The organism is Lutimonas halocynthiae (assembly GCF_030409835.1).
In the GTDB taxonomy this organism is placed as follows: Bacteria; Bacteroidota; Bacteroidia; order Flavobacteriales; family Flavobacteriaceae; genus Lutimonas; species Lutimonas halocynthiae.
The window spans coordinates 718263-775933 of sequence record NZ_JAUFQO010000016.1; the positions used below are offsets into that span (position 1 = coordinate 718263).

The window sequence follows — 57671 nt, forward strand, 5'->3', positions numbered from 1 at the left end:
GCTCCCCAAACAATAAATGTCCAGTTAGCTCCATGCCAAAAACCACTAACGATGAATATGATAAATGTATTTCGGATTTTCATCGACAATCCTCCTCTACTACCTCCTAATGGGATATACAAATAATCTCTGAACCAGGTGGATAATGAAATATGCCATCGGCGCCAGAATTCCGCAATGTCTCTTGAGAAATACGGAAAAGCAAAGTTCTTCATTAAATTAAAACCGAAGAGTCTTGACGTTCCAATAGCAATATCAGAATATCCTGAAAAATCACCATAAATTTGAAATGCAAAAAACAAGGCTCCTAAGAACAAGGTACTTCCTGAATAATCACCTGAATTATTAAATATCTCATTGGCAAACTGTGCTGCATTATCAGCAATAACCACCTTTTTAAACAATCCCCATAAGATTTGTTTCAAACCATCGATGGCCTTATTAGAATCAAAGGTTCTCTTTTTATAAAACTGTGGTAAAAGATTCGTCGCTCTCTCGATGGGACCAGCAACTAATTGTGGGAAAAAGCTTACGAAAGCAGCAAAGGCAATAAAATCTTTGGTTGGCTCTAATTTCTTTTTATAGACATCTATGGTATAACTAAGTGTTTGGAAAGTATAAAAACTAATACCTACAGGTAAGATTATTTGAAGACTTCCTGCCTTGAAGACATATCCGAAGAAACTAAAAGCCTCAATAAAATTATCTAGAAAGAAGTTATAGTACTTGAAAAATCCTAAAAATCCAAGGTTCACTATAATACTTGTCCATAGTAATAAAAGCCTTCTTGAACCATTATTCTCATCTCTTAGCTTCCTACCTACCGTATAATCTACAAGTGTACTGAATAAGATCAAAGATAAAAAACGCCAATCCCACCATCCATAGAAAACATAACTTGCCACAACAATCAACAAATTCTGAAGCTTCAGATTCTTGTTTGTCACAAACCAATACAGCACAAAGACTATAGGTAAAAAAATGGCAAAATCAAGTGAGTTGAATAGCATATGACCTTTTTTAATCAATAATAACCAATGTTGCAATTACTTACAGCATTTAAGCTATCATCCTTCTAAATTTATTTTGGATTCTAAAAAGTAATGGATTACTGGCTCTTGAATACATTCCATTTTCAACAAGTTCACCACCAAAGCGCGACTTGTATTTTCTAATGTTATTCTCCCATCCTTTTCTACCTGCTCCCATATAATCAAAAAACGATATACCCTTTTTTAAACCAAATTGCATGACTGACCAATCGAGTACACTGTCTGGATCCAGAAAACCAAAATCAGCATTCAAACTGCCTCTAAACCAGCCATATAGATACGTTTCATCAAACAGAAAAAAACCGCCACCAATCACCTTTCCTTCAAAACTTACCATATTCAATCCGGTAAACTCCAATTTCATTAACTGAATAAAGAAATTTAAATCTGGTATGGGCAAGGTTAATTTTTTATCATTCCTAATATAGATTTTTTCCAGAATACTATAAATAACCTCAATATTTTCCTCAGTCTTATCATAAGAAATTTCAACACCTTTTTTTAATGAAGACCTGATTTCTCTTCTTTTGTTCCTGCTAAATCTCGAAAAAACAAGCTCCTCAGTATCTAATTGAATCAGATAGTTCACTTTAGGAATGTACTCCCATTTGTGCTTTGTGAAATTATCCTTTAAATATGGATCTCTTCCCAAATTTCTGAATTCAGTAAATCTGGAAATACGCTTTAAAAAAGCGCCTAGTTTTAGAATAAAGGCATCATAAAGGCCATTGTCATTATGCAAAAACAACGGGCCTCCATATATAAGTGCAGTCTTATCGTGATATTTTGTTTTACTCTTGCCAACTGGAGCAACAACTCCTGTACAAAAAGCCAGACATTCTCCTTTTGAATTCTCAGCCATAAAAACAAAGGGTTTGTAATTAACTAAGCAATTCCAAAACCCATACATTTCAAAGGATTGAAATGCGTTATTTTTTGGATGATTTTTATAAAAATGCCTCCATTTATCCTGATTTATCAAGTCAATGGAATCATAATATATTAAGTCATTCATAAATAATGGTTTAATAATATTTAATAACGTGAAAATAACAATTTATTGCAGTAATCTATACTTGAAGTGGTTTAGCTCCTATTATTCTTAGAATTGAAATAGTCTTTTATCAATGGCAAAGGATCAGTAAAATGTTTCAATTGATAGTTATGTTTCGCAATAGAAAAACTTTTTTTCTTATTAGATAATTTAGACTTCATAATCCTAATCAGCCCCTTATTACCTGAACAAGTATCAAAACTATAGGCTGGCTGGTCATAGGCTATTCCCATAGATGTTAAAATATACAAGTATGGAAAATTTATACCGACACTTTTTGATGCTTCAATTGAACCCCATGCCCGTGGATTGATTTCTAATATTTTAAATGTACCATCCATCTTGTCATATCTTAGGTCTACATGAGCGAATCCAGTCCAATTCAAGTTCTTCATCATTTTTGAAACACTACTATAAATATCATCCTCATATAAAAATTCCACGCTAAGCGCAGCGCTATATTTGCAAGTACTAAAGACATAACCTTTTTGGATCGTATAGGCTAAAATAGTGCCCTTTAAACAAAGAACACTCATATCAATGTCATAACCATCTATCATTTCCTGGGCCATATAATCCTTATTGGTATTAAACCCTTCCTTCAACATATTCGCATCTAAAATCGTTTTTATTCCAAAACCTCCCATTCCAATTTTTGGTTTTAGCAGCAAAGGAAAATCTAAAGGAAATTGATTTTGCTTCACAGGTTCTAAACAATCTAAGGAAATTGGAGAAGGAAGCTTGTTTGAGATTAGAAACTTGTAAAATTTCCATTTGTCTAATGTTGAATCAAAAGAATTAAGTGGTGGAACCAAAAGAGTAGCCAGCTCATTTATGTCATCGGAATGTGCTGATAGCAACCTGATATCTTCAATTTCTACAGGCATGATGACATTAATCTTATTTAATGTTATTTGAGTCTTGATAAACTCAATCCAATTTTCATCGTAACCATACTGATTTTCAAAAGTATAAGAAGCGATAAATCTCGAATACTTAATAGATGCATTCTTATTCCTGGAAAGAACATGAACGTCTACATCCTTGCAATTCGATAAACAATTCACAACAAATTTGGCAAGAACTCTTTCTCCATCAGGAATTAGAACATTTATGGGACTGTCAAAATTCATTTTTCGTAATCGAATTAACCTTATTTTAAATTTCTAATAATTGTTTTTTTGAGTTTCATCATAATATTTAAAGAATAAAACTGTTTAATTATAGGAATATTTTATTTGAATAAATAATTTAAAAATGAATAAGTCAGATAAATGTATTAATCTTTTATGGACAGGAGGCTGGGATTCGACCTTTCAACTACTGCAAGCTGCATTGAAGTACCATTCAAAGGTACAGCCATATTATATCATTGACCCAAATAGGAAATCAATTGCTAACGAGTTAATGGCCATGAGAAAGATTAAATCTGCGCTATTCAATTCATTTCCTGAAGCTAAAGAATTGATCCTTCCAATTATTTTTTGCAAGGTAGACGATGTAGAAATAGATGAGGATATTGAAAAAGCATTCCTGAATTTTAAAAAAGAAAAGCATATTGGAATACAATACCTCTGGTTAGCCAGTTATTGTAAAAAGAATATGATTTCGGATATGCAACTCTCTATTGAAAAATCTCTTTTACCAGATCCTAACCTTTGGGATGCCAATCTGGAAGGGAAACTTGTAGAGAAGAAATTGAATAATCAAGTAGTTGAATATATGGACTCATCTTTCAAAGGTTCCAAGGAATATGAGATTTTTCAATATTTCGCCTTCCCTTTGATGCAAACAACAAAACAAGAAATGCTGGAAATAGCAAGAGAAAAAGATTGGTTCCAAATAATAGAACAAAGCTGGTTTTGTCTTTTTCCTACTCACAAAAATGAACCATGCGGTATATGCAAACCTTGTACACAAACAATATCTGATGGTTTTGCCTTTAGAATGCCAAAAAACAGGAGACTCTTTGCTGCCTATGTCAATAAATTTGAGATCCCTGTAAAAACAATGGCCAAAAAAATTCTTCAAGGCTTTGGTTTATTCAAAAAACAAGATGGTCACTTCATAGATTACCCAATCACGCCAGAACCCAACAATTCATCATCCAGATACCAGGCAACAAACTGACCTTCTGTAATTGCAGATTGAGCATTTTTAAAAGACACATAAAGACCATTTTCGGCTCTGTATATTGTCGCCTTTTCTAAGGGCTGTCTGTATCTAATTCTAGCCAAAACTTCCATTTCATCTCCTACCTCAAGTGCCAGATCTTCTCTGATCCAATGAATCTCAGATGCATCAACAAAAAGCACACTTCTATACAAACCTTTATGCTCTTTACCTTCACCAGTATAAATCACATTTTCTTCCACATCTGTATCAATAACAAATAAAGGCTCAACAGTACCACCTACGGCCAGGCCTTTACGTTGTCCTTTGGTGAAATAATGAGCTCCCTGATGCTTGCCTACTGCTTTTCCATCCTCTACAGCATAGTGAAATTTTTGGCTATTAAACTTAAGGGCCTCTTCTCGATTAGAAAATTCAGGTATTTCTCTATTGTAAATTGTTGAATCGTTCGGAATTTGAACGATAACACCTTCTTTTGGCTTTAATTGTTGTTGTAAAAATTCAGGTAATCTGACTTTACCGATAAAGCAAAGTCCTTGAGAATCCTTTTTTTCTGCTGTAACAAGTTCAAGTTCAGCTGCGATCTCGCGCACCTCAGATTTGTTTAATTCACCAATAGGAAACATGGCTTTTGCTAATTGATCCTGAGATAACTGACAAAGAAAATAAGATTGATCTTTGTTGTTATCCTTCCCAGCTAAAAGACTGTAAACCATTTTGCCATCAATCTCTTGTTCAGATTTCCTGCAATAATGACCGGTAGCCACATAATCAGCATTAAGATCCATGGCAATGTCCATAAAAACATCAAACTTGATCTCTCGGTTACACAAGACGTCCGGATTTGGCGTCCTTCCTCTTTCATACTCTCTGAACATGTAATCGACTATGCGTTCTTTGTATTGTTCACTAAGATCAACTACCTGAAATGGAATACCCAGTTTTTCAGCCACAAGCATGGCATCATTACTATCTTCGAGCCACGGGCATTCATTGGATATGGTAACAGTATCATCATGCCAGTTTTTCATAAAAAGCCCAATAACCTCGTATCCCTGCTGCTTCAATAAATAAGCGGCAACACTAGAATCAACTCCTCCTGATAAACCAACAATAACTCTTTTCATGATTAAAAAAATTGCGTCGGCAAAGATACGAAAAACTAAAAGTAATTTGATTATTTAGAGACTTCTTTAACTATAGTCTCTCAATCAAAGATTGCGTGCGGTTGATTAATCACGCTCCGGCTTCAGTGCAGGCTGTTCGGTACTGACCAGCTCGCCATCAACGTAATTCTCCCAGGTACCAACTCTTAAATCATCCTTAAATGGTCCTTTTTTGATCAAATCGCCAGTCTTTCGGCTATAATAAGTTGCCATTCCATTTAGTTTCCCTTTGGAATAATTAAAGTCCTGGTACATAAATCCTTTAATAGCATACTTTTTATAATTTCCATGAAGTAAACCATTTTTATAAGTAGCCTCTTCAGTAAGTTCTCCTGATGGGTAATAAGTTTTATAAGCTCCGTCTAATTTACCATTAACATAATTTTCTTCACTCATTATTGACTTACCATCGGCGTGATAGTAAAACCATTTCCCTTCTCTTTCTTTTCCTTTCATAAGGCCTTTACTTTCTAAGGCGCCTCCAGGTGTGAAAAAACTGACATCAGCCAGCTCACTATTGCTTTTATATTCTTTTATGATAATAGGGTTATCAGAATTAGAAGCAGAAAAATATTTAAAAACCCCAACTTCTTTTCCATGCTCAAATGTTCCAGCATATCTGATTCTATCATTGTTATAATACTTTCTCCACACGCCATGTCGATTGCCATCAGCATCTGTTTGATTGATATCTGCTTGCGCATATACCATTCCAAGATTCATAAAACAAATCAAAAACAAAATATATCTATACATCCGAATAAATTTTCTACTTAAATAACTCTTAAATCAACAAATTGTTGCCCAATTTAACTGACTAATTCATAGGGTAAAAATAGAAATATTTTTTAATTTTATACTTTCAGCCGGTATATATTAATATCTGAAAGAATAAGGCCTTTCTGACAGCCTGCTTTCGTGTATTAGAATAATAATATTATGGACAAAATGGAGCTCGATCTCATATTGGCTATTGTAAAAAATGCCAAAAGAAGCTATAGGGATGCTGCCGCTAAAGCTGTATTAGACAGACCTGAAATTCTTCCGGAGCTCATCGATAAAACATTTGATATTGATGATCCTTTACACATTAAAGCAGCCTGGATACTTGAATTGGTATGCCTTGATGATTGCAGCCTCTTAAATGAATACATCGTTACTTTTATTCAGGGAATGTCAACATTAAAACACGAAAGCGCTCTAAGGCCTGTCTCCAAAATCTGTTCTATCTGGAGCCGTTATTACTTTTCTAATATCTCAGATCTTGAAGAACTCAAAAAGAAAGAAATAGATGAAATAATTTCATGTAATTTTGACTGGTTAATTGAAGAGCATAAGGTAGCAACTCAAGTATATGCTATGGACACTTTAAAACTTTGGGGAAATCACGAAAAATGGATCAATGAAGAATTGAGATCAGTTTTACAAAAAAATGCGGATTCAGGAACAAGCGGATATAAGGTCCATGCTCGGAAATTGTTAAAAAATCTATAGATAAATGATGTGTAAAAAAGTCTAATAAGCTATTTTTGCAGCTTACAAAAAAACGAACTATTATGAATTTGACAGCATTGAATGCCATTTCTCCAATTGACGGTAGATACCGAAATAAAATCGAAGGTCTTTCTGCCTTTTTTTCAGAAGAAGCACTCATTAAATACAGGGTCAGAATTGAAATTGAATATTTCATTGCCCTTTGTCAGATTCCTTTACCTCAATTAAAAGATTTTGATTCAAATCTTTTCCCAGTTCTCCGAAAAATCTATGATGATTTCACAAGCGAAGATGCCTTAAGAATAAAAGAAATTGAAAGTATTACCAATCATGATGTAAAGGCGGTAGAATATTTTATCAAGGAAAAATTTGATGATTTACAACTGCAACAATACAAAGAGTTTATCCATTTTGGTCTTACCTCTCAGGATATTAACAATACGGCAGTACCCTTATCACTTAAGGATGCTTATGAAAGTGTTTACTTGCCGGAAATAAACGCATTAATTGAAAAACTTGAATCCCTTGCCAACGAATGGAGCGGTATTTCAATGCTAGCTAAGACCCATGGTCAACCTGCTTCGCCAACAAGACTCGGTAAAGAAATATATGTCTTTATAGAAAGAATTAAACAACAACTGAAACTGGTAAATGGAGTCCCATTTGCTGCCAAATTTGGCGGGGCTACCGGAAATTTCAATGCGCATAAGGTTGCCTATCCAAATCAAGACTGGAAAGCCTTTGGAAGTCATTTTGTTCAAGACATATTAGGCTTGAGCCACTCCTTCCCTACTACACAAATTGAGCATTATGACCATCTTGCCGCATTTTTTGATGGTTTAAAAAGGATCAACACCATTTTAATCGATTTCAATAGAGATGTATGGCAATATGTTTCAATGAATTATTTCAAACAGAAGATCAAAAAAGGTGAAGTAGGGTCTTCGGCCATGCCTCATAAAGTTAACCCTATTGATTTTGAAAACAGCGAAGGAAATTTAGGAATAGCCAATGCTATTTTTGAGCATTTATCCGCTAAATTACCTATTTCAAGATTGCAAAGAGATCTTACTGATTCAACTGTTCTGAGGAACATAGGGGTCCCTATAGGTCATACGATCATTTCTTTCAAATCAACATTGAAAGGCTTGAATAAATTACTTTTAAATAAAGAGGCCTTTGACAAGGATCTGGAAGATAATTGGGCTGTTGCTGCCGAGGCAATTCAAACCATATTAAGGAGAGAAGCGTATCCTGACCCTTATGAAGCATTAAAGGGGCTTACCAGAACAAATGCCAAGATTGACCGAAAATCAATTGCTGATTTTATAGACACCCTTGATGTCGATGAATCTATTAAAATGGAGCTCAAAGCTATAACTCCTCATAATTATACAGGAATTTAATTATTATGCGATATTTTGCCATCATCATCTTATTCTTAGCAACAGCATCTTGTTTAACAAACAGTAATATTCATGTTGATGAGCTTAAATATGGTTCCTTCGAAACGACTTTAGAAGATAAGGAGACCATTTCATACGCAATTCGAAATGATTCCATTCAGATAGAAGATTTTAACGGAATAAAAGATACCTTTAATATCAAATGGATTGATCAGTTTGAATATGTTTTGGTAAAGAAAAATCCGAAAACTATGCTTGACAGTACTCCTTTTCACGTGAAAATTACTGGTATCAAAAATAACACCTATACCTTTAATGCTTATTATAAAGGATCTAACTTTAAACAGAAAGGCACAGCAGTCAAATTAAATTGACATAATAATAAAATAACCATGGAAATATTTTATCATATAGACACTTGGGTAGCATTCGTGACGCTTACGTTTCTTGAAATCGTCCTCGGAATTGATAATATCATATTCATCTCGATTACAGCGGGAAAACTCCCTGAAAATCAAATTAAAAAAGCAACCAATATCGGATTGCTGCTGGCCATGGTTTTTAGAATAATATTACTCATTGGCGTTTCCTTTATTATTGCGATGAAGGATGCTCTTTTCACTATAGACCTTTCATGGTTTCAAGCAGCTGTTTCTGGCCAGAGCCTTATCCTACTTGGAGGTGGTATTTTTCTTTTGTACAAAAGCACCAGTGAAATTCATCACAAGGTAGAAGGTATAAGTGAAGAAGAAAAGGCGAAGACAGATGTTAAATCTTCTTTATCTAAAGTTATTATTCAAATCGTGCTCATAGATATTATTTTTTCTTTCGACTCTGTATTAACAGCGGTTGGTATGACTAATGGTTTGGATGGCGCCTTAATCGTTATGATCGCAGCTGTTATTGTTTCAATTATAATTATGATGATTTTCGCATTACCAGTTGGTAAATTTGTCAACAAACATCCTACAATACAAATGCTCGCCCTTTCTTTCCTAATACTTATTGGATTTATGCTAGTGACTGAAAGTGCCCACTTATCGAATGCTGTAATTTTTGGACAACATGTTGGAGCCATTCCAAAAGGCTATCTCTATTTTGCCATAGCATTTTCATTAGGTGTTGAGGCCTTAAATATGAAAATGCGCCGATTACGTATAAATCCATAAAAGTTAAATCTTTCGTACTTACGCCACAATTTTCAAAATGATTGAGCTAATCTGCTTTGTCAGTTGTGTTTAGCAGTATCAACAATTTTACACTACAACAAATTGACTCCCTCTTCTGTACCCTAAGTTACTTAGACAAGTTCTACTCCGCTCTAGTTTTGCAAGGAATTAATTGATATAATCCATGCATTCATTAAGAAAAATCCAATCGATACTCAAAGAGAATTTTGTACTTGTGCTATTTTTGGCAGCCTTACAAATTCAGGCTCAAACGAGTTCAGTAATTAGTCTTGACGAAGTTAAGTCTAAAGCAAAAGAAAAGAATACCAGTCTTAAAATTTCAGAACAGGAATATGCCTTCGCGAAAGCCCAATACGAAAGCTCCAGTGCTGTCCTGTTGCCACAGATAAGTTTAAGCAACACGAGTACTTTTACCAACAATCCATTATATGCTTTCGGTTTTAAATTACTCCAAAGAGATGTAACAACCAGTGATTTTGACCCGGAATTACTGAATGATCCGGGGAATGTGGAAAATTTCAATACGAGAATAGAACTGATTCAACCATTGATCAATCTAGATGGCTGGAAAGAAAGAAAAATGGCCAACATCAATGCTGAAGCATCAAACCTGCAAATGCAAAGGACTGAAGAGTACATTGAGCTGGAAGCTACAAAAACGTATATGCAACTACAATTAGCCTACAAGTCTTTATCTGTTATGGAGATGGCTAAAGAAACGGCTGTTCAAAACCAAATATGGGCAAAGAATAATTTTGACCAAGGCCTAATGCAAAGTGCTGCCTACCTTAATATGGAAGTCAGGGTAGCCGAAATCGAGCATAAATTAAATCTGGCCAAATCTAACCTTCAAAATGTATCGGATTATTTAAAATTCCTTATTGGTGAAGAATCACAATCCTTACTTAGCCCGAATGATGAACTCATACTCGACCCGATTACCACTGAAAACAATTCGATACTATCAATGAATAGAAAAGACATTCTTGCGATGCAATATTCTGTAGATGCCCAAGAAAAAATGCTCGAATCGTCAAAAATGAATTTTGTTCCAAGAGCAAATGCTGTAGCGAACTATGAATGGAATGACGCTACCTTTGGGGGCTTCGGTGCTAACAACTACATGATTGGCTTACAGCTATCATGGGATATATTTAGTGGCTATAAAAATATTGGGAAGATTCACCAAGACAAAGCACTGCTTGAAAAAGCCAGTCTTACGCAACAAAAATACATCCAGGAAAGTGAATTAGAACTCAACAAAGCAAAGCGAAAATTTGCGGATTCAAAAAATCAAGTTGAGCTAACAAGTCTTGCCCTTGAACAATCAAAAGAAGCCTTTAGAATTACTTCAAACAGGTTTAAACAAGGATTGGAAAAATCAACAGACTTACTTTATTCTGAAACCAAGTATCATGAGAAAGAGCTCGAGCACGCTAAAGCCATTTTCAATTATAACTTTTCAAAAGCCTATTTAAAATTTTTAACCATATAACTATGAAAACCATGAAGTCTAATATAAAAACTACAAACATTCTGGGGCTGTTTATTGTTGCAGCGATGTTACTTTCATCATGTTCTGATTCTAAACCTGAGAATAAGACAACAGTAACCGCAGTAAACGTTACAGTCGAAAAAGCCTCACAACCAGAGGGGAAAGGTTTTTTCAGTGCCAGTGGCCAAATAGAGGCTGAAAATTTTGCCAATATCAGTACACGAATGATGGGTTATGTATCAAAAGTATATGTAAAAGTTGGTGATAAGGTACGTAAAGGACAAGCTTTGATCGATATAAACAATTCAGATATGGAAGCACGTCGCGCACAAACTCAGGCAGGGATCAATCAGGCTAAAGCGAGTTACATAACAGCTGAGAAAAACTATCAGAGATTTCAAGTCTTATTAGAGCAAAAGAGTGCATCCCAAAAGGAATATGATGACGTGAAAACCCAATATGATATTGCAAAGGCGCAAGTTGAATCAGCTGAACAAATGCAGAAGGAAGTAGACGCCATGCTTTCGTATACCAACATAAAGGCCCCATTTAACGGAGTTATTACTTCTACTTCAGTGAAAATTGGAGATATGGCTAAACCCGGACAGTACCTGCTAAGTCTTGAAGCTCCTGGCGATTTTGTGGCTATGGCTATGATAAGTGAAAATGATATTCCCTTTATAAATAAAAATGACAGCGTCAAAGTATTTGTGAAATCCAACGGTATCAATATCACTGGTACTGTAAGTGAAATAAGTACCTCCTCTCAAAACACCGGCGGGCAGTATTTGGTGAAAATTCACTTAGCTATTCCAGAAGGGACCAGACTGTATTCAGGTATGTTTATCTCCGCAGCCTTCCCATCGAACAATCAATTAAGTTCCCAGGTCTTGATTCCAAGAGATGTCATCATAACAAAAGGCGACTTGCAAGGTATTTATACCGTAAGTGCCTCAAATACTGCAATTCTCAGATGGTTAAAGTTAGGGAAATCTCTTGGAGACAAAGTTGAAGTATTATCAGGCCTCTCCTCAGGAGAGACATACATTCTAAGCGCTGAAAGTAAATTATATAACGGAGCCAAACTCAACATAAAATAAATAGACATGGATAAAGGATTCGCAGGAAAAATAGCATCGGTCTTCTTACAATCGAAGCTGACCATTCTACTCATGATCATATTTTTGATCATTGGGGTATATAGCTCTTTTCTAATTCCAAGAGAAGAAGAACCTCAAATCGAAGTTCCAATTGCCGATATTTTTGTTGGATATCCCGGAGCAACCCCAGCAGAAATTGAATCTAAAGTGGCAAAGCCATTAGAAAAGATTGTCAGCAATTTACCTGGTGTTGAATATGTATACTCTACATCAATGCAAGGAAAAGCAATGCTTATCGTGCAGTTTTTTGTAGGTGAAGATTTAGAAAGGTCCTTCGTACAGCTTTATAATGAAATCATCAAGCATTTAGACGAAATACCTCAAGGTGTTACCATGCCACTGGTGAAAACAAGAGCCATTGATGATGTACCGGTTTTGGGATTGACATTTTGGAGTGAGAATTATGATGACTTTCAACTGAAACAAATAGTTGAAGAAGTAAATTCAGAAATTCAAAAAGTGAATGGTGTAGCCATAAGTAATATTATAGGTGGCAGAAGTCAGGAAGTGAGTGTTGTCTTAGATAAAGACAAACTTGCCGAAAACAAACTCGATATACTTACTGTGGCCCAATTGATTCAGGCTAGTAACATACAATCTAATTCTGGAGTTATTACCAATAATGATTCAGAAATAAGTATTCATACAGGTGATTTCCTGAAATCAGCAGAGGATATTGAAAACCTTATTGTCGGCGTAAATGAAAACAGACCTATTTATCTTAATCAAGTTGCCCAGGTTACCTATGGCGCTGAAACAGCTAAAAATTATGTAAATTTTGGTTATGGTAGCGCCTCAAATGAAATTTCGGCACATCCTGAGTTATACAATGCAGTAACACTTTCAATTGGAAAACAAAAGGGTGGTGATGCTATGAAAGTCTCCGAAGTAATTCTTGATCGTATTGAAGCCTTGAAGAAGGATTTAATTCCAGATGACGTCCATGTAACCGTTTCACGAAATTACGGCGCAACTGCTTCTCATAAAGTATCTGAATTGTTAAGCCATTTGTTTATCGCTATTCTTTCAGTTTCATTAGTGGTAATGCTTGCAATGGGTTGGCGGGGAGGTCTGGTAGTATTCTTATCAGTACCAGTAACATTTGCCTTGACTTTGTTCAGTTATTATTTTATGGATTATACCTTGAATCGTATCACACTTTTCGCCTTGGTATTTGTTACAGGAATTGTAGTTGATGATTCCATTATTATCGCCGAAAATATGCACAGGCACTTCAAAATGAAGCGATTACCATTTAAGCAAGCTGCCATATACGCTATTAATGAGGTTGGGAATCCGACGATTCTCGCTACATTCACCGTTATCGCCGCAGTATTACCAATGGCATTTGTTTCTGGTTTAATGGGGCCATATATGAGCCCTATGCCGATTGGAGCTTCTATTGCCATGCTGATATCCCTATTTGTAGCATTGACGATTACACCTTATTTAGGCTATATTTTCCTTCGTGAAAAAGAAGACAAGAAGAAAGGCAATAGCAAACCTGCAAAAACTTTAGAAGAATCAAGTATTTTTAAATTCTACAAAAAAACAATTGACCCGCTACTAGATAAAAAATCGTATCGCTATGCATTTTTCGGAATCAACATCTTCTTATTAATAGGAACATCTGCCATGTTTTTAACCAAACATGTGGCTGTTAAAATGCTTCCTTTTGATAATAAAAATGAGTTTCAAATCATTGTTGACATGCCTGAAGGCAGCACCCTTGAACGCACGGATATGGTGATCAAGGAGATTGCCCAATATGTGAAGGAAAGTGAATACGTTCAGAATTTTCAAACTTATACCGGAACAGCCTCCCCTATCACATTTAACGGTCTTGTAAGACATTATGACCTTAGGAGTGGTTCTAATATTGCTGATATTCAAGTAAATCTGACTGATAAAGGAGATAGAGAAGAACAAAGTCATTATATCTCAACAGTTTTCAGACCTGAAGTTCAAAAAATTGGTCAAAAGTTTGGTGCCAATATTAAGGTAGTTGAGGTACCACCGGGCCCACCAGTACTTTCTACTCTGGTTGCTGAAGTTTATGGCCCGGATCATGAAGAACAGATTAAAATTGCTGAGCAACTAAAAGGAAAGTTTACAGAAGTTGATGATGTAGTTGATGTAGACTGGATGGTTGAAAGCGATCAAACAGAATATAATTTTATTGTAGACAAGGAAAAAGCCATGTTAAATGGTGTTACGCCAATGCAGATTGTCAAAACAATGGAAATGTCATTATCTGATAAACCTATAGGGAAAATGTACAGGGATGAGGCAAACAATGATATTGGTATTGTACTAAAATTTGAAGACAAAGAAAAAGTCTCTGCTACTGACCTTATGCAGTTTAAAGTATTATCTAACAATGGAATAGCTATCCCAATAGGAGATTTAATTCAATTGAAAAAAGACACGATTCAAAAAAGTATCATGAGGAAGAATCAAAGAAGGGTGGTCTATGTAACTGCTGATATGGCTGGAGAACTGGAAAGCCCTGTTTATGCCTTGCTTTCTTTGTCGGATCTTCTGGATGACATCAACATGCCTGCGGGTTATACTTTGCAGGAAGAATGGAATCAACAGCCTCAGAACACAAATGAATACACTGTTAAATGGGACGGAGAATGGCAAATCACCTTTGAAGTATTTAGAGATTTAGGTGCTGCCTTTGCAGTAGTTGTCATCATTATTTATGTTTTACTGGTAGGGTGGTTCCAAAGTTTTAGATCTCCGGTTGTTATGCTCATTGCTATTCCGCTATCACTTGTAGGAATCATACTTGGGCACTGGATATTTGATGCCTATTTTACAGCAACTTCTATGATAGGTCTTATTGCCCTCGCAGGAATAATGGTAAGAAATTCTGTGCTTCTTGTTGATTTTATCAACCTTAGAATACAGGAAGGTGTTGACCTAAGACAAGCTGTAATTGAAGCTGGAGCTGTTCGTACCACGCCTATTCTATTAACTGCAGGAACGGTTGTCATAGGAGCTGTGGTCATGCTCTTTGATCCTATCTTTCAAGGATTGGCTATTTCTCTCTTGGGAGGAACTATATTTTCCACATTTTTAACACTACTTGCTGTTCCGCTGATTTACTATTATCTGGAAAAAAGCAAGCTAAAAAAATAAGCAATATGAAACTTTTAATACTTACTGCCGTAAAGTCTTACGAAAAACAAGCCGTACAATTGTTCAGAAAAGCAGAAATAATGGCTTTCAGTAATGCTGATATCAATGGATTTAAAACCTTAGATAATGAAAACCTGATTGATAATTGGTTTTCAAACTCATCTGAAAATGTAAGGTCTATTTTATTCTTTAGCTTTTCTGAAGAAAGAAAAATTGATAAACTTCTGGAAGAACTGGCAGTATTAAATACTGAAATTAAAAGCGATAATCCCTTAAGGGCCATTGTACTTAATATAGAAAAACACCAATAAATAAATAAATTATATAATTATGATAAACAGATATATCAATGTCATTGCCGGCAGCTTTATTCTAATCAGTTTAGCACTTGCCCATTTCGTTAACCCTAATTGGATCTGGTTTACAGCTTTCGTTGGCGCTAACTTATTACAATCAGGGTTTACCAACTGGTGCCTGATGTCAGTTATTTTGAAAAAATTGGGAGTGAAATAAAAAAATTTAAATTTATTCTTCAATTTTTCTAGTATAGAATATCCTTTTACTAAAGTATCTTTATTCGTATCTTCGCAGCCGAATGAAGGTTTTGAATAAAAAAGTAGCCATCTCACTGTTTTTAATACTGGCACTCATACTTCCTATGAGTATCAGTGTTGTGCATGCATTTCATCAACATGACAGTAATATATGTCTTGCGATAGATGAGAGTCATTTCCATGCTGAAAAGACAGATTGTGAACAACTTCATTATTTCAGTCAAACACTAAATGACGGCGGAATAGTTATATTTGATATAGCTACTTCCAGACTATTTGTTCAGAATGAATATTACACGAATTTCACCTTAATTCAATCCTTTTCTAAAGCGGATCCTGATCGAGGGCCCCCTGCTATCAATGTATCTTAGGCTATAACAACTTATTATTTACATTGATAACACTATTTAAATGAAAAGATATACTTTCTATTTATTATTGATCATGACACTTCTATTATCTAAAGAAGCATGGTCACAAAACAGCATTAAAGGAACTATTTTAGACGATATTGAAGCCCCTGTATTGGGTGCTGACATCTATATCGAACAATTACATATAGGAACCACTTCTGACGAAAATGGCATGTTTCAACTGCAAAACATTCCCCAGGGATCACATAAATTAAGCATTAGTTTTATTGGGTTTAATACAGAGAATGTTGAGGTTAATTTAGTTTCATCTGACATTGAACTTAATATTTCGTTAATTCCATCAGTATTTCACATGGATGAAGTTATTGTATCAGCTCCTTTCAACAAGTTACAAAGCGAAAATGTGATGAAAATCGAGTCGAAAAGTATAGAATCACTTCGAAAAACTGGTGCACCCACTTTAATGCAAAGCATCAGCAGTATTGCCGGGGTATCAGAAATCACAACAGGTACAGGTATAGGAAAACCAGTAATCAGGGGTTTAAGTGGAAACAGGGTTCTGGTCTATACCCAAGGAGTTCGGCTTGAAAATCAACAATTTGGAAATGAGCACGGTCTTGGCATGAATGATTCAGGCATTGAAAGTGTAGAAGTCATAAAAGGGCCAGCCTCACTACTTTATGGTTCGGATGCCTTAGGAGGCGTACTGTATTTGAATCCAGAGAAGTTTGCTTATCAGAATGAAACGAAAATTGAAGTAAATCAAAACTTTTATTCAAATACCTTAGGGAGCAACACGTCTGTTGGCTTAAAAACTTCAAAAGATAGGCTAAAACTGATTTTTCGTGGTGGTTATAACAGTCATGCTGATTATGAGGTGCCGGATGGAAATCGTGTAACAAATTCGCGCTTTAATGAAAAGGATTTTAAAGCAGGTATCGGACTGAATTTGGATCAATTTGTAACTGAATTCAGGTATAATTACAATCAATCTGAAATAGGAATTCCTGAAGAAATTGGAGAACAAACAGAATCCAGATCAGTAGAATTGCCTTATCAGGATCTGGAAACCCATATCCTCAGTTTACATAATCACTTCTATTTAAAAAATTCCAAAATAGATTTCAACCTGGGTTATATCGTCAATAATCGTAAGGAATTTGAAGATGAACACGGGCATAATGATGATGAGCATGAAGATGAAGATGAACATGAAGTAGAAAATCACGAGGGAGCAGCACTCGACATGAACCTTAAAACACTCTCCTATGATCTTAAGTACAACTTTGCAAAGAAGGGCAAATTTGAAACGATTGCCGGAGTACAAGGTATGTTTCAAAATAATAAAAATTTTGGTGAAGAAATTCTAATTCCTGATGCTCGCATCAATGATATAGGATTCTTGGCAACCAGCACTTTTGAGATCAACGAGAAAAATTCATTACAAGGAGGTATTCGTTTCGACTATAGATATCTTCAGTCGGACTCTTATGAAATTGAAGAAGATCACGATGAAATTGAAGAGGATCATGATGAAGAAATTACCATCGTTGAAGGTATTGAAAAAGACTATAATAATTTTACTTTTTCTTTGGGATATAAATCATTACTATTTAATTCAATAACGACAAGAATCAATCTAGCCAGTGGATTTAGAGCTCCAAATCTTGCTGAATTAACCTCATATGGGGTACATCACGGTACCAATAGATTTGAAATTGGAAACGCAGATTTAGAAAGTGAACAAAATTTTCAAACTGATATCTCATTAGAATATGGGAATCAACATTTTGAAATTTATGCCAATGGCTTCTATAATAAATTGAACAATTACATATTTGCCCAGCCAACCGGTGAAACTATTGATGAGCATGACGTTTATGAGTATGTCCAAAACGATGCTAAATTATATGGTGGCGAATTTGGATTTCATTTACACCCCCACCCTTTTGACTGGCTGCATCTTGAAAGTAGCTTTGAAACTGTTATTGGAGAACAAGACAACGGTGATTACCTCCCATTGATTCCGGCCAACAAATGGGCAAATACCATAAGAACTGAAATCAAAGGCTTAAAAAAGTTTAATGAAATTTACACTGCTATAATTTTAGATTCTTACTTTGAACAAGATAAGGTCAGCGAATTTGAAACAACTACGCCATCTTATAATTTACTCCACTTAAGAATGGGAGGTAATTTAAGTTTTAACAAAATGGATCTGGGAATTAATCTAAGTTTTAACAATCTACTCGATGAAACTTACACCTCTCATTTATCCATACTGAAGGCTGATATGATACCTAATCCAGGGCGCAATATTGTGTTGGGGCTTAACTTTAAATTTCTTTAGCACTTTAAAACAAGTATTGCTTAGACTCGAAATGGTTGAAAACTTTTAATCCTAAAAAAAACAGCTATTCCTATTGCAATTCCTAAATTTGGCGAATCAAACTCAATACCATGGAAAAAAGATTAATAGAATGCGTCCCTAATATTAGTGAGGGAAGAGATCACGATAAAATTCAAACCATAGCAAATGTGGTTGAAACTATTGAAGGTGTAAAATTACTCGATATTGACCCAGGTAATGCCACAAACAGAACGGTTATTACTTTTGTAGGTAGTCCTGAAAAAGTTATTGAAGCAGCATTTCTATTGATCAAAAAGGCCGCTGAACTCATTGACATGAGCAAACATTCAGGAGAGCATCCAAGGTTTGGGGCAACAGATGTTTGCCCATTAGTTCCCATTTCGGGAATCTCTTTGGAGGAAACAGCTGTTTATGCGCATCAATTAGGTGAAAGAGTGGGAAAAGAACTTGGCATACCAGGTTATTTCTATGAAAATGCAGCTAAAAAAGAAGAAAGAGTTAACCTGGCGCATTGCAGATCTGGCGAATATGAAGGTTTAAAAGAGAAGTTGAATAATCCTGAATGGGCTCCTGATTTTGGCCCGGCAGAATACAATACAAGTGTTGCGAAATCCGGAGCGATCGCAATTTCTGCAAGAGACTTTCTTATCGCTTATAACGTTAACTTAAATACTACTTCAACAAGAAGAGCCAATGCCATCGCTTTCGATATTCGAGAAGCAGGACGTGTTAAACGAGAAGGGAATCCTGCAACAGGAAAAAAAGTACTTGATTCAAAAGGAGAACCGGTCAGAATACCAGGCAAGTTAAAGGCCGTCAAAGGAATTGGTTGGTATATTGAAGAGTACGGAATTGCCCAAATTTCATATAACCTGACCAACATAAGTATCACATCAATGCATGAGGCATTTGACGCCACATGCACATCTGCTGATGAAAGGGGGCTGCGTGTGACTGGCTCTGAACTCATCGGTTTGATTCCTCTAAAAGCGATGCTTGATGCCGCTGATTATTATTTAATTAAGCAAGAAAGGTCTTTAGGCATATCAGAAAGTGAAAAGATAAAAATTGCCATAAAATCATTAGGGCTTGATGATTTAAAACCATTTAATCCTCAGGAAAAAATCATTGAATACCAACTGGCAAGTGGGCAGGCGGCCAAACTGATCGATCTGACTGCAAAGGATCTCGCTGAAGAAACGGCAAGTGAATCAATGGCTCCTGGAGGTGGTTCCATTTCAGCCTATGTAGGTGCATTAGGAGTGTCTTTAGGAACAATGGTAGCTAATTTATCAGCGCATAAACCGGGATGGGATGCGAAATGGGAAAACTTTTCTGATTGGGCTGTTAAAGGTCAGGCCTATAAAGACAAACTATTATATCTGGTAGATGAAGACACCAATTCATTTAACAAAATCATTGAGTCATTTAGATTAGCCAAGGGTACTGAAGAAGAAAAAATTATCCGAAAAGAAGCCATTCAGTCAGCTACGAAATACGCTACTGAAATTCCTTTTCAGGTAATGGAGACTGCTTATGCATCTATGGAAGTAATGCAAGCCATGATCAAAGAAGGGTTAGCCAACTCATTATCGGATGCAGCTGTTGGAATCTTGTGCGCAAGAACCGCTGTTGTAGGTGCTTATTTTAATGTAAGAATTAATGCAAGAGACATTACAGATCAGGCTTATGTTGAAGCCATACTTGACAAAGCTAAAAACATATTTGAGGCTAGCTTAAAAATTGAGGAAGAAATGATGCAAACCATCGATTCTAAAATGTAATTGATGCTATTTTCAAAACAAAATTAATTGGATCATATCATTCCATATCGAGCTGATTTGGCGGTTTTTTTCAGAGACCTGAATCTTGAATGGTTGGAGCATTACTTTTATGTTGAACCACATGATCGTGACTTACTTGAATCGAGCCAGGAATTGATTATAGATAAAGGAGGGTTTATTTTCTTTTACGAGCATGACGGAAAAGTACTGGGAACGTTTGCCTTGATAAAACAGCATGCAGCAGTTTATGAATTAGGAAAGATGGCTGTAGCTTCTGATTCCAGAGGTATGGGTATTGGTCAAAAGATGATGGAATATTGTATCAGGTTCTCTAAAAGCAAAGGCTGGTCAAAACTGCTTCTTTATTCAAATACGAAACTTCAAAATTCAATTTATATTTATAAAAAATTTGGTTTTATAGAAGTACCAATTGAAAAGGATAACCCCTATAGCCGTGGAAACATTAAAATGGAATTAAAATTATAAGCCTTAGTTTATTCTCTTAATTTACCCATGAACATACTTGCCTTTGAATTAAAAGGATTGCCTGAGGCCCTTCTAAAACTAACCAACTGACCACAATGCCAAATTGCGTCAGCGATAGGACCGTTGATCTGATTCCAAAAAGGATATTCACTATTTCCTTTTGAGCCTTTGAACACTACCGTAAATTGATTCAGGTCTTCGCTTTTTCGAAAAATGTCTGCTGCTGTTTTCAAATTTACCAGTGTCAATTCTCTTTTTTCTATAAAACTTAACTCTGAAAAATCATTGCCTTCATTAACTTTATGAAGTGCAGAATTTAAAATCACCGTAGACAAACCCAAAATATGGTCAATTGTTTCGTCAGTTGTTCTTGCTTCGGCTGAAGGTTTAAAACTCAAATCCTCAGACCGCAGGCCTTCAGAAGCCCAAAAATATCTAAAGCCTAAGCCATCAACCATTCTTGCTGCCACCGTTCCGGCTGTATAGTTAGATGAAGCTTCTGGGAGTTCAGCATATGGTAAGGAATCATTATTCTCTTGTGAATTCATATTGATATTAATTAAAATAAAAATTAGCAATAGGTATGTATACTTCATAAACACTTTAGTTTTTCACTGGTATCGTTATCTTTTTTGCTGTTCCGTATTTATCATATAAATATACTAATGAAGTCATAGTAGCTGCACCCAGTTCCAATTCTCGCTTATTCACAGCGTCAAAAGTATCAATAGCGGTGTGATGGTAATCAAAATATCTTTGAGAATCGGGTCTTAAGCCTGCCAGTACCATGCCTTCTGATTTCAAAGGTCCGATATCAGCTCCACTTCCACCTTTCTCAAAATAATGAATGAGATAAGGTTTAAAAAGAGGTTCCCAACTTTTTACCTGGGCAAATTCTTCATCACTGCAATCAAATGAAAATCCTCTTGGCGTAAAACCTCCTGAATCACTTTCTAAAGCCATTATATGCATTTCATTTTTCGACTTTGCTTCTTGGGCATATTTTTTACCGCCACGTAAACCATTCTCTTCGTTCATAAAAAGAACTACTCGCAAGCTTCTTTTAGGCCTGTTCTTATGCAAAGACATCAATCGAATCACTTCCATTGACTGCACCACGCCCGCTCCATCGTCATGAGAACCATCGCCTAAATCCCAAGAATCAAGGTGTCCACCAACAACAATATATTCATTCGGAAATTCAGAACCGGTAATTTCGCCAATTACATTAAATGATTCTACGTCATCTAACTGCTCACAACGCTGCTTAAATCCGAGTTTTAAATTTTTATCTTTTTCCAAAAGGCTACTCAGCATTTCTGCATCATTGGTACTGATCGCAGCAGAAGGAATTCTTTGCTCAACAGGAAGGTCTCCATAAGTCATTGACCCTGTATGTGGAAAATCATCAAGTCTCAAATTCGGAGATCTTACAATCACGCCCAAGGCTCCTAATTTACCCGCCTCCATGGCTCCTGCATACCTTTGATCAACACAACCACCATATGCCTGAAATGTTAGTATCAAGGTCTCGTCCATAGCCCTATTGAAAAAAACAATTTTCCCTTTGACCTCAGCTTCACCCATTTCCTTTAGATCAGCTATCCCCTGAACTTCAATTACTTCTCCTAAAAGTCCTTCTTCAGGTGTTGCAATAGAACCTCCCAAAGCGCAAATATTGAGTTCATAACGCTGCTTATTCGTTTTTACAAAACCTGTTTCCTTTTCTCCGCGAACCCACTTTGGAACCATCACAGGTTGTAACCAAACCTTATCGAGCCCTAGCTTAAGCAACTCCGCTTGGGTATATTCTACCGCTCTTTGGGCTCCTTCAGAACCAGAAAGTCGGCCTCCTATCTCATTCGATAAATGTTCCAGCCAGACATAGCTCATGCCATTACTTAATGAATTATCATAAATAGATTTAAGTGTTTTTTCATCATCTTGCCCATAAAGGCTCATACTCAATAAAAATAGGGTCAATGTTAAAAATCTCATTTGTTGTTTAATTAATTTGTCCAATAATCTAATACAAAAACATCCTCTAAAATAGGGTCTACAATTTTTCCAAAAGCTTTATGATCAGGATGAGGTAAATAGATGTCTCTTCCCTCTTCGCTGTCAAAAGTGAGAAAAAATCCATGTGTAAAACCTTTGTTTAAATTTTCTGGAGAATTATTAAGCCCCCATTCAAAACCTTTAATTTCGTCAATTTTCTGCGGCAACTCAGCGAAAGCCTTTTCTACCCTTTCAATCTGAGCTTTAGTAACTTCGTTCTTAAATTTAAAAAGTACAATATGTCTCAATTGTTTGCCATCATTCATACCCACAGACTTTTCCAATTCATTAGTAGTATTATTCTTTTCTATATCGCAAGAAAGCAAATTTATACAGCAAAAAATAGCAATACCAAAATAGATTAATTTCATAATTTATTTTTGATAAAGATACATTTCTAAGTGACAAAATAAGTAAAATGAATATATTTATACCTCCCTATAAAGATCATATAAAACCAGTTTCTCTAATTAAAAAATAAAAAAAATGAATGAAGTATCTCCTTTCCATTTAGCCATACCAGTCGACAACCTTGAATTATGTAGAAATTTTTATGGGAAAATTTTGGGGTGCAAAGAAGGACGAAGTTCAAACCATTGGGTAGATTTCAATTTTTTTGGACACCAACTTGTCATACATCAAAGACCTGAGAATGAAAAAGTTCCAGAAAAAGTTTATAATCCTGTTGACGGGCAGCAAGTTCCGGTCCCTCACTTTGGAGTTGTCCTGAAATGGGAACAATGGGAGGCATTAAAAGAAAAATTAAACAATGAGGGAATTCATTTTATCATAGAACCATATATCCGTTTTAAGGGAGCTCCCGGAGAACAGGCAACCATGTTTTTTCTTGATCCTGAAGGAAATGCCTTAGAATTTAAATCGTTTAAACAAATTGAAAACTTATTTGCGACGTCCTAAATTAGGAGAATTACATACTGTGAAATTCAACAAGGTTTGCCTCGTAATACTGCTCTCCAAGTTTATTTAACAAACTATTGATAACATTAGAATCACCATCTATCGCTAAGGCAGAATAACCTACTTTATTTCTTTTTCCCAAACGCATGTCTATGATGTTGATATTCTTTGAAGCCAGAGCTGAAAGCAAGATTAATAAAACCCCTGGAGAATTCTCATGCTTGGTCAGTATCATCTTCGAACTCAAGGCAATTTTCAAATCGACTCCATCCATTTCATACAAATAGACGCCTTTACCATAAAAATTCGGCAAGACAATATCTTCAGAATAGTTCAACTCTAAAAATGTCTGTTGATCAGTACCATGTACAAAATCTATGGCATTCTTGACATTGCCGTTTTCCTGTTCCAAAGTTAAAAAAGCAACAGCCGTCCCATCGTTATTAGAATGTAACCTTGCCGTTTCGACGTTTACGCCTTCAGACGCAAGAGAATTAAATAAAGAAGACAATACCCCAGCCTGATCAAGATGTTTTGAAAACAAGCCTTTCACCATTTCTTTACTGGTTACAGGTATTTCATCAGACACGGTTATTGATTTATTTGCCTTCCTGATCCTTACTGCATTGTATGCTCCCATTCCAGTGGCATTCTTATAGATATCTATAAACTCAGAAAATGTTCCTCCAAATGAGAAATCCGGTATGATTCTTCTACTCCCGTGGTGAAATCTTTGATTAAGCAGTTCTATTCCTTTATTCAGGATGGTGTACTTTACTTTCAAATCATGGTTGTCAAAAATCGTTCTCTTTTCAGGAATCAACTTAGAAAAACTTACGTATTGTTCATATCCAGCTTTATAAATATATTCCAAACTCTCTTTAAAATTGACACCATAGTACCTCACATGATGCGTATCAGTTCCGAGAGAAACCGGGATCTGCAACTCAAAAGCTCTCTTTAAAATATTTTGGGAAGGATAAACTCCAACTCCCTTAAAATCACCAGCCATATTCACGTCTAATGCCAAATCTCTGTCTGCAATAATTTCAAGTAAAGTTCTAAACTTATTGGCCAAGGGATGAGAGCTTGTCTCAAAGTTCTTTAACACTTCAGGAACTTCGACATTTAGCTTAGGCAGATCAATATGCCCAACTACCTGCATCATATCTCCGAAACTTTCAATCATTTGAATCATTTCATTGATATATCCATTCCAATATGCCTCTAAAGATCCACGCATTTTTAATAATTCAAGCGCTTCCTCCTTCGAGCCGTCATAAGGCAATCCTTCAGGTGCAAAATGCACAGAACCTATAACAAAATCAGCCTCTTCAGCCTGAAATATTTTAGATCGAGACCAAAGTAAACCGAGTTCTGGCCCCATCCATTCAAGTTCTACTCCGTACTTGATATTTATGCGACCCTCGTATTTCTTGCGAAGATTTGCTATTCTTTTAGGATAATTGAGATAAGACCTATCCCCTCTTATAAATTTTATATTTGTATCCTTTTCTGCTTCATACCTGAAATTGGTCAACCTCGGAGAATGAATAATAAATGTAATGCTAGGGTGATTATGCTCTATAGCCTTATCAACTATATCTTCTAGCTTATCAATGCCATGCTTAACGTGGTCGTTTTCTGTTCCTGCATGAATGCCATGTGTTTCCCAAATAAATTCATTCAATTTCTTCATCAGTAAGGGTCAATAAATGCTTATAAATTTTGCTGCAAACATAAGAATTGCAGTGCAGAATTTGTATAGAAAACGCTATAAATTTACAATATATTGAATCCTTTTACACGAGGCTTAAGAATCCTTTATTGATCAATCGCATTGCTTAAAATACCATGGGTACTTCTATTAAGATAATTTCCGCATTGTCGCTGGCCTCAATTTTAAAAAAATCGGTACGCCAAATCCCCAAAGCATCTCGTGTTTTTAATATTGAATCTTCAATCTTAATACCACCAGATATCAACATCACATATACCCCGTGATTTGAGGATCTAAGCGAATAGTCAAATGACTTCCCTTTGCTTAAATCAATTCTTGATATCTGGGCATCCTGATGAATTCTCAATTCATCATTGAGATCATCCTTATATGAATGCACCAACACTTGTAACGCATCCTTTCGGTCTTTTGGATCAAATGTCTTTTGCCCGTAATTAGGCGCTATATTCATTGTGTCAGGAATGACCCATATCTGAAACAAATTCAATTGCTCCTTCAAAGATTCATTGCGCTCTGAATGCTGAATTCCACTGCCTGCACTCATCACCTGTACTTCACCTGCATGCAATGGAATCCAGGTATTGCTCATTGAATCTTTATGCTTAAGGCCTCCTTCTAATGGAATACTGATGATTTCCATATTCTTATGAGGGTGTTCTCCGAAACCGGTTCCTCCTTTAATAAAATCATCATTAAGCACTCTTAAGGCACCAAAATGCTCTCTTTCATGATTGTGATAGTTTGCAAAACTAAATGAATAATTGGCTTTCAACCAATCGTAATCAGCATGTCCTCTTTCTTCGGCTTTAAATAATTTTGTTTTCATTTTTATAGTTATTATCTGATCTTATCCAACAGATCATTCAATATTTTTGCTTCAGACTCGGTCAACCTATTCAAATACATGTCAAAATCTGACATATTTATTTTTTTGATAAGTTCAAGTCCTTTCTTCGATATTTTCACGTAGACAACCCTTCGATCGTTCTCACATCTTATTCTTTCAATAAGTTTTTTGTCACAAAGTTTATCCATAAGCCTCGTGGCATTTGGAGACTTTTGAATCATACGCTCCCTGACTTCTGTAACAGAAATCTCTTTACCCGCGCCTCGTAAGATCCTGAGGATATTATATTGTTGCTCAGAAATATTATAAGGCTTTAACAATTCATTTCCAATTTGATCAAGCCAACCCGCTGTATACTTAATGTTTAGCATGGCTTTGACTTTTTCATTAGGAAATTTTGAATTGATCTCTTTTCCTAAATCACCCATTTTTAAATTGTTTTAGAAAATTGTTCAACTAGGCCACTTAGTTTCTGATTCAAATCTTCATCGCTTACTGAACCATTTTTAAAGTTTTGTCCAAAAGATGGAAATGTCATCGACCCGGTTATATTTCCTCCATTAAAAGGAAATCTACTCAGCGCCAATTCCATCACAGATTGTCCGCCTCTAGGTCCAGGTGAAGTGCTCAATAACAACATAGGCTTATTTCTCCAAACTTTTCCTTCAATCCTTGACAACCAATCAAAAGCATTCTTGAACGCAGCGCTATAAGCTCCATTATGCTCTGCAAGAGACAAAACAATTCCATCAGTTTCTTCAACTAAGGCATTCAACTTTTTTAAGTCTTTTGGAAAACCAGTCTCATTTTCAATGTCTATAGAATAAAGTGGCAAGTCATAATCATTTAAGTCAAGATTGACTACCTCTACTCCTTCCACCAAGCTTCCTGCATACTCAGCTAATTGTTTGTTGATCGATAATTTACTAGTGCTTCCACCAATTGTGATAATGTTTTTCATTATGATTTTTTTAAATTAAATAATTTTTTACCGCTCAAGTATGACGCGATTAATAATACCATCGCGATCACAACTCCTATTTGTTCTCCATCCCCTATCATAAAATGAGCAAAGAATGCTAGAATGAATTCAAAGAAAAGTGCAGCATAAGCCCATTCTTTAATAGTAGATTGTTTTTGACTTAGCAGCACTGCTACCGCACTAAACTTAGCAAACGCCAATGGATAGATGATATAAACCGGATAGCCAAAAGCTGCAAACATTGTAACTATTTCAGCATGATTAAATACATACATTCCTGCCGACATCAAGAGTAAGGCGCTTAATAAACCGGTACTTACCCAGTATAAAATTTTAGTTGTTTTCATTTTATTATGTTTAATTTCTATGCAAATATACACATTTTTTTTAATATTTACCATGGTAAATAATTACAGGGTAGATATGTATTCATAATTAACCTGCATTTTGTACTTTAGCCCTTTATAACCTATCACAAAAGAATGGATATCAACTTCAATAGTAACGAAGATCACAATAAGCTGCTTACGTCTGAACTTAATAAAAAACTAAAAAAAGTTTATAAAGGAGGTGGCGAAGTCCGAATTGCAAAACTGCATGCCGCCGGAAAAATGACCGCCAGAGAGCGCGTAGATTTCTTATTTGACAAACCTGCAGAAGCGCTAGAAATCGGAGCTTTTGTTGGTGACGACATGTATGAAGAGCAAGGTGGATGCCCTTCGGGAGGAGTTGTAGTCAAAATTGGATTTATCAAAGGAAAACAGTGCATTGTTGTTGCAAATGATGCCACCGTTAAAGCTGGAGCCTGGTTTCCGATCACAGCAAAGAAAAACCTTAGAGCCCAAGAAATTGCTATGGAGAATAAACTACCCATTATTTACTTGGTAGATAGTGCGGGTGTTTTCTTACCCATGCAGGATGAGATTTTTCCAGATAAAGAACATTTTGGTAGAATTTTTAGAAATAACGCCATCATGAGCAGTATGGGAATCACCCAAATTGCAGCCGTTATGGGAAGTTGTGTGGCAGGTGGTGCCTACCTCCCTATTATGAGCGATGAATCTATCATAGTTGATAAAACAGGTAGTATTTTTCTTGCAGGAAGTTATTTAGTAAAAGCTGCCATTGGTGAAATGATTGATAATGAAACACTCGGAGGTGCTACAACTCATACAGAAATATCAGGTGTTTGTGATTATAAAGCAAAAGATGACAAGGATGCGCTTGAAACGATCATCAATATCGTTGATAAGATTGGAGCAGCTAAATCTGCTGGTTTTGACAGAATTGATAGTATAAAGCCAAAGGAAAATGAATCAGATATTTTTGGCATTCTACCAAAAGTTAGGTCTGGACAATATGATATGAAAAAGATTATTCGCCGTATGGTAGATAATTCAGAGATGCAGGAATACAAAGCCAATTATGGTAAAACTATCATCTGCGCCTATGCCAGAATTGATGGCTGGGCAGTGGGTATCGTAGCCAATCAAAGGAAGGTCGTCAAAAATGGAAAGGGCGAGATGCAATTTGGTGGCGTAATTTACTCTGACAGTGCAGATAAGGCGACAAGATTTATCGCCAATTGTAATCAAAAGAAAATACCGCTCGTATTTTTACAGGATGTCACCGGTTTTATGGTGGGTAGCAAATCAGAACATGCCGGTATTATTAAAGATGGTGCGAAAATGGTAAATGCCGTTAGTAATTCTGTTGTTCCAAAGTTTACTGTTGTTATAGGAAATAGTTACGGCGCAGGCAATTATGCCATGTGCGGCAAAGCCTATGACCCCAGACTTATCGTAGCCTGGCCAAGTGCAGAACTCGCTGTAATGGGCGGAGCACAGGCGGCCAAAGTACTTTTACAGATTGAAACAGCAACCTTAAAAAAGAAAGGTCAAAAAATAAGTGCTGAAAAAGAAAAAGAAATCCTTCAAACCATTACAGATCGATATAAGAAACAAATTTCGCCTTATTATGCCGCTGCGAGGTTATGGACAGATGCGATCATCGATCCTTTGGAAACCAGACACTGGATCAGCTCCGGGATTCATGCAGCAAATCAATCACCAATAGAAAAACCTTTTAATTTAGGTGTGATACAAGTTTAATGAATATGAAAATTTACAAATAAGAGAACATGGGAAGAGCATTTGAGTTTAGAAAAGCCAGAAAAATGAAACGTTGGTCAGCTATGGCCAAGACATTTACCAGAATTGGTAAAGACATCGTTATGGCTGTGAAAGAAGGCGGACCTAACCCTGAAACCAATGCAAGATTAAGAGCTGTCATGCAGAATGCCAAGGCCGCTAATATGCCTAAAGACAATGTAGAAAGGGCCATTAAAAAAGCATCAGATAAAGACACTGCAAATTATAAGGAAATTCTTTTTGAAGGATACGCTCCGCATGGTGTTGCAGTTTTAGTTGAAACCGCAACAGATAACAATAACAGAACCGTTGCCAATGTCAGAGCTGCTTTTAACAAATGTGATGGTACTTTCGGAACTTCCGGATCGGTTGTCTTTATGTTTGATCATACCTGTAACTTCAGAGTAGATGCGGCTGGCCTTAAAATGGAATTGGAAGAATTTGAACTTGAATTGATTGATTTTGACGTTGAAGAAGTATTTGAAGATGAAGATGGGATTTTAATTTATGCGCCATTTGAACAATTTGGAGCGATACAAAAATATCTTGAAGAAAACGAGTTAGAAATTCTATCCTCTGGATTTGAGAGAATACCCACTACGACAAAAAAATTAAGTGAGGACGAACAAAATGATGTTGAAAAACTATTAGAAAGACTGGAAGAAGAAGATGATGTTCAAAATGTTTATCACTCGATAGACCTAAGTGAGTAGTTGCTTTTTTAAGTATCCATGAATACCTTTTCATATATGAAAAAAAATTACGAGCTAACTGATCTAAGTCAAATAGCAAATTGGGTTATTGAAAACGCTACCTCACATATCATTTTATTTTATGGTGCTATGGGTAGTGGCAAAACAACTTTGATCAAAGAAATTTCAAAACAGCTAGGCGTACAAGATGTTACCAGCTCCCCTACCTTCTCTTTAGTCAACGAATACCAATCTGAAAATAGTGATTTGCTTTATCATTTTGATTTTTACAGAATCAATGATGAAGAAGAAGCATATGACATGGGGATAGAAGAATATTTTGACAATGATGCCTGGTGTTTTGTTGAATGGCCTGAAAAAGTTCAAAATTTACTACCTTTAGAGTCATCTGTTATTAAACTGACCATTAATCCGGATAACACCCGAACCATAGAATTAAACTAAAATGTCACAACAATTGTCACCATTCAGCCGTGAAGAGCTGATGCCCAAACCTGAAATGCTTGAAATCAAAAAGCATAAGGACGATCTGTATATTGGCATACCCAAGGAAACACATTTCGATGAAAAACGAATTTGTTTGACTCCTAATGCTGTTGCTGCCTTAACCTCTAACGGACATAGAATTGTTGTCGAATCTGGTGCTGGTGACGGAACAAATTATACTGACAAGCAATATTCCGAGGCCGGTGCGAAAATATCCTATAATGCAAATGACGTTTTCGCCTGTAGTATCATTCTCAAAATTGAACCTCCTTCTTTGGATGAGATCAAAATGATCAATCCTCAAAGTGTCTTGATTTCGGCGATGCAAATCAAAACACAAACAAAAGAATATTTCAAGGCTTTGGCGGAAAAAAGAATTACTGCAATTGCATTTGACTATATTCAGGATACACATGGTATCTACCCTTTGGTAAAATCATTGAGTGAAATTGCCGGAACTGCCTCAGTGCTTATTGCTGCTGAGATTATGAATAATAACAATATTGGTAATGGATTATTATTGGGCAATATAGGAGGTGTACCACCGAGTAAGGTAGTGATCATCGGCGCAGGAACAGTTGCTGAATTTGCGGCACGATCGGCTCAAGGTCTGGGTGCTACGGTTGAGGTCTTTGATAATTCACTGACAAAATTGAGAAGTATTCAACATAAATTAGCCCACCCAATAGCCACCTCGACTATTCAACCAAAGAACCTTTTAAGATCATTGGCAGATTGCGATGTTGCAATAGGTGCCTTAAGAGGTAAAACCAGAACACCAGTAGTTGTGGATGAAAGTATGGTTGAGCAGATGAAAGACGGCGCGGTTATTATTGATGTAAGTATTGACAACGGAGGTTGTTTTGAAACTTCGGAAATAACCACACATGGCAAACCAACGATTGTAAAACACGGGGTAATTCATTATTGCGTGCCAAATATTCCTTCAAGATATTCGAGAACTGCTTCGGTATCAATTAGTAATATTTTTACGCCTTACTTATTAGATGTAGGTGAAATGGGAGGTATTGAAAATGCTGCCAGATTTGATAAAAGTCTACAAAAAGGTATGTATTTTTACCATGGAATTCTTACCAACAAACGCATTGCAGAATGGTTTAACCTACCTTTTACAGACATTAATTTACTTATTTTCTAGTTGATGGAAGACATGAAAACGCGTTTTACGCTCTATGGAATTGGTTTCGCAATTGGAATCGCCCTTGTATTTTTCTTCCTGGGAGGAAAAAAAGCTTCTTGTAACTGGCTCCCAAATGACAGGATATTAAATATTATTCAACAAAAACAGATCAGTTATAGTCAAACGGTAAATGATGCATTAGTGACTTCTGAAACTGATAGTCTTGACATCATGTTAATATTGACAAGAGGTGATATTGATTTTTCAAAAAGTCAGGTGAAAAACGATCCTTGCCGAAATTATTGGATTGAAGGCATCAACGATCAAAAGGACTTATTCATTACAGTAGAAGTTTGTGATTCTACCGCAGTGGTAAAGACACTTGAAAAAAAGATGCCAAAAAAATAAATGCCGATACCATGAGGCATCGACATTTATTCATAAACTAACCACTTTATTTTTAGTAATTACTGATCTTACCAGATCCGCTTACTTTGATGTCTTCAATTCTTGGATTTCCCTTGTATTTTATATTTCCTGAACCTGAAACTCTAGCTACAAGTTCACTTTCAACATTAGCTCCGATAGAACCTGATCCTGAAATCTTTAATTCAGCCTTTTCTACTTTTAAATCAGAAGCATCAACATCACCTGACCCAGAAACTGCGGCTTCAAATTCTTTTGCGCTTCCGGAAAGTTCAACATCACCAGATCCGGATACAGCTGTTTCTAATTCTTGCACATCTATTTCTACCTTAATATCTCCCGATCCGGCAACTGCTACTTCAAGCGAATTACCTTTGATTTTATCCTTGCCAACTATATCTCCTGACCCGGCCATGGCCAAAGAATTTATATTCTTAAAATGAACCGTTATTTCAGTCTTTGAACTTGTTCTGATATTCACCCCATTTTTCCATTTGATTTTCAACGTACCGTTATTGACTTCAGTAATTAAATAAGATGCCAGGTTTTCTTCTACCGTAATATCTAATTTTCCTTCATCACCTTCCACTAAATAGACGTCAAATGAACCTGCAACAGCAACTGCGTCAAAGCTACCTACGTTTCTTGTCTTATTGACACTATTGCCATTACCTTTTACTTTCTGGGCATATGTGCAACCAAATGATAAGGTTAGGATAAAAAGTAAGGCTGTTGATTTTAAAATTAAGTTTTTCATTATTGAGTTTTTATTAGTTTTTATATAATTTGACACTTCCGTATTCAGAGCTGATTTCAATCACAGAACCTGAATTTTCTTTATTTACAAAACCTTCATAATACTTAGAAGATGATTTAACTACTTTTTTAAGATATGTAATGTTTTCTCCATCATAATCGAATCCTGCATAGCTCAAATTCGCCTTAAAGTCAAAAGCAATATCATTCTCTAGGCCTATCTTAATTCCAGCATAATCTGTATGAATATCAACACTTTGAAACCCTTTCATCAACTTATCTACTTTGATTCCGCCATAATCTGCCTGAATGTTTAGTCGTTTATAAATGGTTCCGAATCGCATGGTTAAATAGTCGCCATGACCATCTACAATATTTACACTACCCACTTCAATTTTACCATAATCACACACAAAATTCAATTCTTCAATATTCTCAAAAACTGAATCAGTATAGTCAGCATTTAACTCTATTTTCTTAGCTTTTACAATCGTGAATTTTGAATAATCTGCATTAATGCTTCCGCCATTCATCAATTCAATTTCAGAATCAGAAGTATAGTCAATGTTAATACTGTTATCCTCATGGTAAAGGTTTCCTATTAATACTTTACCATAGTCGCAATTGATTTCGGCCTTACCTTTGATTTCGTTCAAAGAAATAGTTCCATAATCGTTATTCAAATCAACGCTGTTGGTAACAGGTACTTTTACCTTATAATTGATTTCATAATTCATTTTATTATTTGAACTATACCAGCTTTTTGAATTGTTCTCTATACTTGTCCTAGCCGAAACAGCCGATCTGCTATTTTCAAATTTAACATCGATCTTAGACAATCTTTCTATTACTTTAGATTCGCTATTTCCACTTACAGTGATCGTAACTTCTATTTCAATACGATTTTGATCCCAGGAAATGACATCAACATTTCCATATTTATTTTTAATAGTAAGTAAGGCATCGGCATTGACGTCAAACTCTTTTTTAATGGTCTTGGTCTTCTCATAATCCCATTTTTTCTTTATCGGGTTGGCCATACTTAACATGGGCAACACCATAAAAATTGCTATTATAAATTGTATCTTTCTGTTCATGACTTTGTTTTTTTAATGTTTACGATTAGACTCTGTTTTCCTGAGGTACCAATTCTTCAAACTCCTCAAGTTGATCCATCAAATTCTGCAAGACTTGTAACCTGCTTTGAAAATTAGTGATCATGGCATATATAACACGTTTATCGGCATTGCTTTCTTTGAGCTCTAAAGTAAGCTTGCGATAATTTGTTTCAAGTAATTCTAGTTGTATAAAAGCATCATCAATTATCTTTTGATTTGCAGTTGTTCTCTTTGACTTAATTTCATTTACCTCTTTTTGAATAGTCGCTAAATAAAAGTTTTCAGTTTCCTCCATCTTCGGAGATACATCAGCCAATTCAATCCCTTGACTAGCGCTATTCTGATTATAATTACCCATCCAGTAACCAAAAATCAAAAGCACTGAGGCAGCAACTGCCAAAATATACCAAGGTGTTCCAGCTTTTTTCTTAGGTGCATCATCAACCTTGTTAAGTCTGGCTTGAAATCTTTCGAAATGCCCTACATCAGGCTCCGCAGCATCAAATTGCTGTCTTTTATTTTTAAAAAAATCTTCCATGTTATTTTTCATGATCTTTTAATTTAATACGGATGACTCCATTAATAATTTTCTTAACCTACTCTTAGCCCTCGAGATTGTAGTTCTGCAATTCTCATTGCTTATATCCATTATCAAGGCAATTTCTTCATTATCATAGCCCTCTACCAAACTCAAATTCAAGATTCTTCTGTAACTCTCCTTCAACTGCCCCATTGCCTTAGAAACTTCCTTTACTTTTAAATTGACATAATCAATTTTTGATTCATTTAGCTCCTGGTCATCTTCATTTTCAAGCTTATGATCTACAATTTCAAGGTTTACTTCCTGTAATTTGTTCTTCTTTTTAATCTGTGTCAAACTTCTGTTGATCACGATTCTCTTTAACCAAGCGCCAAACGGCACTTCTCCTTTGAAACTATCCAGCTTCGTAAAAGCATTTAAAAAAGCCTCCTGCATTACATCTTCTGCATCAAAACTATTCTGCAGAATTCTCATGGCCGTATTAAACATCGCTTTATAATATAACTTGTATATCTCAAATTGCGCGGTTTTACTCCCTTGTTTACACTCCTGTAAGAGCTCAGTTATATGTTTTTGTTCTGTTTGCAACGTTTGGCTTCTATATTAATGACAAATGATTTATCTCAGTGTTACACTTTGACGAAATTAAAATAACAATTAATTATAAGATATTTAAAATCAGGCGAATAATTTATCCTTTTTAACTAAATAAAATTTATTTCTAGATCATGCTGCTTGGCACAAGAATTGACTAATACATTATGCGAGATATCTATAGCTATAGTTAACTCGCTTTGAATAAGATGATTAAAAAACAAACATATATGCATTCTTGAATTATAGATGTGTTTATAATGTCAAAATGACTTAAATAAGGTATGAGTAAATCAAAAATTATAAATATTGACAATTTGTCACTTCAAAATATTTTGGATGAGGAAGCCGAATTGATTCCGTTGATGACCCCAGAAGATGAAGAGGAAATAAGAAAAGAAGATGTTCCTGAAGTATTGCCGATTCTTCCTTTGAGAAATACGGTATTATTTCCTGGTGTTGTAATTCCTATTACAGCCGGTCGCGACCAGTCTATCAAATTGATCAAGGAAGCAAATAAAGGAGATAAAACAATTGGTGTCGTTGCTCAAAAGAATGAAGCAACAGAGAATCCGGGAATTGATGACATCTATAAAATCGGTACAGTAGCCAGGATTTTAAAGATTCTTAAAATGCCTGATGGAAATACCATGGTTGTTTTACAAGGAAAAAAGCGATTCGAAATAGAAAATCTAGTTGAAGAAGAGCCTTATTTAAAAGCTAAGGTTAAAGAAATTGTTGAGATTATTCCTAAAAAAATCGATACTGAATTCAATGCTATCATTGATTCTATAAAGGATATCTCTTTGAGAATAATCAAGGAAAACCCTAATTTACCTACTGAGGCTTCTTTTGCTATTAAGAACATTCAGAGCAATTCATTTCTTGTCAATTTTGTTTCTTCTAATCTAAACCTCACTACTGAGGAAAAGCAGGAACTGCTCAATATCAGTGGTCTTAAAGACAGGGCTTTTGCAACCTTAAAAAAAATGAATAAGGAGCTGCAAAGACTGGAACTCAATAATGATATTCAGTCGAAGGTAAGAGAAGATATGGATCAGCAACAGCGCGAGTATTACCTTCATCAGCAAATGAAAACCATTCAGGAAGAATTAGGTGGTGCTTCTCACGATGAAGAAATTGAAGAAATGCGTGAGCTGGCAAAAAAGAAAAAATGGAGTAAAGAGATTTCTGAAACTTTTGACAAAGAAATTGGAAGGCTTCAAAGAATGAATCCTCAGGTTGCTGAATATTCAGTACAAAGAAATTACCTTGATTTGCTTCTTGAATTACCATGGCAAGAGTATTCAACTGACCTATTTGATTTAAAAAGGGCTGAGAAAATTCTTGACCGTGATCATTATGGTTTAGAAAAAGTAAAGAAACGTATCATTGAACACTTAGCGGTGCTCAAATTAAAAGGAGACATGAAGTCACCTATTATTTGCTTGTATGGACCTCCTGGAGTAGGTAAAACATCTCTAGGTAAATCGGTAGCAGAATCATTAGGGAGAAAGTATGTCCGCATGTCTCTTGGTGGTATGAGAGATGAGGCTGAGATTCGAGGGCATAGAAAAACTTATATAGGTGCCTTGCCTGGAAGAATCATTCAAAGTATTAAGAAGGCCGAGACTTCTAACCCGGTTTTCGTACTTGATGAAATTGATAAATTGAGTTCAAGTCATAGTGGTGATCCGTCTTCTGCAATGCTGGAAGTTTTGGATCCGGAGCAGAATACAGATTTTTACGATAACTACCTGGAAGTAGGATATGACTTATCAAAAGTTATGTTTATTGCTACAGCCAATAGTTTATCAACTATTCCATGGGCTTTGAGAGACAGAATGGAAATTATCAATGTAAGTGGCTATACTGTTGAGGAAAAAGTTGAAATTGGAAAACGCCATTTGTTGCCAAAATTATTAAAAGAACATGGACTAAACAGTTCACATCTTAAAATCGCAAAAAAGCAACTGGAAAAGATTGCTACGGGTTACACGCGTGAATCAGGTGTAAGAGGACTAGAAAAGAAATTAGCACAAGTGGTCAGGTATGCGGCAAAATCAATTGCCATGGAGGAAGAATATAATATCAAAATATCTAATCAGGATATAGAATCAATCCTTGGGGCCTCTCATTTAGAAAGAGATAAGTATGAAAATAATGAAATCCCGGGAGTTGTAACAGGTTTAGCCTGGACAAGTGTTGGGGGAGACATATTATTCATTGAATCAATCTTATCTAAAGGGAAAGGTACCTTAACCATTACTGGAAATCTTGGAAAAGTAATGAAAGAATCGTCAACGATTGCCCTTGAATATATAAAGGCAAACCTTGAAGAGTTTGGTATTGATTACAAGACGATAGTCAATAATAATATTCATATTCACGTTCCTGAAGGAGCTACGCCAAAAGATGGCCCAAGTGCAGGTATAACGATGCTTACCTCTCTTGTTTCTACGTTAACACAGAGAAAAGTGAAAGCAAGGTTAGCGATGACTGGTGAGATTACTTTAAGAGGTAAGGTGCTTCCTGTTGGGGGAATTAAAGAGAAAATTCTTGCTGCAAAAAGAGCGAATATTAAGGAAATAATTCTTTGTGCAGAGAATAAAAAAGATGTCGAGGAAATCAATCAAAAATACCTTAAAGGTTTGACATTTCATTATATAGATGAAATGAAAGAAGTGATCGAGATCGCATTACTTAAGCAAAAGGTTAAGAATCCGAAAAAATTAGATTAGGAGATAGATTAATATATTAAAAATGCCGTTTTACTTAAAACGGCATTTTTTTTTATATTTACCTAATCAATTAATGTATTATTTTGGAAATCCTTCTTGAATTACCCTTATTACTAGGGCTATTTATAACTGTTTTATCCATATCATTGGCCGGTATTCTTGTAGCTGTCATTTCAAAGAATTTGATAGCTAACAGATTCAGCAAACAACATGAACGCATAGGTCGTCTTCTCTTCAGAGTAGTTGCTGGATTGATTGCACTGCTTGTTTCATTGAGTTATGCCAATGAAAGAGTTCGTCAAAGTAAAATTATTAATTCAATGGAAGAAGAGGCTTCTATCATTGTGAATTTAAGCATGAGGTTGCATCATTTTGAGTCTGTCGAAGCGAAAAATGCCCTTGAAGAAATAGTTGAATATGTAGATTTAACTATTAATGATGATTGGAAAAATGTAAGTGAAAATCCTTATTTTTCCAAAGCTACACAATCATTGGTCAAAGCAAATTCTTTTGTTTTAAATATGCCGGTTTCCAATGAAACGGAGAGATTTGAAAAACAAATGATAATAAGCCTGCTCAATGACATCATTAAATTGACTCAGATCAGGGTTTATTCTCAACATGTCACAACTCCACATTTAATTTACATTCTCTTATGCGGATTGACCATCATGTGGATCTTTTTTAGTGTTTACAAGTTAGATTCTATATCGCTTTCCTTCCTGTCATTATATAATATACTAATTGCCATTCTAATCTTTTTTATTTTCTCACTTCGCAATCCATTCATGGGCCCCTTAAAAATCAAACCACATTCTTTAATCATCGTTAAAACAAAAGGATTTGACCAATACTTTAAGTAAGTTTTCTCATTTTTATTATTTTTTGATTTTTGGATATAAGAAAGGAAACAGGCTGAAAACCTTCTGAACTAGATTCTTAATTCATCAAACAGCGTCTTTTTGATAAAATAATCTTCATTTTTTTTGACTATATTTACGAGAAGGAGCCGTTTTAATGGTTGATTTTTAATGAAATCCAACATTATCTAAAGTTCAAAAAAACATGTAAATGAAACATTTATATATCCTCATACTATTATTTCTATCAACCTGCTCGATATACGGTCAGAAACCGAAAAAATTATTTCGATCAGATTCTGTACTTGAATTAACGATTACAATGCCTTTAAAAGATGTGATTCTTAAAAGCCAGGAACCAACTGAACATAATGCAAGGCTAAGTTATACGGCTGATGATGGAACAGCTTTTAACCATATGATAAAGGTTAAAATGAGAGGTAAAACCCGCGCCAACAAACAAATTTGCACTTTTCCTCCCCTACAACTTCGGTTTACAAAAAACGATGTTGAAAATTCAGTTTTTAAAGGTCAAAAAAAAATAAAATTGGTAGCGCATTGTCAAAATGATAAGGATTTTGAAAATTATGTTCAAATTGAATATTTAGTATATAAACTATATCAGCATATAAGCCCTTATAGCTTCAATGTCAGACTATGCAAAATCACCTATATTGATGAAAAAAAACCCAATCAGAAAAACATGCATTATGGATTTTTAATTGAATCAGTTAGTGATCTAGCCAAAAGAAATGACATGACCGTTTTTAAGGGGAAGATCAGAAATCAAGAAGCCATTGACAAAGATAATCTTGACAAACTTGTGTTTTTCCAATTTATGATCGGCAATCTGGATTGGTCTATTACAGAAAGACATAATATGAAACTCATTAAGGATGATAAAGGCGCCTTACCCATAGCCGTTCCTTACGATTTTGATTATTCAGGAATTGTAAACACACCCTATGCAGTTCCTCCTGAACAACTTTACTTAACGGATGTAAAAACACGGCTATTTAGAGGGTTTTGCAGAAGGGATAAATATCAGAAAACAATTGATTTTTACAAAAATATTGAGGATGACTTGCGCAATGAAGTCAACAAATTGAGCTCATTAAACGATAAAAGTGTCAATAGTGTAAACAAATATTTAAATAGTTTTTTTGAGATTATAGAATCAGAAAAATATGTTGACAAGAAAATAGTCAGGGCTTGTAAAGTAAATCATCAACACGCATTTGAACATGACTAAAAAAAGAATTAAACAAGGAATTTATATCGTGACCTCTTCAGTCTTGGTCGTTATGATCATGGGCTTTTTGGGTAAGTCAGATAAGCTTGCTATAGATCAGCAAAATGGATTGAAATATGAGGGAACTTATGGTTTATATGTTGAAAAGACAGATCTTTATAGCTTTCACTGGATTACCGAAATAGAAGATATTGGTGAATATCAGGTGCTCGATCAATCTAATAAAATTATTGTCAGCGGAGAAACTAATTCATCAAGAACACATGTTGTAAAGCTAAAAGACGACATAACTGAGCCATTTACGCTTAAGTTTGGTGGTCAAAAAACAAGCATGAATAAGGTGAGTATTAGAAAAATCTCTGAACAAGAGAAAACATCTATTAAAAGAGTTGACTCACTGTATGTTGTTGGAGATGTGCACGGAAGGTATGACCAGATGACCAATCTACTTTTGAAAGCAAATATTATAGATGCAGATTTAAACTGGACTGCCGGAAAATCACATATTGTTTTTTTGGGAGATGTTTTTGACAGAGGAGATGATGTAACAAAAGTTCTTTGGTTCATTTATGAATTAGAAGCAAAAGCTGCCTTAGTCGGTGGCAAAGTTCATTTGGTTTTAGGCAACCACGAAATCATGACCATGACCAAAGACCTAAGGTATGTTAGCAGAAAAGAGCGCAACATTGCTGTGGCACATGGCCTGACTTACGATGCCTTGTTCCACCCTACCAACTCTTATCTGGGCACTTGGCTCAGAAGTAAAGTCTCATTATTAAAAATTGGTAAAATCGTTTTTGCCCATGGTGGCATACTTGACCTAGGTCCTATTTCTTTGGAGGAATTCAATAATAAGGCCTATTACTATATGAAAGACCCTATGTATCTTGACGTGATGAAACAATCTCCAGACAGCACAAAATACGATGTAAATAGTTGGTCTGAGATGAGGTTCTTTTTCTATAATAGTGAAGGCCCATATTGGTATAGAGGCTATGTTAATTCAGATACCCTTGCTCCTCAATTAAATGCAATGCTAAGTAAACACGAATCAAAAATTCATGTCGTTGCACACACAACTTTAGAAACAATTACTGAAAAATATGATGGTAAATTACTCACTACAGATCTAAATGACGCCGCAACAGAGCTATTGTTTTTAATTAGACGCAAGAATAAATATAAAAGGTATAAAATTGACAGTGAAGGTATTAAAACTGAATTATAGGAGCTCGCAATTCAAAACAGTATCAGAATTATTGGAAGGATATCATTTAAGAATTTAACTTTCAAAGTTGAAAAATAAATTCCTACTTTTGAATAAAGTTATTCGGAATAATGCAATTCAAATATCCAGAGGTTTTATTTTTTCTGTTCCTTCTTCTTATTCCACTTCTTATTCATTTATTTCAACTGCAAAAATTCAAAAAAGAGGCATTCACCAATGTTCGATTTTTAAAAGAAATAGAGCTTGAGACCAGGAAAAGTTCCAAGCTTAAAAAATTACTCATTCTTTTATCAAGACTCTTGGCTTTTACCGCCTTAATAATGGCGTTTGCACAACCTTTTATCAATAAAAATGAAAACCTCGATAAAAGGGAGAGTATTTATTATTTGGATAATTCTTTAAGCATGCAAATCAAAGCTGCAACAGGCATTGATCAATTGCAGTTTAATAAAAACCATTTATTGGATAAAGCAGCCAGTATTGAAGGCATACAAACTCTTTTGTCAAACCAAAATCTTCATGGTGAACTTGATTCAAAAACTTTTAAAAACAGACTTGTAAACCTCGATTATTATCCAATTCACAAAAATATAAATCAAATCTTATTAGAGATAAACAGCAATCATAAGGGGAAAAGAAATACTTTATTTGACATATTTTTATTGTCTGATTTTCAAAATATTAATGGCTTAATTGACACCAATTTAATAGATGAAAAACAACAATACAACTTTGTAGTTCCTGCTAATATCGAACATAAAAACATATCGATTGACAGTATCTGGATAGCTGAAAGAAACGCTAAAGACATCACTTTAATATCACGATTAACAAGTCATGGATTAAACATTGATGATTTAAGCGTCTCTCTCAATTTAAATGAAGTATTATACGGAAAAAGCACTGTAAATCTCCTTGCAGGAACAAGCAAAGAAATTGTCTTCAAGATTCCGGCTACCGGCGCAACTTCAGGGAAAATTGCAATTTCAGATCATTCACTAAATTTTGACAATGAGCTCTTCTTCAGCATTCCGAAAAGTTACAGAACAAAAGTCCTGGTTATTGGTCGTAAAAGTGATTTTCTAAATCGAATATACCAAAAGGATGCTTTTGAATTAACTAAAGTATCTTATAAAGACTTAGATCAAAGTCAAATCACCAAACAAGATTTGATCATTTTGGATGAGCTTGAAACGCTATCAAACCCTTTGATTCAGACTTTGAATTCGTTTGTTCAAAACAAAGGTAAGCTTGTGATCATTCCGGCAACAACTAGCGAGATTGGTAGTTATAATAAACTGTTACAGTCGTTTGATGCAGGTAGCATATTGGAAAAATTCAATGCTGATAAAAAGATTAGCCGGATCAACTATGAACATCCGTTTTTTAATAATGTATTTGAAAAAGAAATATACAATTTTCAGTACCCTATACTTACTGAAGGTTTTACGATGCTATTAAAAAATGCAAGTCCCTTGCTCCAATTTGATGATCTAACAGATTTTGCTTCAGAGATTAAATATAAGGATGGCAAAGTCTATGTTATCGCATCCCCCCTATCGGGCCCTGGAAACAAGTTTTCTAATTCGCCCCTTGTAGTCCCTTTATTTTATAATTTCTCTTTAGAGGGCCAGAATAATGAGGCCATCTATAAGACTATCGGTCAAACTAATCATATGATGGTCCAATCAGCTAATACTGGAGACCAGCCCTTAAAAATTGTTAGAAATGAGCTGGAATTCATACCATTACAAAGCAAGAATAACGATAAAATAAGGGTTACAACTAATGACTACCCGCTTACAGCCGGAATCTATGAGTTCAAGTCCAATGAGCAAATAATTGAAAAAGTAGCTTATAATTATAATCGCAAAGAAAGTGATCTAACGTATCAGTCACTTCAACCTTTGGTTGATCAATATAGCAACATTTATCTTTACGAATCTATAGGCAAAGCGATTAAAGACGGAAATCAAAGGAACAATAATAAAAATTTGTGGCAATTATTTATTATTTTTGCTCTGGTTTTTTTAGTCTTGGAAATTCTACTTCAGAAATTTTTGAAGAATTAAATATTTTAGATGATTAGCATCAAAAACAAGGAATAAATGAACATACTTCTTAGATCTGCCAAGATCATCGATAGCAATTCAAAATACCATAATAAAAAAATGGATATTTTGGTCAAAAATGGCATCATTGCTGACATTGCAAAAAACATTGATTTACCAAACAATTGTAAAGAGATTCGCTTAAAAAACCTCCATGTTTCTAATGGCTGGTTTGATACAAGCGTATCATTGGGCGAACCAGGGTATGAAGAGCGTGAAAATATCATTCATGGACTTGAAGTAGCTGGCTGTTCTGGTTTTACGAAAGTTGCCTTGAATCCGAATACTTTTCCATTGATTGATAATAAATCAGCAGTTGAGTTTTTAATTCAAAAAAGCGCCTCAGCTCCTGTCGATCTTTATCCAATTGCCAATCTGACTCAAGGAGCGGCAGGTAAAGAAATGGCAGAATTATATGACATGAAAAACTCAGGAGCTATTGCCTTTGGGGATTACAATAAGTCCTTAGAAAACGCAAATTTATTAAAAATAGCCCTTTTGTACGCCCAGAATTTTGACGGGATTGTTTTGAGTTTTCCTCAGGACGCCGGGATAGGAAATCATGGGTTCGTAAATGAAAGTGAAAACACGACGCGCCTGGGCTTGAATTCGATTCCTAATTTATCTGAAGAACTACAAATATCCAGAGACCTCGCACTTTTAGATTATACCGGAGGTAAACTACACATTCCTACAATTAGTACCGCAAAGGCAGTTCAATTGATTAAGGATGCTAAGAAAAAAGGGCTTGACGTATCTTGCAGTGTGGCTGCCCATCATATTTTCTTAACGGATGACGAAATAAAGTCATTTGACACCAATTTTAAAGTTAGGCCTCCGCTAAGATCGCTTAAAGACACTAAAGCTTTGCTCAAAGGAATAAAGGAGGGTACAATTGATATGATCGTTAGTGATCACAACCCAATTGATATCGAAAATAAAAATGTAGAATTTGAAAATGGGGTTTATGGAACCATCGGTATGGAATCCCTTTTTGGAAGTGCAAGGATTAATCTAGGGCTCGACGAAACGATTGCCTGCCTTACGGAAAAACCTTGCAAACGTTTTGACTTACCTGTTTCGATTATAGAAAAGGAAGCCAAAGCAGAACTGACTCTTTTCGATCCGGATTTGGTCTATACTTTTGAAAAGAATGATATTTTGTCTAAATCTAAGAATTCAGCATTTTTAGGAAAAGAGCTCAAGGGAAAAGCTTATGGCATTTATGCTAACAAAAAACTATTAATGAACTAATTAGCTTTTGAAAAGCTTGAAAACAATACCAATTTAAATATGAATAACCTATCAGTCCAAGACGGAAAAACGATTGCAATTATTAGTTATATTACTATAATTGGTACGCTTGTCGCATTTATTATGAATCAGAATAAGCGTAATAGTTTTGCTTCATTTCATATTCGTCAGGCTTTAGGAATATTTTTAACAGGCGTCCTGGTTAATTTTATCCAACGGTATACTGATTTTGGATGGATTTTAGGAATTGGTGTTTTGGTACTGTGGGTTATGGGCTTAATAGGAGCTATTCAAGGTGAAGAGAAAAGAGTCCCTTTGCTTGGAGACCAATTCCAGGAATGGTTTAGAAACATTGCCTAATCAAGCTTCTCCTAATAAAAAGGGATCAAATTTTAATACTACAATCCATTTAATGAGTACATTTTCTTTAGAACATTTAGTCAGATCACCTAAAACAACTCAATCAAAACCACCATTACTTATCATGCTCCATGGCTATGGAAGCAATGAAGAGGATTTATTTTCTTTTGCTGAAGAACTCCCTGACGAATTACTGATTGTCAGTGCCAGAGCTCCATTATCTTTAGGCTTTGGAAGTCATGCTTGGTATACGATACATTTTGATGCCGCAACAAGTGATAAATTTTCTGATATTCCGGAAGCTAAAGAAGCATTAAAAAAAATAGACATCTTTATTGATGAGCTTATTGCAGCTTATGAAGTAGATCAAGATAATATTTTTATACTCGGCTTTAGTCAAGGCACTATTTTAGGAACAGCCTATGCACTAAACCATCCTAATAAGATTCAGCATGTTGTTGCATTAAGTGGTTATGTAAATCAAGAACTATTACAAAAGCCTTTAGAAAAGGATCGTTTTAAAAATCTTGATTTTTTTGTCTCTCATGGTTCTGTAGATCAGGTGATACCTGTGGAATGGGCAAGAAATACAGCTCCATTTCTCAAGAAATTAAATATAGATCATGAATATCATGAGTACCCTGTTGGTCATGGTGTAGCGCCACAAAACTTTCATGACCTTCATACCTGGGTTAAAAAACGCTGCGTCAAATAGAGTTCTGATTTTAATCAGAATGTTTTCTTGACCTTATTTTGTAGTTTAGCCTTGATTTAAATAATTCATATGCGATCTTTTTATTACACAAGTCTTACCGCTGTACTCATCGGTATTATGCTAACATCTTGCCAAAAACCAACGCAGAACGTATCAGACATAGTCTACACTATTAGTGATAGCATCAAAAAAGTATATGCTCCTGACAAGCGCGTTGCAATCTATGATCTTCAATTTGAATTGGAAAATGACAAGTTAATCGTGTCAGGAGAAACCGATCAGGAAAAAGCGCTAACCGATTTAGTTGAAAGTCTTTCCAGAAAAGGAATAAAAATTGAAAACCAAACGACAATATTACCGGATGCCAGTGTAGGTTCATTCTATTATGCTGTTGTCAATAATTCAGTGGCTAATATCAGGTCAAATCCAAAGCACTCAGGCGAACTCGCTACCCAGGCAATCCTTGGCATGCCTCTTAAAGTTCTTAAAATAGATGGTGATTTTTATCTTGTACAAACTCCGGATGCCTATATTTCATGGGTTGATCACGGAGGAGTAACCTTGCTTACAAGAGCACAATTTGAATCTTGGAATAAGTCTCCAAAAATAATTTTCACCAATACATTTGGTTTTGTTTATAAAGAACCACATGATGAACTTCATAAAATTAGTGACATTGTTATGGGAGCTCAACTCTCTTTGCTTGAAGAAACAAAAGATTATTATAAAGTTGGATATCCAGATAAGAGACAAGGATATCTTAAGAAAAGTGAAAGCCAGGTATATGAAAACTGGATAGCCAATACACAGGCTTCTGGCTCCCTCATTGAATTATATGCCAAAGAGCTTCTGGGCGTACCGTATTTATGGGGGGGAACTTCAACTAAAGGAATGGATTGCAGCGGTTTTACAAAAACCGTTTATCTAATGAATGGCTATGTTATTCCACGAGACGCTTCTCAGCAGATCATGGCAGGCGAAAATGTTGACCCTGAATTAGCATTCAATAATTTACAAAAAGGTGATTTAATGTTCTTTGGAAAAAAAGCAACAGACAGCACAAGGCAAAGAGTGACTCATGTGGGTATTTGGTTAGACAATGGTCAAGGAGAATTCATCCATGCCTCCGGGAGGGTTAAGATGGGCTCAATAAATTCTGAATCAAGCCTTTATGATGAGCACAACACCAATCGGTACTTAGGAAGTAGACGCTACCTAAACATTACAGACAAACTTATTTCTGATCTTAAAACCACAACAATAAGGTCTGTGATTAAATCTTAATAAATAGGTTCGAATTTTAATTCCATTCCCAACCAAAGGAAGTTGTAAAGACATAATCACTGTCTGCAGCTCCTTCAATTGGCATACTGTCATAATTATATGAAAGACCTAATCGAATGTAAAAATCGAGGGGTAAATCATATTTCATATCAAAATTGAAATCAACTCTGTACCTGCCACTCTGTGAAAAGCTAGGATATAATGCTGCTGCCGTTTGAACACTTAAATCTCCAATGGCATATTTGTTAAATCCAATACCCACAAATCCCTCTGTAGTATTTCTATCAGGTTCATCACTGGTGAAGTTTTCTGTTGTATAAGCCAAACCGGCGTTAGCTGAAAAGAACATACTGTTGTTTCTAATAAAATAATAACCGACACCAGCCTGATAAGTTGATCTTAAATCAAGTAATTGTTCATCATTAGACAGGTAGATTGCCTTTGCATTGACAAACCAATCATTTGGAAGATAATAATCTCCACCCAGCTCAGCATCCATTCTATTGATATCAGCACTCCCTTCCTGTCTTGTCAAAACTGTTTTATATAATGCCCGCGCCTTCCAGTCATAGGCGAGATAAGTGGCACTCAAATTCGTTGTTAACTGCTTGTAATCATTGGCTTTCGTTATGGTTATTCCTACATCCATATCTACCGTTAATCGCGCCAGAAAAGATCCTCCAATAGGTTCTATAAAAACAATATCATCAAGCGCAAATTCTAATCTAGTGCCTTCATCATCAATTTCAACAATTTTATCTTTTGCTTTTATACTTCTAATAGTGCTCGTATAACGCTCTCCGTCAGTAACCGAAATTATAAACCGCTGATAACTCCTGATTTCAGCAACTTCACCCCATTTTATTTTAAAATCTGAATCGTCATAAGAAGTGCTAAAAGTCAAAATGCTGCGGTCCATTTTTTCAATCGAACCGACAAGAACATCATTATTCGCAAGTTTTATGGTGTCTTTTTGTGCGAAAAGGACCGTGCTAGCAAACGTAAAAACAAAAATGAAGGGTAATAATTTTTTCATGTTGCGGGGTTTTGGGACAAATATAAAAAAAAGAGAATCCTTATGAAAAATATCTGAACCAAATTAACTAGCTAATATTGGCCCAAAGGGATTTGTTCTTTAAGATACTTTCAAAAGTTTTCCAAACATGAGCATATTCGGGATCAGTGTGTCCTTGAGTTGAATAGGCCACTTTTCGTGCTGCTTTTCGCGCTGTATAAAGTACTTCTGAATCATTGACAATGTCGGCAATCTTCAAATTTAACACCCCACTTTGCTGGGTTCCCATGAGATCGCCCGGGCCGCGTAATTTCAGGTCGACCTCAGCTATTTTAAAACCATCATTGGTCTGAACCATCGTTTTTAAACGTGTTTTAGCTTCCTTACTCAGCTTGTGTCCTGACATCAAAACGCAGTAGCTCTGATCTGCCCCCCTGCCCACTCTGCCGCGTAATTGATGTAATTGTGACAAACCAAAACGTTCTGCACTCTCAATGATCATCACACTTGCATTCGGAACATTTACGCCAACTTCAATCACGGTAGTGGCCACCATGATCTGGGTTTCTCCTTTGACAAAACGCTGCATCTCGTATTCCTTATCGGCCGATTTCATTTTTCCATGAACAATACTGATTCTAAAATCAGGTAAGGGAAATTCTCTTGAAATACTTTCATAGCCATCCATCAAATCTTTATAGTCCAATTGTTCAGATTCCTGAATTAATGGATACACAATATAGACCTGTCTGCCTTTGACAATTTCATCCTTTAAGAATTTAAATACAGCCAGGCGATTGTTGTCAAAACGATGTATAGTCTTGATCATTTTTCTTCCAGGTGGCAGTTCGTCAATAACTGAGATATCTAAATCACCATAAACACTCATTGCCAATGTTCTTGGTATAGGTGTTGCAGTCATTACCAGTATATGGGGAGGCAAAGTGTTTTTCATCCACATTTTCGCCCTCTGAGCAACGCCAAAACGATGTTGTTCATCTATGATGGCTAATCCCAGATTCTTGAAAACTACTTTATCTTCAAATAGCGCATGTGTTCCTATAATTATATGCAGACTACCATTTTCGAGCTCTTCATGAATAACGCGTCGTTGTGCAGTGGTAGAGGAGCCCGTAAGCAACCTTACCTTTATTCCTAAAGGTAAAAGTAATTCTTCAACAGCCTTAAAGTGCTGAGAAGCCAATATTTCAGTTGGTGCAATCAAGGCTGATTGGAATCCATTGTCAATAGCAATAAGCATGGTCAAAACCGCTACTATAGTTTTACCTGAACCTACATCGCCTTGAAGCAAACGGTTCATCTGAGCCCCTGTATTGAGATCTTTCCGAATCTCTTTTAACACCATTTTTTGGGCATTTGTCAAGTCAAAAGGCAAATGATCCTTGTAGAAAGTATGAAAATGATCTCCTACACGATCAAAAACAAAACCTTTATTCTTGGTTTTATTTGTAAGATTCTTAACGATTAACTGGAGTTGAATAAAAAATAATTCCTCAAACTTTAAGCGATGCCTTGCTCTGGTTAACTGCTCCTGACTCTGAGGAAAATGTATATTGAACATGGCCTCATTTTTCGAGATCAATTGTTGCTCTTCCAATATTTTTTTTGACAAGGTCTCTCCAAATTTATCTTTGGCCTCATAAAACAACTGTTGTACCATCTTTTGCATCACTCGGTTGCTCACCCCTTTATTACCGAGCAACTCGGTAGATCTGTAAACGGGCTGCATGGCAGTCTTAAATCCTTTTTTATAATCTGTGAGTAATTCCATTTCTGGATGAGGCATATTGAACAAACCATTAAACTGGGTCACTTTACCAAAAATAACATAGGGGACATTCACTTTTATGGCATCTGTAATCCATTTTGCGCCTCGAAACCACACCAACTCCATCTGACCCGATTCATCAACGAATTGGGCTACAATTCTGGTCCCCCTTTTTTGCTTTACCGATTTGACTCCGGTTATCTTACCAATGAGTTGTACTTCTGAACTATTTGCCTGTAACTCTTTAACCTTATAAAATCTTGTTCTATCGATATACCGATTAGGAAAAAAATTTGCAAGATCCCCATAAGTGAAGATCCCCAACTCTTTTCCGAGTAATTGACCTCTTGCAGGGCCTACTCCTTTTAAATACGATATGGCAGTTTGAAAACTAATACCTTTGATTTTATTTGAATACGAAAATATAAAACTTAATTCTTTTCTGTATTTTTTACATTTGATTTTTATTCAACATTTATGACCAATGCTACTTTAAAGGAACTTTTAGACGAAAAAGTCTTTCAATACAACAATCCTAGATTCATAGAAAGTGATCCAATTCAGATTCCACATCAATTTCAATTAAAACAGGATATTGAAATAGCCGCCTTTTTAACTGCAACCATCTCATGGGGTAATAGAAAAATGATCATTAAAAATGCGCAGAGGCTTATGGATATCATGGGGAATTCTCCTTATGACTACATCATGGAATCAAAAACAGATGTCGATGAAAATTTTGTTCACAGAACCTTTAATGCCATAGATCTAAATTATTTTGTCAAAGCCCTCCGTTCTATCTATATGAATCACGGAGGGCTTGAAAACGTTTTTAGCCAACACGCTGCACCCGGAGATTTACAAAACAGCATTCACCATTTTAAAAAGGTGTTTTTTGCAATTGAACACCCTTTGAGAACTATGAAACATGTATCAGATCCGAATAAGGGTTCAGCAGCCAAAAGGATCAACATGTTTTTAAGATGGATGGTTCGTTCAGATGGTGCAGGTGTGGATTTTGGGATTTGGAAAGACATTTCTCCTTCAATGTTATCTTGCCCCCTCGATGTTCATTCAGGAAATGTAGCGCGTAAACTCGGTCTACTTCAAAGAAAACAAAACGATGCCAAAGCACTCAAGGAATTAGACCTTAGCCTTCGGAAAATGGACCCAATTGACCCCGTTAAATATGATTTTGCATTATTTGGGATGGGTGTTTTTGAGAAGTTTTCCTGAACCTTTAAAAATCAGTACTGTTTTTTCACTTTATTCGAGAACAGCCTATATTGACCTGTTCATTATTTAACTACCTTTGCGGCCTAAAAATCATTTACTAATGCGTTTACATAGAAATTTAGTATTTGCCGTCATTCAGGCACTTGACCTTATATATAACGAAAAAGAATACGCCGATAAAGTGGTGCAAAAAACCCTGAAGCTTGATAAAAGATGGGGAGCCAGAGATAGAAAATTTATAGCCGAGACCACCTATGATATGGTAAGATGGAAACGTCTGTATAATGAGATTGCTGGATCTAAAGGGCATTATACACGAGATAATTTATTCAAAAACTTCGCTGTTTGGGCAACATTAAAAGGTATTACACTGCCTGATTGGAAATATTTTGAAGGGACGCCTACCAGAAGGATAAAAGGTAAATTTGACGAATTGCAGAGTGACCGGAAATTTAGAGAATCAATTCCAGATTGGATGGATGAAGTAGGCTACGCCGAACTTGGCAAAAAATGGGATGAAGAACTAGTTGAATTGAATAAACAGGCAAGAGTAATTCTCCGTGTCAATAGCTTAAAAACAACTAGAAAAGAACTTCAAAATTTATTGCGAGCGGAAGAAATCGAAACTGAAGAAGTAGCGAATATTCCTCATGCTTTAATGCTCGTTGAGCGAAAAAATGTATTTCTGACTGATGCTTTTAAAAAGGGGTTATTTGAAGTACAAGATGCTTCCTCTCAACTTGTCGCACCATTTTTAGATGTAAAACCAGGGCAAAAAGTGATTGACACATGTGCCGGAGCAGGCGGTAAAACATTGCATTTGGCATCTTTGATGGAAAACAAAGGTCAAATCATTGCCATGGACATTTATGCTCACAAGCTTGCTGAACTAAAGAAAAGAGCAAAAAGAGACGGCGCACATAATATTGAGACAAGGCCAATTGAAGGGACTAAGTCAATTAAGAAATTTAAAGGAAAAGCCGATCGTGTACTGATCGATGCACCCTGCAGCGGTATTGGTGTTTTAAAAAGAAACCCCGACTCCAAATGGAAACTCAATGCAGATTTTCTAGACCGTATCAGAAAAACACAGGCTGAAATTCTTGATCAATACGCTTCTATGGTGAAACCTGGAGGAAAAATGGTCTATGCAACCTGTTCGATTCTTCCATCTGAAAACGAAAATCAAGTGAAAGCATTTTTAAAAAATCATACAGATTTCAGGCTGGCGAAAGATAAAAAAGTATCTCCTGCCGCATCAGGTTTTGATGGTTTTTACATGGCCTTACTAGAAAAGAACGCTTAAGAGTACATTAGATTTTAATACGCCAATTTGGAATAAATCACATTCTGTTCAATTTAGAGCGGATAGTGCGCTAATTCCTTCAACATTTTATTGATATTATTAACATTGACTGTTATTTTACAAGGGCAATTGATTAAATTTGCACTTTTCAAAATCTTAAGATAAAACCAGTCAAATGATCTACTTTTTTACCCAGAATCAAACAGTATTTGCAGTCTCATCACCTTCAAAAATTGATGAGAAGGACATTGGGAAATTAACCTGGCTTTTTGGTAATGCAGAAAAACTAAATGAAATTTCTATCGAGGGTAGTTTTATCGGACCTAGAAAAGAAATGATTAGCCCTTGGAGTACCAATGCTGTTGAGATAACTCAAAATATGGGTATTTCAGGTATATTGAGAATTGAAGAATTCTTTAAGACTTCAGAAGAAGCGCCTGTTTTTGACCCAATGATACAGCATCACTACAAACAACTCGATCAAGAATTGTTTACAGTTGACTTGAGCCCGGAAGAGATTAAAGAAATAAATGACATTGCAGCGTATAACAAGGCTGAAGGTTTGGCATTGAATAAAGAGGAAATAACTTATTTAGACGACCTTGCGCTCAAGCTGGGAAGGAAATTAACCGATTCAGAAATCTTTGGATTTTCACAAGTAAACTCAGAACATTGTCGACATAAAATTTTCAATGGAACTTTTGTTATTGATGGAAAAGAGCAAGCTGATTCTCTTTTTAAAATGATTAAAAAGACTTCAATTGAAAATCCCAACACGATTGTTTCTGCCTACAAAGACAATGTGGCTTTTATAGAAGGACCGGTAATCGAACAATTTGCTCCTAAAACATCTGACAAACCTGATTATTACCAGAATAAAAAAATTAAATCCGTCATTTCATTAAAAGCGGAGACACATAATTTTCCAACCACAGTTGAGCCTTTTAATGGGGCTGCAACAGGATCTGGTGGTGAAATACGTGACAGACTTGCTGGAGGAAAAGGTTCTTTACCCCTGGCTGGAACAGCGGTTTACATGACTCCTTATTCAAGACTTTCAAAAAACAGGTCTTGGGAGAATATGACAGAAAGAAAATGGCTATATCAAACTCCAATTGAATTATTGATAAAGGCTTCTAATGGTGCATCCGATTTTGGAAATAAATTTGGACAACCTTTGATCTCAGGTTCCTTATATACATTTGAACACGAAGAGCATGAGAGAAAACTCGGTTTTGATAAAGTGATCATGCTGGCCGGAGGAATAGGCTATGGAAAGGAAGACGATAGTTTAAAAGACAAACCTAAAAAGGGAGACAATATCATTCTATTGGGTGGAGATAACTACCGAATCGGTATGGGTGGCGCAGCTGTTTCATCCGCAGATACCGGAGAATTTAACACAGCCATTACGCTTAATGCGGTTCAGAGATCAAATCCTGAAATGCAAAAAAGAGTAGCGAATACCATTCGAGGCATGGTTGAAGGAGAAGTAAACAAGATCGTATCGATTCACGATCATGGTGCCGGGGGGCATCTTAATTGCTTATCAGAACTTGTTGAAGATACAGGAGGTTTAATTGACCTTGATGCCTTACCTGTGGGTGACAAAACTTTGTCATCCAAAGAAATCATAGGAAACGAGTCTCAAGAAAGAATGGGCTTGGTAATCAATGGAAGAGATTTAGACTATTTACACAGGATTGCTGACAGAGAAAGATCACCAATTTATGATGTAGGGAAAGTTACTGATAATTTCAGATTTACTTTTAAATCTGAAAAAAATGGCAGTAAACCCATGGACTTTGACTTAGCTGATATGTTCGGGAGTTCACCCCAAACGATTATGACAGATCGTAGCCTTAATCGTAAATATGCTGCTTTGGAGTACAACGTGGCGCAGGTATACGAAGACGCAAAAAATGTACTACAATTAGAAGCCGTAGCATGTAAAGACTGGCTAACCAATAAGGTTGACCGCTGTGTAGGTGGTAAAGTTGCCAAACAGCAATGTGCCGGATCGCTGCAATTACCGCTTAATGATGTTGGGGTTATGGCACTTGACTTTCAAGGCCAGAGCGGGATTGCCACTTCAATAGGACATGCTGTAGCAAGTTCTTTAATTGATGAAAGAGCCGGTTCAAAAAACGCTATAGCAGAGTCATTAACTAATATCGTATGGGCTCCTTTGAAGGAAGGGCTAAAGTCGGTTTCTCTATCTGCCAACTGGATGTGGCCTTGCCGAAATGAAGGTGAAGATGCCAGGCTATACAATGCAGTGGAAGCCGTATCAGACTTTTCTATCGCCCTTGGAATAAATGTTCCTACAGGAAAAGATTCGCTTTCAATGAAACAAAAATACCAGGATGAAGAAGTTATTGCTCCTGGAACCGTTATCATTTCGGCAGCTGGTGAATGTTCGGATATCCAAAACGTGATTGAACCTGTGTTCAGTTCAGCTCAAAATAACAAAATTTACTATTTAGATTTTTCTCAAGATGAATTTCATTTAGGTGGATCAAGTTTTGCACAGATTAGAAATGCCGTTGGATCTGAGACCCCAGATATTAAAGATCCTGCCTACTTCAAGGCTTGCTTTAATGCGGTTCAAGAACTAATTAATAAGAATTTGTTGTTAGCCGGGCACGATATCTCTGCGGGTGGCATGCTTACTACCTTGCTTGAAATGTGCTTCGCAGAAAACAACCTTGGGGCCAAAATTGACCTCAGCAAGCTGAATGAAACTGACATGGCTAAGGTGCTCTTTTCAGAAAAGAGTGGTGTCATTATCCAATCTAATGGTTCATCTGCTGTTGAAGAAATTTTGAATCGCGAAGCTGTTTCGTATATTGAAATAGGAACTGCTTTAGCAAGCGATACGCTTGAGATTACTAATTTTGATCTCAGCTTTGATATTGCCACTTATAGAGATTATTGGTATACAACTTCATACCTGTTAGATAAAGAGCAAACTGCTAATAATTTGGCAGAAGACCGATTTAATAATTATAAGTATCAGCCTTTAAACTATATCTTCCCTGAAAATTATTCCGGGAAACTACCAGTCATTGATACCGAAAAAGCAAGACCTAAGGCTGCTGTGATCAGAGAGAAAGGCTCAAATAGTGAAAGAGAAATGGCCAACGCCATGTATTTGGCTGGATTTGACGTCAAGGATGTTCACATGACTGATCTTATTAGTGGAAGAGAAACGCTGGAAGACATTCAGTTTATTGGCGCTGTGGGTGGCTTTTCTAATTCTGATGTTTTAGGTTCCGCTAAAGGCTGGGCAGGCGCTTTCTTATATAACGAAACCGCTAATAAAACATTGAAAAAATTCTTTGATAGAGAAGATACTTTATCTGTTGGTATCTGTAATGGGTGTCAATTGTTTATTGAATTAGAAATGATCAATCCTGATCATATGGCTAAGCCTAAAATGCTGCATAATGATTCGTACAAACATGAAAGTGGTTTTACTTCGGTAAAGATTCAGGAAAACAATTCTGTGATGCTATCAAGTTTAGAAGGACTTACATTAGGTGTTTGGATGTCGCATGGAGAGGGTAAATTCAGCTTTCCTTATGAAGAGTCTAAATATAATATTATAGCAAAATATGGCTATGAAGGCTATCCTGCAAATCCAAATGGCTCTGACTTTAACACAGCTATGATGGCAAGTGATGACGGACGTCATCTTGTAATGATGCCACATATTGAGCGCTCTATTTTCCAATGGAACTGGGCCAATTATCCTGAAAACAGAAATGATGAAGTAAGCCCTTGGATAGAGGCTTTTGTCAATGCTCGTAAATGGATCGAGACCAAATAAGCTTATTTTTTAAAACAAACAGACACCGGTTTCTTTCAATAGGAACCGGTTTTTTTTTGTACTTGAATCTAAGGTTAAGTCATTAACATCAATTAAAAATATTTGAACAGGACTTTCGATCGATACCTGATAAATAAAAAACCTTATTTGGAATAAGGTCAAAGCCTCAAAAGAACAATGAACTAAAATGTTCTTTCTTTACTTGTATTTTACACATTGATAAACCAAATATTTCCTCAAAGTCTTTCCCTTTTTATTTGTAATTAGAATTGGTTCTAATTGATGGATTTCTTCGAAATAATTCTCGAGTTGATCAGGTGCCTTGGTTGATTTATCCAGGTTCTTAAAGCGTCGATCGGAATCGATGAAAATGGCATTCTTACCTTTTAACATAGTCAAATCATCATGAACAACTGAAAACTGTAAGCCATGTGCGCCAATCACATTACCTGAATAGACTTCTTGATCTAAATAAAAATTAAGCACGGCTGAAGTCTTATAACCATCATTGGAAAAAATAAAACTATCGGGATATTGCTGACTGATTTTTTCAACTTCAACCGACAATTCTTCCCAGCCAAACCAAGTATCATCAGACTTAACATTAACAGGATAAAAAACAATTTGAACAAAAAGAAGCGTGTGAAAAATCAAGGACAAAACAACCTGATACCTCAGCATTTTATAACTTATATACCTAGCGACTAATACAATAGCAGTGATGTAAGCGGGCATTATCCAATTAAGCTTTACCCAATAAAAAGTAGAAATAGCAAAAAAGAACAAAATAATGGGTAGCGAGAATGATAGTAGAAACAGCGTTTTGTCATCAGGTATTTTGTAAGTCTTTTTTATTCTTTTCCCAAGCTTAAAAAACACAAATAACATTGCAGTAAATAATACTGGTAATAAAAGCATTAATTGAGTCGCTAAATTTCCAAAGAAGAACTTCGGTACAATTTGGAACTTGGAAATTGAAGAGGCCCTTTCAGAGCCTTGAAATTTAAATGACATCCAGTCATTTTCAATATTCCAGATGAAAATGGGTGCAATGGTAATTGCAAAAAAGACTAAGGTTAAGAACAACTCCTTTGAAAATAAAAAATGTCGATGATTTTTAGAAAAAACAAGAAACGTGATCAAGCCAAACAGAAGAAAAACGGCGGTGTATTTGCTATTAAAGGACAGGCCTATTAATATTCCGGCTAGAATCCAGTACCTTATCTTGTTTTCAAATAGCGCCTTATACATGACGATCAATGACATGGTCCAAAAAAACAGTAACGGAACATCAGGGGTTGTATTAATTGATATGACCGTGACCAACAAAGTAGATCCATATAATACTAAA

Annotated in this window: 52 protein-coding genes (1 of these 52 only partly in view); 32 read left to right on the forward strand and 20 right to left on the reverse strand. The window is 35.7% G+C overall.

Annotation, left to right across the window (positions count from 1 at the left end; genetic code table 11):
* The 3 genes from QWY87_RS16295 to QWY87_RS16305 all read right to left on the reverse strand — a co-directional run.
* The coding region (locus tag QWY87_RS16295; RefSeq protein WP_290293737.1) for an MBOAT family O-acyltransferase at positions 1-1010 on the reverse strand (1010 nt) is incomplete at its 3' end.
* 49 nt (positions 1011-1059) lie between these two features.
* Entirely contained in the window at positions 1060-2067 is a 1008-nt protein-coding gene (locus tag QWY87_RS16300; RefSeq protein WP_290293220.1) for a GNAT family N-acetyltransferase, read from the reverse strand.
* Between the two features lie 71 nt (positions 2068-2138).
* Positions 2139-3239, reverse strand: a complete 1101-nt coding sequence (locus tag QWY87_RS16305; RefSeq protein WP_290293221.1) for an ATP-grasp domain-containing protein — start codon at positions 3237-3239, stop codon at positions 2139-2141.
* A gap of 124 nt (positions 3240-3363) precedes the next feature.
* Between QWY87_RS16305 and QWY87_RS16310 the strand changes: the two genes are divergently transcribed.
* A complete protein-coding gene (locus QWY87_RS16310) occupies positions 3364-4236 on the forward strand; it encodes a 7-cyano-7-deazaguanine synthase (RefSeq protein WP_290293222.1) in 873 nt (290 codons plus the stop codon).
* Here QWY87_RS16310 and mnmA read toward each other — a convergent pair.
* The gene (mnmA, locus tag QWY87_RS16315; protein ID WP_290293223.1) at positions 4179-5366 is read right to left on the reverse strand and encodes a tRNA 2-thiouridine(34) synthase MnmA; all 1188 of its coding nucleotides are present in this window, start codon (positions 5364-5366) and stop codon (positions 4179-4181) included. The two genes, QWY87_RS16310 and mnmA, sit on opposite strands and share 58 nt — an antisense overlap.
* A gap of 105 nt (positions 5367-5471) precedes the next feature.
* Positions 5472-6161, reverse strand: a complete 690-nt coding sequence (locus tag QWY87_RS16320) for a toxin-antitoxin system YwqK family antitoxin (protein ID WP_290293225.1) — start codon at positions 6159-6161, stop codon at positions 5472-5474.
* A 183-nt stretch (positions 6162-6344) separates the two neighbouring features.
* Here QWY87_RS16320 and QWY87_RS16325 point away from each other — a divergent pair, with 183 nt between their 5' ends.
* The 13 genes from QWY87_RS16325 to QWY87_RS16385 all read left to right on the forward strand — a co-directional run bounded on the left by QWY87_RS16325 (position 6345) and on the right by QWY87_RS16385 (position 20866).
* Positions 6345-6899: a hypothetical protein gene (locus QWY87_RS16325; RefSeq protein ID WP_290293227.1), complete on the forward strand. Its 555-nt coding sequence runs from the start codon at positions 6345-6347 to the stop codon at positions 6897-6899.
* 62 nt (positions 6900-6961) lie between these two features.
* Positions 6962-8305 carry an adenylosuccinate lyase gene (gene purB / locus QWY87_RS16330; protein WP_290293229.1) on the forward strand — a complete coding sequence of 448 codons (1344 nt, stop codon included), beginning with the start codon at positions 6962-6964 and terminating at the stop codon, positions 8303-8305.
* 5 nt (positions 8306-8310) lie between these two features.
* Positions 8311-8679: a DNA topoisomerase IV gene (locus QWY87_RS16335; RefSeq protein WP_290293232.1), complete on the forward strand. Its 369-nt coding sequence runs from the start codon at positions 8311-8313 to the stop codon at positions 8677-8679.
* A gap of 18 nt (positions 8680-8697) precedes the next feature.
* Positions 8698-9474 (forward strand): TerC family protein, encoded by a 777-nt coding sequence (locus QWY87_RS16340; RefSeq protein ID WP_290293234.1) that lies wholly within the window; start codon positions 8698-8700, stop codon positions 9472-9474.
* Between the two features lie 184 nt (positions 9475-9658).
* Positions 9659-10990: a TolC family protein gene (locus QWY87_RS16345; protein ID WP_290293236.1), complete on the forward strand. Its 1332-nt coding sequence runs from the start codon at positions 9659-9661 to the stop codon at positions 10988-10990.
* Positions 10991-10992: 2 nt separating this feature from the next.
* Positions 10993-12090 (forward strand): efflux RND transporter periplasmic adaptor subunit, encoded by a 1098-nt coding sequence (locus QWY87_RS16350; protein ID WP_290293238.1) that lies wholly within the window; start codon positions 10993-10995, stop codon positions 12088-12090.
* Positions 12091-12096: 6 nt separating this feature from the next.
* On the forward strand, positions 12097-15297 hold the full coding sequence (locus tag QWY87_RS16355; RefSeq protein WP_290293239.1) for an efflux RND transporter permease subunit: 3201 nt from the start codon (positions 12097-12099) through the stop codon (positions 15295-15297).
* A gap of 5 nt (positions 15298-15302) precedes the next feature.
* Positions 15303-15608 carry a hypothetical protein gene (locus QWY87_RS16360; protein WP_290293240.1) on the forward strand — a complete coding sequence of 102 codons (306 nt, stop codon included), beginning with the start codon at positions 15303-15305 and terminating at the stop codon, positions 15606-15608.
* Positions 15609-15627: 19 nt separating this feature from the next.
* Positions 15628-15810, forward strand: a complete 183-nt coding sequence (locus QWY87_RS16365) for a YgaP family membrane protein (protein ID WP_290293241.1) — start codon at positions 15628-15630, stop codon at positions 15808-15810.
* 91 nt (positions 15811-15901) lie between these two features.
* Positions 15902-16222, forward strand: coding sequence for a hypothetical protein (locus tag QWY87_RS16370; RefSeq protein ID WP_290293243.1), 321 nt, complete (start codon positions 15902-15904; stop codon positions 16220-16222).
* A gap of 40 nt (positions 16223-16262) precedes the next feature.
* Positions 16263-18575, forward strand: a complete 2313-nt coding sequence (locus tag QWY87_RS16375; RefSeq protein ID WP_290293245.1) for a TonB-dependent receptor — start codon at positions 16263-16265, stop codon at positions 18573-18575.
* Between the two features lie 110 nt (positions 18576-18685).
* Positions 18686-20380, forward strand: coding sequence for a glutamate formimidoyltransferase (gene ftcD / locus QWY87_RS16380; protein WP_290293246.1), 1695 nt, complete (start codon positions 18686-18688; stop codon positions 20378-20380).
* A gap of 27 nt (positions 20381-20407) precedes the next feature.
* The gene (locus QWY87_RS16385; RefSeq protein ID WP_290293247.1) at positions 20408-20866 is read left to right on the forward strand and encodes a GNAT family N-acetyltransferase; all 459 of its coding nucleotides are present in this window, start codon (positions 20408-20410) and stop codon (positions 20864-20866) included.
* A gap of 8 nt (positions 20867-20874) precedes the next feature.
* On the opposite strand, the gene QWY87_RS16390 is transcribed toward QWY87_RS16385, so the two are convergent.
* The 3 genes from QWY87_RS16390 to QWY87_RS16400 are packed head-to-tail and all read right to left on the reverse strand — an operon-like array spanning position 20875 to position 23295.
* Positions 20875-21414, reverse strand: a complete 540-nt coding sequence (locus tag QWY87_RS16390) for a hypothetical protein (RefSeq protein WP_290293249.1) — start codon at positions 21412-21414, stop codon at positions 20875-20877.
* Between the two features lie 55 nt (positions 21415-21469).
* Positions 21470-22864, reverse strand: coding sequence for a M28 family peptidase (locus tag QWY87_RS16395; protein ID WP_290293250.1), 1395 nt, complete (start codon positions 22862-22864; stop codon positions 21470-21472).
* Between the two features lie 11 nt (positions 22865-22875).
* Entirely contained in the window at positions 22876-23295 is a 420-nt protein-coding gene (locus QWY87_RS16400) for a Dabb family protein (protein WP_290293252.1), read from the reverse strand.
* 115 nt (positions 23296-23410) lie between these two features.
* On the opposite strand from QWY87_RS16400, the gene QWY87_RS16405 reads away from it, so the two are divergent.
* Positions 23411-23842, forward strand: coding sequence for a VOC family protein (locus QWY87_RS16405; protein ID WP_290293254.1), 432 nt, complete (start codon positions 23411-23413; stop codon positions 23840-23842).
* A 10-nt stretch (positions 23843-23852) separates the two neighbouring features.
* Here QWY87_RS16405 and QWY87_RS16410 read toward each other — a convergent pair whose 3' ends face one another.
* From QWY87_RS16410 to QWY87_RS16430, 5 genes are all read right to left on the reverse strand, one after another.
* Positions 23853-25541 (reverse strand): histidinol-phosphatase HisJ family protein, encoded by a 1689-nt coding sequence (locus tag QWY87_RS16410; protein WP_290293255.1) that lies wholly within the window; start codon positions 25539-25541, stop codon positions 23853-23855.
* A gap of 145 nt (positions 25542-25686) precedes the next feature.
* Entirely contained in the window at positions 25687-26409 is a 723-nt protein-coding gene (locus QWY87_RS16415; RefSeq protein ID WP_290293257.1) for a pirin family protein, read from the reverse strand.
* 11 nt (positions 26410-26420) lie between these two features.
* Positions 26421-26858 carry a MarR family winged helix-turn-helix transcriptional regulator gene (locus tag QWY87_RS16420; protein WP_290293259.1) on the reverse strand — a complete coding sequence of 146 codons (438 nt, stop codon included), beginning with the start codon at positions 26856-26858 and terminating at the stop codon, positions 26421-26423.
* Positions 26859-26860: 2 nt separating this feature from the next.
* A complete protein-coding gene (locus tag QWY87_RS16425; protein WP_290293260.1) occupies positions 26861-27391 on the reverse strand; it encodes an NADPH-dependent FMN reductase in 531 nt (176 codons plus the stop codon).
* A complete protein-coding gene (locus QWY87_RS16430; RefSeq protein WP_290293262.1) occupies positions 27391-27759 on the reverse strand; it encodes a DoxX family protein in 369 nt (122 codons plus the stop codon). The genes QWY87_RS16425 and QWY87_RS16430 overlap by 1 nt, the downstream gene beginning before the upstream one ends.
* A 135-nt stretch (positions 27760-27894) precedes the next feature.
* Between QWY87_RS16430 and QWY87_RS16435 the strand changes: the two genes are divergently transcribed.
* Genes QWY87_RS16435 through QWY87_RS16455 form a run of 5 tightly spaced genes read left to right on the forward strand, consistent with a single transcriptional unit; the run spans position 27895 to position 32310 of the window.
* Complete coding sequence (locus QWY87_RS16435) at positions 27895-29523, forward strand: acyl-CoA carboxylase subunit beta (protein ID WP_290293263.1); 1629 nt, start codon at positions 27895-27897, stop codon at positions 29521-29523.
* A gap of 29 nt (positions 29524-29552) precedes the next feature.
* Positions 29553-30275 carry a YebC/PmpR family DNA-binding transcriptional regulator gene (locus QWY87_RS16440; protein ID WP_290293264.1) on the forward strand — a complete coding sequence of 241 codons (723 nt, stop codon included), beginning with the start codon at positions 29553-29555 and terminating at the stop codon, positions 30273-30275.
* Between the two features lie 36 nt (positions 30276-30311).
* Positions 30312-30719, forward strand: a complete 408-nt coding sequence (gene tsaE / locus QWY87_RS16445) for a tRNA (adenosine(37)-N6)-threonylcarbamoyltransferase complex ATPase subunit type 1 TsaE (RefSeq protein ID WP_290293265.1) — start codon at positions 30312-30314, stop codon at positions 30717-30719.
* A gap of 1 nt (position 30720) precedes the next feature.
* Positions 30721-31920: an alanine dehydrogenase gene (locus QWY87_RS16450; RefSeq protein ID WP_290293267.1), complete on the forward strand. Its 1200-nt coding sequence runs from the start codon at positions 30721-30723 to the stop codon at positions 31918-31920.
* A gap of 3 nt (positions 31921-31923) precedes the next feature.
* Entirely contained in the window at positions 31924-32310 is a 387-nt protein-coding gene (locus QWY87_RS16455; RefSeq protein WP_290293268.1) for a hypothetical protein, read from the forward strand.
* Positions 32311-32362: 52 nt separating this feature from the next.
* Here the strand turns inward: QWY87_RS16455 and QWY87_RS16460 are convergent, their stop codons facing one another.
* Genes QWY87_RS16460 through QWY87_RS16475 form a run of 4 tightly spaced genes read right to left on the reverse strand, consistent with a single transcriptional unit; the run spans position 32363 to position 35331 of the window.
* The gene (locus QWY87_RS16460; protein WP_290293270.1) at positions 32363-33085 is read right to left on the reverse strand and encodes a head GIN domain-containing protein; all 723 of its coding nucleotides are present in this window, start codon (positions 33083-33085) and stop codon (positions 32363-32365) included.
* 13 nt (positions 33086-33098) lie between these two features.
* Positions 33099-34181, reverse strand: a complete 1083-nt coding sequence (locus tag QWY87_RS16465) for a hypothetical protein (RefSeq protein WP_290293272.1) — start codon at positions 34179-34181, stop codon at positions 33099-33101.
* Positions 34182-34206: 25 nt separating this feature from the next.
* Positions 34207-34752: a hypothetical protein gene (locus QWY87_RS16470; RefSeq protein ID WP_290293273.1), complete on the reverse strand. Its 546-nt coding sequence runs from the start codon at positions 34750-34752 to the stop codon at positions 34207-34209.
* 6 nt (positions 34753-34758) lie between these two features.
* Entirely contained in the window at positions 34759-35331 is a 573-nt protein-coding gene (locus tag QWY87_RS16475; protein ID WP_290293275.1) for an RNA polymerase sigma factor, read from the reverse strand.
* A 290-nt stretch (positions 35332-35621) separates the two neighbouring features.
* Here QWY87_RS16475 and lon point away from each other — a divergent pair, with 290 nt between their 5' ends.
* The 9 genes from lon (at position 35622) to QWY87_RS16520 (ending at position 47142) form a co-directional block, all read left to right on the forward strand.
* On the forward strand, positions 35622-38078 hold the full coding sequence (lon, locus tag QWY87_RS16480) for an endopeptidase La (protein WP_290293278.1): 2457 nt from the start codon (positions 35622-35624) through the stop codon (positions 38076-38078).
* Between the two features lie 83 nt (positions 38079-38161).
* Entirely contained in the window at positions 38162-38941 is a 780-nt protein-coding gene (locus QWY87_RS16485) for a bestrophin-like domain (RefSeq protein ID WP_290293281.1), read from the forward strand.
* 208 nt (positions 38942-39149) lie between these two features.
* The gene (locus tag QWY87_RS16490) at positions 39150-40190 is read left to right on the forward strand and encodes a hypothetical protein (protein WP_290293282.1); all 1041 of its coding nucleotides are present in this window, start codon (positions 39150-39152) and stop codon (positions 40188-40190) included.
* The gene (locus QWY87_RS16495) at positions 40183-41418 is read left to right on the forward strand and encodes a metallophosphoesterase (protein ID WP_290293285.1); all 1236 of its coding nucleotides are present in this window, start codon (positions 40183-40185) and stop codon (positions 41416-41418) included. Before QWY87_RS16490 ends, QWY87_RS16495 begins: the two co-directional genes overlap by 8 nt.
* A 110-nt stretch (positions 41419-41528) precedes the next feature.
* Positions 41529-43490, forward strand: coding sequence for a BatA domain-containing protein (locus QWY87_RS16500; RefSeq protein ID WP_290293288.1), 1962 nt, complete (start codon positions 41529-41531; stop codon positions 43488-43490).
* Between the two features lie 36 nt (positions 43491-43526).
* Positions 43527-44783: a dihydroorotase gene (locus QWY87_RS16505; RefSeq protein WP_290293289.1), complete on the forward strand. Its 1257-nt coding sequence runs from the start codon at positions 43527-43529 to the stop codon at positions 44781-44783.
* A gap of 39 nt (positions 44784-44822) precedes the next feature.
* Entirely contained in the window at positions 44823-45143 is a 321-nt protein-coding gene (locus QWY87_RS16510) for a DUF4870 domain-containing protein (RefSeq protein WP_290293290.1), read from the forward strand.
* 52 nt (positions 45144-45195) lie between these two features.
* On the forward strand, positions 45196-45858 hold the full coding sequence (locus tag QWY87_RS16515; RefSeq protein ID WP_290293293.1) for an alpha/beta hydrolase: 663 nt from the start codon (positions 45196-45198) through the stop codon (positions 45856-45858).
* Between the two features lie 69 nt (positions 45859-45927).
* A complete protein-coding gene (locus tag QWY87_RS16520; protein ID WP_290293295.1) occupies positions 45928-47142 on the forward strand; it encodes a C40 family peptidase in 1215 nt (404 codons plus the stop codon).
* Between the two features lie 16 nt (positions 47143-47158).
* Here the strand turns inward: QWY87_RS16520 and QWY87_RS16525 are convergent, their stop codons facing one another.
* Together QWY87_RS16525 and recG are read right to left on the reverse strand one after the other, a co-directional pair.
* The gene (locus QWY87_RS16525) at positions 47159-48178 is read right to left on the reverse strand and encodes a DUF481 domain-containing protein (protein ID WP_290293298.1); all 1020 of its coding nucleotides are present in this window, start codon (positions 48176-48178) and stop codon (positions 47159-47161) included.
* Positions 48179-48245: 67 nt separating this feature from the next.
* Positions 48246-50351 (reverse strand): ATP-dependent DNA helicase RecG, encoded by a 2106-nt coding sequence (gene recG, locus QWY87_RS16530; protein ID WP_290293740.1) that lies wholly within the window; start codon positions 50349-50351, stop codon positions 48246-48248.
* A 72-nt stretch (positions 50352-50423) separates the two neighbouring features.
* Between recG and QWY87_RS16535 the strand changes: the two genes are divergently transcribed.
* The 3 genes from QWY87_RS16535 to purL all read left to right on the forward strand — a co-directional run bounded on the left by QWY87_RS16535 (position 50424) and on the right by purL (position 56320).
* On the forward strand, positions 50424-51182 hold the full coding sequence (locus tag QWY87_RS16535; RefSeq protein WP_290293300.1) for a TIGR02757 family protein: 759 nt from the start codon (positions 50424-50426) through the stop codon (positions 51180-51182).
* A 100-nt stretch (positions 51183-51282) separates the two neighbouring features.
* Entirely contained in the window at positions 51283-52488 is a 1206-nt protein-coding gene (locus QWY87_RS16540) for an RsmB/NOP family class I SAM-dependent RNA methyltransferase (RefSeq protein ID WP_290293301.1), read from the forward strand.
* A gap of 175 nt (positions 52489-52663) precedes the next feature.
* Positions 52664-56320 (forward strand): phosphoribosylformylglycinamidine synthase, encoded by a 3657-nt coding sequence (purL, locus tag QWY87_RS16545; RefSeq protein ID WP_290293303.1) that lies wholly within the window; start codon positions 52664-52666, stop codon positions 56318-56320.
* Between the two features lie 198 nt (positions 56321-56518).
* On the opposite strand, the gene QWY87_RS16550 is transcribed toward purL, so the two are convergent.
* Positions 56519-57671, reverse strand: the 3' portion of a protein-coding gene (locus tag QWY87_RS16550; RefSeq protein WP_290293305.1) for a glycosyltransferase family 39 protein. 329 nt of this gene lie beyond the right edge of the window; the window shows 1153 of its 1482 coding nt (coding positions 330-1482); the start codon falls outside the window, past its right edge; its stop codon occupies positions 56519-56521.

Bases quoted from the DNA above. Each gene is read 5' to 3' on its own strand.
- QWY87_RS16455 (WP_290293268.1), top strand. From the start codon at position 31,924: ATGGAAGACATGAAAACGCGTTTTACGCTCTATGGAATTGGTTTCGCA.
- QWY87_RS16420 (WP_290293259.1), bottom strand. From the start codon at position 26,858: ATGGGTGATTTAGGAAAAGAGATCAATTCAAAATTTCCTAATGAAAAA.
- QWY87_RS16520 (WP_290293295.1), top strand. From the start codon at position 45,928: ATGCGATCTTTTTATTACACAAGTCTTACCGCTGTACTCATCGGTATT.
- QWY87_RS16470 (WP_290293273.1), bottom strand. From the start codon at position 34,752: ATGAAAAATAACATGGAAGATTTTTTTAAAAATAAAAGACAGCAATTT.
- QWY87_RS16535 (WP_290293300.1), top strand. From the start codon at position 50,424: ATGACCAATGCTACTTTAAAGGAACTTTTAGACGAAAAAGTCTTTCAA.
- QWY87_RS16345 (WP_290293236.1), top strand. From the start codon at position 9,659: ATGCATTCATTAAGAAAAATCCAATCGATACTCAAAGAGAATTTTGTA.
- QWY87_RS16500 (WP_290293288.1), top strand. From the start codon at position 41,529: ATGCAATTCAAATATCCAGAGGTTTTATTTTTTCTGTTCCTTCTTCTT.
- QWY87_RS16320 (WP_290293225.1), bottom strand. From the start codon at position 6,161: ATGTATAGATATATTTTGTTTTTGATTTGTTTTATGAATCTTGGAATG.
- QWY87_RS16510 (WP_290293290.1), top strand. From the start codon at position 44,823: ATGAATAACCTATCAGTCCAAGACGGAAAAACGATTGCAATTATTAGT.
- QWY87_RS16515 (WP_290293293.1), top strand. From the start codon at position 45,196: ATGAGTACATTTTCTTTAGAACATTTAGTCAGATCACCTAAAACAACT.
- lon (WP_290293278.1), top strand. From the start codon at position 35,622: ATGAGTAAATCAAAAATTATAAATATTGACAATTTGTCACTTCAAAAT.
- QWY87_RS16425 (WP_290293260.1), bottom strand. From the start codon at position 27,391: ATGAAAAACATTATCACAATTGGTGGAAGCACTAGTAAATTATCGATC.
- QWY87_RS16305 (WP_290293221.1), bottom strand. From the start codon at position 3,239: ATGAATTTTGACAGTCCCATAAATGTTCTAATTCCTGATGGAGAAAGA.
- QWY87_RS16440 (WP_290293264.1), top strand. From the start codon at position 29,553: ATGGGAAGAGCATTTGAGTTTAGAAAAGCCAGAAAAATGAAACGTTGG.
- ftcD (WP_290293246.1), top strand. From the start codon at position 18,686: ATGGAAAAAAGATTAATAGAATGCGTCCCTAATATTAGTGAGGGAAGA.
- QWY87_RS16405 (WP_290293254.1), top strand. From the start codon at position 23,411: ATGAATGAAGTATCTCCTTTCCATTTAGCCATACCAGTCGACAACCTT.
- QWY87_RS16410 (WP_290293255.1), bottom strand. From the start codon at position 25,541: ATGAAGAAATTGAATGAATTTATTTGGGAAACACATGGCATTCATGCA.
- QWY87_RS16495 (WP_290293285.1), top strand. From the start codon at position 40,183: ATGACTAAAAAAAGAATTAAACAAGGAATTTATATCGTGACCTCTTCA.
- QWY87_RS16310 (WP_290293222.1), top strand. From the start codon at position 3,364: ATGAATAAGTCAGATAAATGTATTAATCTTTTATGGACAGGAGGCTGG.
- QWY87_RS16465 (WP_290293272.1), bottom strand. From the start codon at position 34,181: ATGAACAGAAAGATACAATTTATAATAGCAATTTTTATGGTGTTGCCC.
- QWY87_RS16460 (WP_290293270.1), bottom strand. From the start codon at position 33,085: ATGAAAAACTTAATTTTAAAATCAACAGCCTTACTTTTTATCCTAACC.
- QWY87_RS16430 (WP_290293262.1), bottom strand. From the start codon at position 27,759: ATGAAAACAACTAAAATTTTATACTGGGTAAGTACCGGTTTATTAAGC.
- purL (WP_290293303.1), top strand. From the start codon at position 52,664: ATGATCTACTTTTTTACCCAGAATCAAACAGTATTTGCAGTCTCATCA.
- QWY87_RS16505 (WP_290293289.1), top strand. From the start codon at position 43,527: ATGAACATACTTCTTAGATCTGCCAAGATCATCGATAGCAATTCAAAA.
- QWY87_RS16340 (WP_290293234.1), top strand. From the start codon at position 8,698: ATGGAAATATTTTATCATATAGACACTTGGGTAGCATTCGTGACGCTT.
- tsaE (WP_290293265.1), top strand. From the start codon at position 30,312: ATGAAAAAAAATTACGAGCTAACTGATCTAAGTCAAATAGCAAATTGG.
- QWY87_RS16400 (WP_290293252.1), bottom strand. From the start codon at position 23,295: ATGAAATTAATCTATTTTGGTATTGCTATTTTTTGCTGTATAAATTTG.
- QWY87_RS16355 (WP_290293239.1), top strand. From the start codon at position 12,097: ATGGATAAAGGATTCGCAGGAAAAATAGCATCGGTCTTCTTACAATCG.
- QWY87_RS16450 (WP_290293267.1), top strand. From the start codon at position 30,721: ATGTCACAACAATTGTCACCATTCAGCCGTGAAGAGCTGATGCCCAAA.
- QWY87_RS16360 (WP_290293240.1), top strand. From the start codon at position 15,303: ATGAAACTTTTAATACTTACTGCCGTAAAGTCTTACGAAAAACAAGCC.
- QWY87_RS16540 (WP_290293301.1), top strand. From the start codon at position 51,283: ATGCGTTTACATAGAAATTTAGTATTTGCCGTCATTCAGGCACTTGAC.
- QWY87_RS16335 (WP_290293232.1), top strand. From the start codon at position 8,311: ATGCGATATTTTGCCATCATCATCTTATTCTTAGCAACAGCATCTTGT.
- QWY87_RS16375 (WP_290293245.1), top strand. From the start codon at position 16,263: ATGAAAAGATATACTTTCTATTTATTATTGATCATGACACTTCTATTA.
- QWY87_RS16365 (WP_290293241.1), top strand. From the start codon at position 15,628: ATGATAAACAGATATATCAATGTCATTGCCGGCAGCTTTATTCTAATC.
- QWY87_RS16350 (WP_290293238.1), top strand. From the start codon at position 10,993: ATGAAAACCATGAAGTCTAATATAAAAACTACAAACATTCTGGGGCTG.
- QWY87_RS16415 (WP_290293257.1), bottom strand. From the start codon at position 26,409: ATGAAAACAAAATTATTTAAAGCCGAAGAAAGAGGACATGCTGATTAC.
- QWY87_RS16435 (WP_290293263.1), top strand. From the start codon at position 27,895: ATGGATATCAACTTCAATAGTAACGAAGATCACAATAAGCTGCTTACG.
- QWY87_RS16490 (WP_290293282.1), top strand. From the start codon at position 39,150: ATGAAACATTTATATATCCTCATACTATTATTTCTATCAACCTGCTCG.
- mnmA (WP_290293223.1), bottom strand. From the start codon at position 5,366: ATGAAAAGAGTTATTGTTGGTTTATCAGGAGGAGTTGATTCTAGTGTT.
- QWY87_RS16390 (WP_290293249.1), bottom strand. From the start codon at position 21,414: ATGAATTCACAAGAGAATAATGATTCCTTACCATATGCTGAACTCCCA.
- QWY87_RS16525 (WP_290293298.1), bottom strand. From the start codon at position 48,178: ATGAAAAAATTATTACCCTTCATTTTTGTTTTTACGTTTGCTAGCACG.
- QWY87_RS16325 (WP_290293227.1), top strand. From the start codon at position 6,345: ATGGACAAAATGGAGCTCGATCTCATATTGGCTATTGTAAAAAATGCC.
- QWY87_RS16300 (WP_290293220.1), bottom strand. From the start codon at position 2,067: ATGAATGACTTAATATATTATGATTCCATTGACTTGATAAATCAGGAT.
- purB (WP_290293229.1), top strand. From the start codon at position 6,962: ATGAATTTGACAGCATTGAATGCCATTTCTCCAATTGACGGTAGATAC.
- QWY87_RS16395 (WP_290293250.1), bottom strand. From the start codon at position 22,864: ATGAGATTTTTAACATTGACCCTATTTTTATTGAGTATGAGCCTTTAT.